Source organism: Streptomyces sp. NPDC032745, assembly GCF_055579465.1.
On the sequence record NZ_JBVING010000026.1, the window covers coordinates 1 to 54,681 of the forward strand.

57 protein-coding genes are annotated in these 54,681 nt (G+C 71.6%); 31 read left to right on the top strand and 26 right to left on the bottom strand.

Annotated elements, in window-relative coordinates; genetic code table 11:
- Positions 1-87 precede the first annotated feature (87 nt).
- Entirely contained in the window at positions 88-909 is an 822-nt protein-coding gene (locus ACZ5WG_RS39125; RefSeq protein ID WP_468729426.1) for a DUF3626 domain-containing protein, read from the bottom strand.
- A 40-nt stretch (positions 910-949) separates the two neighbouring features.
- Between ACZ5WG_RS39125 and ACZ5WG_RS39130 the strand changes: the two genes are divergently transcribed.
- Positions 950-1,522 carry a GNAT family N-acetyltransferase gene (locus tag ACZ5WG_RS39130; RefSeq protein ID WP_468729427.1) on the top strand — a complete coding sequence of 191 codons (573 nt, stop codon included), beginning with the start codon at positions 950-952 and terminating at the stop codon, positions 1,520-1,522.
- Here the strand turns inward: ACZ5WG_RS39130 and ACZ5WG_RS39135 are convergent, their stop codons facing one another.
- From ACZ5WG_RS39135 to ACZ5WG_RS39160, 6 genes are all read right to left on the bottom strand, one after another.
- The gene (locus tag ACZ5WG_RS39135) at positions 1,523-3,109 is read right to left on the bottom strand and encodes a P-loop NTPase family protein (RefSeq protein ID WP_468729428.1); all 1,587 of its coding nucleotides are present in this window, start codon (positions 3,107-3,109) and stop codon (positions 1,523-1,525) included.
- Entirely contained in the window at positions 3,109-4,527 is a 1,419-nt protein-coding gene (locus tag ACZ5WG_RS39140) for an ATP-binding protein (RefSeq protein WP_468729429.1), read from the bottom strand. Before ACZ5WG_RS39140 ends, ACZ5WG_RS39135 begins: the two co-directional genes overlap by 1 nt.
- A gap of 19 nt (positions 4,528-4,546) precedes the next feature.
- Positions 4,547-6,109: an SCO6880 family protein gene (locus ACZ5WG_RS39145; protein WP_468729430.1), complete on the bottom strand. Its 1,563-nt coding sequence runs from the start codon at positions 6,107-6,109 to the stop codon at positions 4,547-4,549.
- A complete protein-coding gene (locus tag ACZ5WG_RS39150; RefSeq protein WP_468729431.1) occupies positions 6,106-7,428 on the bottom strand; it encodes a hypothetical protein in 1,323 nt (440 codons plus the stop codon). Before ACZ5WG_RS39150 ends, ACZ5WG_RS39145 begins: the two co-directional genes overlap by 4 nt.
- Entirely contained in the window at positions 7,418-8,257 is an 840-nt protein-coding gene (locus tag ACZ5WG_RS39155) for a DUF8175 domain-containg protein (protein ID WP_468729432.1), read from the bottom strand. Before ACZ5WG_RS39155 ends, ACZ5WG_RS39150 begins: the two co-directional genes overlap by 11 nt.
- Before the next feature lie 79 nt (positions 8,258-8,336).
- Positions 8,337-8,645, bottom strand: a complete 309-nt coding sequence (locus ACZ5WG_RS39160) for a hypothetical protein (RefSeq protein WP_008742356.1) — start codon at positions 8,643-8,645, stop codon at positions 8,337-8,339.
- Between the two features lie 404 nt (positions 8,646-9,049).
- On the opposite strand from ACZ5WG_RS39160, the gene ACZ5WG_RS39165 reads away from it, so the two are divergent.
- Entirely contained in the window at positions 9,050-9,832 is a 783-nt protein-coding gene (locus ACZ5WG_RS39165; protein WP_468729433.1) for a hypothetical protein, read from the top strand.
- Positions 9,829-10,239 (top strand): YunG family protein, encoded by a 411-nt coding sequence (locus ACZ5WG_RS39170; protein WP_468729434.1) that lies wholly within the window; start codon positions 9,829-9,831, stop codon positions 10,237-10,239. The genes ACZ5WG_RS39165 and ACZ5WG_RS39170 overlap by 4 nt, the downstream gene beginning before the upstream one ends.
- A 443-nt stretch (positions 10,240-10,682) precedes the next feature.
- Here the strand turns inward: ACZ5WG_RS39170 and ACZ5WG_RS39175 are convergent, their stop codons facing one another.
- Together ACZ5WG_RS39175 and ACZ5WG_RS39180 are read right to left on the bottom strand one after the other, a co-directional pair.
- A complete protein-coding gene (locus ACZ5WG_RS39175; RefSeq protein ID WP_468729435.1) occupies positions 10,683-11,537 on the bottom strand; it encodes a pentapeptide repeat-containing protein in 855 nt (284 codons plus the stop codon).
- A 10-nt stretch (positions 11,538-11,547) separates the two neighbouring features.
- Positions 11,548-12,066: a GNAT family N-acetyltransferase gene (locus tag ACZ5WG_RS39180; RefSeq protein WP_468729436.1), complete on the bottom strand. Its 519-nt coding sequence runs from the start codon at positions 12,064-12,066 to the stop codon at positions 11,548-11,550.
- Between the two features lie 63 nt (positions 12,067-12,129).
- Between ACZ5WG_RS39180 and ACZ5WG_RS39185 the strand changes: the two genes are divergently transcribed.
- From ACZ5WG_RS39185 to ACZ5WG_RS39205, 5 genes are all read left to right on the top strand, one after another.
- Entirely contained in the window at positions 12,130-12,738 is a 609-nt protein-coding gene (locus ACZ5WG_RS39185) for a LysE family translocator (RefSeq protein ID WP_468729437.1), read from the top strand.
- 58 nt (positions 12,739-12,796) lie between these two features.
- Entirely contained in the window at positions 12,797-13,591 is a 795-nt protein-coding gene (locus ACZ5WG_RS39190; protein WP_468729438.1) for a thioesterase family protein, read from the top strand.
- Between the two features lie 103 nt (positions 13,592-13,694).
- Positions 13,695-15,362, top strand: a complete 1,668-nt coding sequence (locus ACZ5WG_RS39195; protein WP_468729439.1) for a serine/threonine-protein kinase — start codon at positions 13,695-13,697, stop codon at positions 15,360-15,362.
- Between the two features lie 76 nt (positions 15,363-15,438).
- The gene (locus tag ACZ5WG_RS39200) at positions 15,439-16,449 is read left to right on the top strand and encodes a C40 family peptidase (protein ID WP_468729480.1); all 1,011 of its coding nucleotides are present in this window, start codon (positions 15,439-15,441) and stop codon (positions 16,447-16,449) included.
- Between the two features lie 214 nt (positions 16,450-16,663).
- Positions 16,664-17,380 (top strand): phosphatase PAP2 family protein, encoded by a 717-nt coding sequence (locus ACZ5WG_RS39205; RefSeq protein WP_468729440.1) that lies wholly within the window; start codon positions 16,664-16,666, stop codon positions 17,378-17,380.
- Between the two features lie 108 nt (positions 17,381-17,488).
- Here ACZ5WG_RS39205 and ACZ5WG_RS39210 read toward each other — a convergent pair whose 3' ends face one another.
- Complete coding sequence (locus ACZ5WG_RS39210; protein WP_468729441.1) at positions 17,489-17,725, bottom strand: hypothetical protein; 237 nt, start codon at positions 17,723-17,725, stop codon at positions 17,489-17,491.
- Between the two features lie 130 nt (positions 17,726-17,855).
- On the bottom strand, positions 17,856-18,065 hold the full coding sequence (locus ACZ5WG_RS39215; RefSeq protein WP_468729482.1) for a hypothetical protein: 210 nt from the start codon (positions 18,063-18,065) through the stop codon (positions 17,856-17,858).
- A gap of 131 nt (positions 18,066-18,196) precedes the next feature.
- Here ACZ5WG_RS39215 and ACZ5WG_RS39220 point away from each other — a divergent pair, with 131 nt between their 5' ends.
- Both ACZ5WG_RS39220 and ACZ5WG_RS39225 read left to right on the top strand, forming a co-directional pair.
- Entirely contained in the window at positions 18,197-19,030 is an 834-nt protein-coding gene (locus ACZ5WG_RS39220) for an SCO4651 family lipoprotein (RefSeq protein ID WP_468729442.1), read from the top strand.
- A 162-nt stretch (positions 19,031-19,192) separates the two neighbouring features.
- Complete coding sequence (locus ACZ5WG_RS39225) at positions 19,193-19,345, top strand: hypothetical protein (protein ID WP_362180578.1); 153 nt, start codon at positions 19,193-19,195, stop codon at positions 19,343-19,345.
- Positions 19,346-19,372: 27 nt separating this feature from the next.
- On the opposite strand, the gene ACZ5WG_RS39230 is transcribed toward ACZ5WG_RS39225, so the two are convergent.
- Positions 19,373-19,711, bottom strand: coding sequence for a metal-sensitive transcriptional regulator (locus ACZ5WG_RS39230; protein WP_468729443.1), 339 nt, complete (start codon positions 19,709-19,711; stop codon positions 19,373-19,375).
- Between the two features lie 205 nt (positions 19,712-19,916).
- Between ACZ5WG_RS39230 and ACZ5WG_RS39235 the strand changes: the two genes are divergently transcribed.
- Together ACZ5WG_RS39235 and ACZ5WG_RS39240 are read left to right on the top strand one after the other, a co-directional pair.
- Positions 19,917-20,537 (top strand): DUF47 domain-containing protein, encoded by a 621-nt coding sequence (locus ACZ5WG_RS39235; protein WP_030157116.1) that lies wholly within the window; start codon positions 19,917-19,919, stop codon positions 20,535-20,537.
- A gap of 5 nt (positions 20,538-20,542) precedes the next feature.
- The gene (locus tag ACZ5WG_RS39240) at positions 20,543-21,544 is read left to right on the top strand and encodes an inorganic phosphate transporter (protein ID WP_468729444.1); all 1,002 of its coding nucleotides are present in this window, start codon (positions 20,543-20,545) and stop codon (positions 21,542-21,544) included.
- Between the two features lie 183 nt (positions 21,545-21,727).
- Here the strand turns inward: ACZ5WG_RS39240 and pstB are convergent, their stop codons facing one another.
- From pstB to mshD, 7 genes are all read right to left on the bottom strand, one after another.
- On the bottom strand, positions 21,728-22,504 hold the full coding sequence (gene pstB, locus ACZ5WG_RS39245; RefSeq protein WP_468729445.1) for a phosphate ABC transporter ATP-binding protein PstB: 777 nt from the start codon (positions 22,502-22,504) through the stop codon (positions 21,728-21,730).
- Positions 22,505-22,534: 30 nt separating this feature from the next.
- Positions 22,535-23,617, bottom strand: a complete 1,083-nt coding sequence (gene pstA, locus ACZ5WG_RS39250) for a phosphate ABC transporter permease PstA (RefSeq protein WP_468729446.1) — start codon at positions 23,615-23,617, stop codon at positions 22,535-22,537.
- Complete coding sequence (gene pstC / locus ACZ5WG_RS39255; protein ID WP_136225790.1) at positions 23,617-24,606, bottom strand: phosphate ABC transporter permease subunit PstC; 990 nt, start codon at positions 24,604-24,606, stop codon at positions 23,617-23,619. Before pstC ends, pstA begins: the two co-directional genes overlap by 1 nt.
- Positions 24,607-24,733: 127 nt before the next feature.
- Positions 24,734-25,873, bottom strand: coding sequence for a phosphate ABC transporter substrate-binding protein PstS (pstS, locus tag ACZ5WG_RS39260; RefSeq protein WP_468729447.1), 1,140 nt, complete (start codon positions 25,871-25,873; stop codon positions 24,734-24,736).
- Between the two features lie 288 nt (positions 25,874-26,161).
- Positions 26,162-27,118: a CHAD domain-containing protein gene (locus tag ACZ5WG_RS39265; protein WP_468729448.1), complete on the bottom strand. Its 957-nt coding sequence runs from the start codon at positions 27,116-27,118 to the stop codon at positions 26,162-26,164.
- Positions 27,099-29,372, bottom strand: coding sequence for an RNA degradosome polyphosphate kinase (locus ACZ5WG_RS39270; protein ID WP_468729449.1), 2,274 nt, complete (start codon positions 29,370-29,372; stop codon positions 27,099-27,101). Before ACZ5WG_RS39270 ends, ACZ5WG_RS39265 begins: the two co-directional genes overlap by 20 nt.
- A 234-nt stretch (positions 29,373-29,606) precedes the next feature.
- Positions 29,607-30,539, bottom strand: a complete 933-nt coding sequence (gene mshD / locus ACZ5WG_RS39275) for a mycothiol synthase (RefSeq protein WP_468729450.1) — start codon at positions 30,537-30,539, stop codon at positions 29,607-29,609.
- A 175-nt stretch (positions 30,540-30,714) separates the two neighbouring features.
- Here mshD and ACZ5WG_RS39280 point away from each other — a divergent pair, with 175 nt between their 5' ends.
- Entirely contained in the window at positions 30,715-32,529 is a 1,815-nt protein-coding gene (locus tag ACZ5WG_RS39280) for a bifunctional metallophosphatase/5'-nucleotidase (RefSeq protein ID WP_468729451.1), read from the top strand.
- Positions 32,530-32,639: 110 nt separating this feature from the next.
- Here ACZ5WG_RS39280 and ACZ5WG_RS39285 read toward each other — a convergent pair whose 3' ends face one another.
- Positions 32,640-33,425 (bottom strand): alpha/beta fold hydrolase, encoded by a 786-nt coding sequence (locus ACZ5WG_RS39285; RefSeq protein ID WP_468729452.1) that lies wholly within the window; start codon positions 33,423-33,425, stop codon positions 32,640-32,642.
- A gap of 144 nt (positions 33,426-33,569) precedes the next feature.
- Between ACZ5WG_RS39285 and ACZ5WG_RS39290 the strand changes: the two genes are divergently transcribed.
- Positions 33,570-34,139 (top strand): TetR/AcrR family transcriptional regulator, encoded by a 570-nt coding sequence (locus tag ACZ5WG_RS39290; RefSeq protein ID WP_468729453.1) that lies wholly within the window; start codon positions 33,570-33,572, stop codon positions 34,137-34,139.
- Positions 34,140-34,241: 102 nt separating this feature from the next.
- Entirely contained in the window at positions 34,242-35,135 is an 894-nt protein-coding gene (locus tag ACZ5WG_RS39295; RefSeq protein WP_468729454.1) for a phosphatidylinositol-specific phospholipase C, read from the top strand.
- Between the two features lie 13 nt (positions 35,136-35,148).
- Here ACZ5WG_RS39295 and ACZ5WG_RS39300 read toward each other — a convergent pair whose 3' ends face one another.
- The 5 genes from ACZ5WG_RS39300 to ACZ5WG_RS39320 form a co-directional block, all read right to left on the bottom strand.
- A complete protein-coding gene (locus ACZ5WG_RS39300; RefSeq protein ID WP_468729455.1) occupies positions 35,149-36,582 on the bottom strand; it encodes a sensor histidine kinase in 1,434 nt (477 codons plus the stop codon).
- Positions 36,579-37,331, bottom strand: coding sequence for a response regulator transcription factor (locus ACZ5WG_RS39305; protein WP_468729456.1), 753 nt, complete (start codon positions 37,329-37,331; stop codon positions 36,579-36,581). Before ACZ5WG_RS39305 ends, ACZ5WG_RS39300 begins: the two co-directional genes overlap by 4 nt.
- Positions 37,332-37,382: 51 nt before the next feature.
- Positions 37,383-38,504, bottom strand: a complete 1,122-nt coding sequence (locus ACZ5WG_RS39310) for a S1C family serine protease (protein ID WP_468729457.1) — start codon at positions 38,502-38,504, stop codon at positions 37,383-37,385.
- 351 nt (positions 38,505-38,855) lie between these two features.
- On the bottom strand, positions 38,856-39,878 hold the full coding sequence (locus tag ACZ5WG_RS39315) for a LacI family DNA-binding transcriptional regulator (protein WP_468729458.1): 1,023 nt from the start codon (positions 39,876-39,878) through the stop codon (positions 38,856-38,858).
- Between the two features lie 24 nt (positions 39,879-39,902).
- Positions 39,903-40,718, bottom strand: coding sequence for a response regulator transcription factor (locus ACZ5WG_RS39320; protein ID WP_266628014.1), 816 nt, complete (start codon positions 40,716-40,718; stop codon positions 39,903-39,905).
- A 451-nt stretch (positions 40,719-41,169) separates the two neighbouring features.
- Between ACZ5WG_RS39320 and ACZ5WG_RS39325 the strand changes: the two genes are divergently transcribed.
- From ACZ5WG_RS39325 to ygfZ, 13 genes are all read left to right on the top strand, one after another.
- Positions 41,170-41,424, top strand: a complete 255-nt coding sequence (locus tag ACZ5WG_RS39325; RefSeq protein ID WP_468729459.1) for a MoaD/ThiS family protein — start codon at positions 41,170-41,172, stop codon at positions 41,422-41,424.
- 604 nt (positions 41,425-42,028) lie between these two features.
- Positions 42,029-43,243 carry a hypothetical protein gene (locus ACZ5WG_RS39330; protein WP_468729481.1) on the top strand — a complete coding sequence of 405 codons (1,215 nt, stop codon included), beginning with the start codon at positions 42,029-42,031 and terminating at the stop codon, positions 43,241-43,243.
- 119 nt (positions 43,244-43,362) lie between these two features.
- A complete protein-coding gene (locus tag ACZ5WG_RS39335; protein ID WP_468729460.1) occupies positions 43,363-44,073 on the top strand; it encodes an LmeA family phospholipid-binding protein in 711 nt (236 codons plus the stop codon).
- Between the two features lie 162 nt (positions 44,074-44,235).
- Positions 44,236-44,319 carry a putative leader peptide gene (locus ACZ5WG_RS39340; protein ID WP_350206375.1) on the top strand — a complete coding sequence of 28 codons (84 nt, stop codon included), beginning with the start codon at positions 44,236-44,238 and terminating at the stop codon, positions 44,317-44,319.
- A gap of 210 nt (positions 44,320-44,529) precedes the next feature.
- Complete coding sequence (locus ACZ5WG_RS39345; protein ID WP_030300854.1) at positions 44,530-45,375, top strand: sulfurtransferase; 846 nt, start codon at positions 44,530-44,532, stop codon at positions 45,373-45,375.
- Between the two features lie 58 nt (positions 45,376-45,433).
- Positions 45,434-45,724 (top strand): DUF1416 domain-containing protein, encoded by a 291-nt coding sequence (locus ACZ5WG_RS39350; protein WP_007265476.1) that lies wholly within the window; start codon positions 45,434-45,436, stop codon positions 45,722-45,724.
- A gap of 121 nt (positions 45,725-45,845) precedes the next feature.
- Positions 45,846-46,109, top strand: a complete 264-nt coding sequence (locus ACZ5WG_RS39355; protein ID WP_030300849.1) for a DUF3099 domain-containing protein — start codon at positions 45,846-45,848, stop codon at positions 46,107-46,109.
- Positions 46,110-46,222: 113 nt separating this feature from the next.
- Positions 46,223-46,996, top strand: a complete 774-nt coding sequence (locus ACZ5WG_RS39360) for a hypothetical protein (RefSeq protein WP_468729461.1) — start codon at positions 46,223-46,225, stop codon at positions 46,994-46,996.
- Positions 46,993-47,970, top strand: coding sequence for a hypothetical protein (locus tag ACZ5WG_RS39365; RefSeq protein ID WP_468729462.1), 978 nt, complete (start codon positions 46,993-46,995; stop codon positions 47,968-47,970). The genes ACZ5WG_RS39360 and ACZ5WG_RS39365 overlap by 4 nt, the downstream gene beginning before the upstream one ends.
- Entirely contained in the window at positions 47,967-48,869 is a 903-nt protein-coding gene (locus tag ACZ5WG_RS39370; protein ID WP_468729463.1) for a hypothetical protein, read from the top strand. Before ACZ5WG_RS39365 ends, ACZ5WG_RS39370 begins: the two co-directional genes overlap by 4 nt.
- Positions 48,870-49,143: 274 nt before the next feature.
- Positions 49,144-49,716 carry a heme-binding beta-barrel domain-containing protein gene (locus tag ACZ5WG_RS39375; protein WP_468729464.1) on the top strand — a complete coding sequence of 191 codons (573 nt, stop codon included), beginning with the start codon at positions 49,144-49,146 and terminating at the stop codon, positions 49,714-49,716.
- Between the two features lie 92 nt (positions 49,717-49,808).
- Complete coding sequence (locus ACZ5WG_RS39380) at positions 49,809-50,264, top strand: Fur family transcriptional regulator (RefSeq protein WP_468729465.1); 456 nt, start codon at positions 49,809-49,811, stop codon at positions 50,262-50,264.
- A 33-nt stretch (positions 50,265-50,297) separates the two neighbouring features.
- The gene (ygfZ, locus tag ACZ5WG_RS39385; RefSeq protein WP_468729466.1) at positions 50,298-51,266 is read left to right on the top strand and encodes a CAF17-like 4Fe-4S cluster assembly/insertion protein YgfZ; all 969 of its coding nucleotides are present in this window, start codon (positions 50,298-50,300) and stop codon (positions 51,264-51,266) included.
- A 7-nt stretch (positions 51,267-51,273) separates the two neighbouring features.
- Here the strand turns inward: ygfZ and dtd are convergent, their stop codons facing one another.
- Complete coding sequence (dtd, locus tag ACZ5WG_RS39390; RefSeq protein WP_053787895.1) at positions 51,274-51,699, bottom strand: D-aminoacyl-tRNA deacylase; 426 nt, start codon at positions 51,697-51,699, stop codon at positions 51,274-51,276.
- Between the two features lie 160 nt (positions 51,700-51,859).
- Here dtd and ACZ5WG_RS39395 point away from each other — a divergent pair, with 160 nt between their 5' ends.
- The 3 genes from ACZ5WG_RS39395 (at position 51,860) to ACZ5WG_RS39405 (ending at position 54,616) form a co-directional block, all read left to right on the top strand.
- Positions 51,860-52,480, top strand: a complete 621-nt coding sequence (locus ACZ5WG_RS39395; protein ID WP_468729467.1) for an RsiG family protein — start codon at positions 51,860-51,862, stop codon at positions 52,478-52,480.
- Between the two features lie 62 nt (positions 52,481-52,542).
- On the top strand, positions 52,543-53,787 hold the full coding sequence (locus ACZ5WG_RS39400) for a GNAT family N-acetyltransferase (protein ID WP_468729468.1): 1,245 nt from the start codon (positions 52,543-52,545) through the stop codon (positions 53,785-53,787).
- Between the two features lie 10 nt (positions 53,788-53,797).
- Positions 53,798-54,616, top strand: coding sequence for a putative protein N(5)-glutamine methyltransferase (locus ACZ5WG_RS39405; protein WP_468729469.1), 819 nt, complete (start codon positions 53,798-53,800; stop codon positions 54,614-54,616).
- The last annotated feature ends 65 nt before the right edge of the window (positions 54,617-54,681 follow it).

Genomic DNA, 54,681 nt, shown 5'->3' on the forward strand with positions numbered 1-54,681 from the left:
GGGGGACCCTGTGGGAGAGTAGGACGCCGCCGAACAATCATTGTAGAAAGCCCCGTACCGGGTATCCGGTACGGGGCTTTTCTGCGTTTACGGGCATTGGCCGAAACGGGCCAGGTAGTGCCAGACCCGTTTCAGGGCCTGTTCGTCGTACCGGCCGGTGCGGGCCGCCTCGCCGATGATGCGGGGGGTCAGGGTGCCCGCCACGGCGATGGCCGTGCCGAGGTCGACGTATGCCTGGCCCCGGTAATCGGGGTGGCGGCGGAGTTCGTCGACGGTGAGGTGGAAGCCGCCGTGCCATTCGAGCGCGCAGGGGAGCTTCTCGGCGGCCGCCTCGACCTCGGTGTCCCGATAGCTGGGGTCCAGTACGAGTGCGGCGACGTCGCGGTCGAGGCGGACCGGGGCGTGGATCTGGGCCTCGATGTAGTCGTCCAGGGCGTCCTGGTCGTCGGCCTCAGCGAGGGCGATCAGGGACATCCGGTCGGCGACGCCGAAGGATTCGGGCTCGAGATAGCTGTCCGGGTAGCAGAACGTGGTCCGGGTCAAGACCTCCGCGGTGAGGCGGAAGTGCGCGGAGCCGAAGCGGGGTGCGGCGCCGGCCGGGCTGCGGCGGAAGTTCAAGGCCCCGTAGACGGGGCGGGCTTCGGCCGGTGCGTCGTCGTAGGCGCCTGCGAAGATGCGGCTCTCCCAGTGCCAACGGGCCCCGCCTGCATGGGCGGTGAGGCCGCCGTTGCTGGTGCCCGTGACGAACTGCGAGCGGTACACGCCGTCCTCGGCCAGCGCGGTGAGGATCGGGCGGTCGCCGAAGACGCGGTCGGGGTGGAAGTTGAGCGTCACCGTGAGGGCCGGGTCCAGCGGGGGGCCCGACGAGAGATCGGTGACGTGTCGGAGAGCCCGGACGTGTGGATTCATGGATGCAGTGTGCATCAGCCATGTGATGGGATACGGGATCATGAACCAGCATGTGATGCGTCCGGTGCGGGCGGATGAGTGGGAGAAGGTCAAGGAGCTGCGGATCGCCGCTCTGAACGACCCGGCGGCGCCGGTGGCCTTCCTGGAGACCCTGGCCGAAGCGGAGGCCAGGCCCGATGAGTTCTGGCAGGACCGGGCTCGGGGGGCTTCGCACGGGCGGAGCGCGCGGCAGTTCGTGGCCGAGGCGCCGGACGGGCAGTGGGTCGGGTCGGTGACCGTCCTGGTCGAGGAGGGCGGGACCACCGACTTCTTCGAGCGGGCCGTCGAGCAGACCCAGGGGCACGTGGTGGGCGTGTTCGTACGGGCGGAGCAGCGGGGCACCGGGGTGACCGACGCCTTGTTCACGGCTGCGCTGGACTGGGCCTGGTCGCTGGAGGGGCCGGCGCTGGAGCGTGTACGGCTCTTCGTGCACGAGGACAACCCGCGGGCCGGGGCCTTTTACCGGCGGTTCGGGTTCCGGGCGAGCGGGCAGGTCGTGCCGGTGCCGGTGACGATGCCGGTGGCCGCGGATGCGGGGGCCAAGGAGTTCGAGTACGTCATTGCGCGGCCGTAGTCAGCTGTGGGTGGGTTCGAAGGCTGCCTCGGGCCAGCGGGCGCGGGCCTGTTCGCGGCTGCGGCACAGGGCGAGCAGGGGGAGCGGCGAATCCTGGAGCAGCTCGGGGAGCTGGGGGATCGGGGCCACGGCCGCGACGTCCTCGAGGACCAGCGTGAGTGGTGGGTCGAGCCGGCCGTGGGATGACCGTGCGGCCATGCGGCGGCCGTGCTCGACCACGCTCGCGGCGAGTGCGGTGAGCAGGGGCATCGCACCCGGGTGGGTGCGGGGGTCTTCCAGCGGTTCGCCCACCATGTAGAGGGTGCCCCCTTCGTTCACGAACGATGCGAGGGTGAGTGCATCTGTTCGGTTCGGGTTGCAGGCCTCGCGGATGTGGATGGACGTGAGGCAGGAGAGGGCGCGGGCCGTCAGGTGCTGCGCCTGCTCGCGGCGTTCGGGGTGGGCGGTGAGGGCGCTCTCGAGTTCGCCGGCGGCGCCGGGGGCGGCCTGGGGGTGCGTGCGGAGGATGCGGACCGGGTCCTGGGCGCTGTTGCCCTGGGCCCAGCGGTGCAGCTGCTTGAACGGACGGTTGTCGAGGGCGGCGGCCTGGAGCCAGCTGCGCAGGAGCGTTTCCGCGGTGTCGGCGACGGCTGCGTCCATGCGGGCCTGGGGGCGTACGGGGGCCAGGAGCGCGGTGGCGCGGGCGGCGGCGGTGTCGCGGTCGGCGCAGGCGTCGGCGGGGTTCCAGTGCATGCGGGCCGGGGTGTCGCAGAGGTGCGAGGGGTCGTAGAGGAGGACCGGGCCGAGTTTGGCGCGGGCGTCCTTGGTCTCCGCCCAGAGGGCGGGGGAGGAGGTGAGGACCAGGGCCGCACCTTCTGCTGCCGCCAGGGCTTGGAGGGCCAGGGGGTGGCGCTGGGCCGGGGAGCCGTAGGCCATGCCGGTGGGGCTGCCGCCGCCGTTGCCGCCGCCGTTGCCGCCGCCGTTGCCGGGGGCGCTGCCCACGTGCCCCCGCGCCTCGAACGCCGGCGGTGCTGGATGTGCCGCCGGGGCTGGGATGGGCAGCGTGGGTGCGTGGTGCGGCGGCGTGGGTGCGTGGTGCGGCTCGGCCGGGGTCGGGATCGTGGGGCCGCCGTTGCCGGGGGCGCTGCCCCCGTGCCCCCGCGCCTCGAACCCCGGCGGGGCTGGATTTGCCCCCGGGGCCGAGTTGGGCGGCGCGGCTGGGTTGGGCGCCGGGGGTGGGTTGGGCGCCGCGGCTGGCTTGGTGCGGCGGGACTTCGTGCGGGCGAACACACCCATCACGAAAATCGTCAGGACGAGCAGGATCAGCAGCTGGCTGATGAACAGGCCCCAGAAGAGGCCCCAGCCCGAGAGGGCCGTCGGGTCCGTGTCGGGCCAGGCTCCCGGGACGTCGTGGGGTTGAGCTATCAGGGCGCGGACCGCCCCCGGGGTGCGGGTGAACGTCACCGTGGACGGCCAGGAACCCTTGGCGAAGAGCGCGGCCAGGCCCGTGGATGTCCAGACCAGGGCCGCCAGGCCCAGCAGGAACGCCAGGAGGGTGAGGAGGAGGGCGTCTGGGATGCCGCCTGGCTTCCCGTTGGGTTCGTGCATTACGCCACCGTTGTTGCCGAGCCCGGGCCGCCGTTGCGGTGGCGTTCCATGAGGAGGGCTCTCTCCTCCGCCTCCAGTTCGGCTGCCAGTAGGTCGTCGGGGAGCTGGGGCTGGGATGAGGATTCCGTCATGGCGCGGTCCGTGTAGACCAGGGGGCGTTCCGCCTCTGTGATCAGGTGTTTGACCACCTGGACGTTGCCGTTGACGTCCCAGACCGCGATGCCCGGGGTGAGGGTCGGGATGATTTCCACAGCCCAGCGGGGCAGGCCCAGGACCCGGCCTGTCGCTCGGGCCTCGTCCGCCTTCTGGGCGTAGATCGTGCGGGTGGACGCCATTTTCAGGATGGCTGCCGCCTCGCGTGCTGCGGCGCCGTCGACCACGTCGGACAGGTGGTGGACGACGGCTACGAAGGAAAGGCCCAGGCGGCGGCCGAACTTCAGGAGGCGCTGGAACAGCTGGGCCACGAAGGGGCTGTTGATGATGTGCCAGGCCTCCTCCACCAGGAAGATGCGCTTCTTGCGGTCCGGGCGGATCCAGGTGTGTTCCAGCCAGACGCCGACGATCGCCATCAGGATCGGCATCGCGATCGAGTTGCGGTCGATGTGGGAGAGGTCGAAGACGATCAGCGGGGCGTCGAGGTCGATGCCGACGGTCGTGGGGCCGTCGAACATGCCGCGCAGGTCGCCGTCGACCAGGCGGTCGAGTACGAGGGCCACGTCGAGGCCCCAGGCGCGGACATCGTCTATGTCGACGTTCATGGCCTCCGCGGACTCGGGCTCCGGATGGCGGAGTTGTTCCACGATGTCCGTGAGGACCGGTTGGCGGTCGCGGATCGTGTCGACGACGTACGCGTGCGCGACCTTGAGCGCGAAGCCGGAGCGCTCGTCGAGGCCGTGTCCCATGGCGACTTCGATGATGGTCCGGAGCAGCGCGAGCTGGCCGGTCGTCGTGATCGCCGGGTCGAGGGGGTTGAGGCGGATCCCGTCGTCGTTGGCGGCGATGGGGTCCAGGCGGATGGGGGTTATCCCCAGCTGCTGGGCGATGAGGTTCCACTCGCCGACGCCGTCCTCGCCCTGGGCGTCGAGGACGACGACCTGGCGGTCCCGGAAGCGGAGCTGGCGCAGCACGTACGTCTTTTCCAGGGCGGACTTGCCGTTGCCGGATTCGCCGAGGACCAGCCAGTGGGGGGCCGGGAGCTGCTGGCCGTACAGCTGGAAGGGGTCGTAGATGTAGCCCTTGCCGCTGTAGACCTCGCGGCCGATGATGACGCCGGAGTCGCCGAGGCCGGGGGCGGCGGTGGGCAGGTAGACGGCCTGCGCCTGCCCGGTGGAGGTGCGTACGGGCAGGCGCGTGGTCTCGACCTTGCCGAACAGGAAGCTGGTGAAGGCGTCCGTCAGAGCGGACATGGGATCTCGCATGGGCGGCACTTCCCTCCAGCTAGCGTCGGATGCCGGTGGCGAACGGCAGGGTGTTGACGAAGGCGCGGTGGTGCTCGCGGTCACACCATTCGAGCTTCAGGTACGACTTGCCCGCCGAGGCGCGGATGGTGCGCTTGTCCCGGGCGAGGGCCTCCGGCGATCGCGACGACACCGTGATGTACCCGACCAGGTTGACTCCTGCCGCACCGCTGGCGAGATCTTCACCCCTCTGGTCCAGCCGGCCGTGGGCGGCGATGTCGCGGGGGTCGACGGTCCGGTTCATCTTGGCGGCGCGGCTGGCGTCGGCCTCGTCGTTGGTCTTCTCGGTGAGCATGCGCTCGATGGCCACCTCGGTGGGCTCCAGATCCATGGTGACGGCGACGGTGCGGATCACGTCCGGGGTGTGGACGAGGAGGGGCGCGAGGAAGTTGACGCCGACCGGGGTCATCGGCCACTCCTTCACCCAGGCCGTGGCGTGGCACCAGGGGGCGCGGGTGGAGGACTCGCGGGTCTTGGCCTGGAGGTACGTGGGTTCCACCGCGTCGAGTTCGGCCGGCCAGGCGTTGCGCTTGGTCATGGCCTGGATGTGGTCGATGGGGTGGTCCGGGTCGTACATGGAGTGCACGAGGGAGGCGAGGCGGCCCTGGCCCAGTGGCTGGCGGACGCGGATGTCGGCCTCGGCGAGGCGGGCGCAGATGTCGGTGAGCTCGCGGGCCATGACGATGGCGAGGCCGGCGTCGCGGTCGAGCTTGCGGCCCTTGTGGGGGGTGCCGGCGCGGGCGATGGTGTGGGCCTCGGCGGCGAGTTCGCGCGTGTAGTGCATGCAGGCGACGAGGTACGCGCGGTGCTGCTCGGAGGAGGTGGAGACCATCGACTGGAGCTGGTCGTACGAGTCGCGCAGCCAGACGGGGGCTTTGGTGTCGCCGCGCTGGGCGACGTCCTTGGCGTGGGCGTCCGGGTCGGCGGGGAGCGTACGGGCGAGCATCTGGAGGCGGGTGACGAAGCCGTCGCCGTTGGCCACGTGCTTGAGGAGGGTGCCGAAGCGGTCGACGAGGGCTTCCTGGTCCTCGCTGTCGCGCAGGCCGACGCCGGGTCCCTCGATCTCGATGGCGGCGGTGACGGTTCTGCGGTCGGCGTGGAGGAGTACGGCGATCTCGTCGGGGCCGAAGGGGGCGGCGAGCCAGTTGATCCGGCCGATGCCGGGGGGCGGGCCGACCTCGACCTCGCGGCCGTCGGCGGCGCGGACGCCGGCCTCCATGGCGCTGGAACGGTAGGTCGTACCGCGGCGCAGGGTGCGCTTGTAGCTGCGGTTGATCTCGAACCACTTGTAGAAGGTGCGGCCCTTGTACGGGACGTACACGGCGGCGAGCGCGACCATGGGGAAGCCGGCGAGGCTGACGATGCGCAGGGTGAGTTCGGGGACGAGCAGGCCGCTCATCATGCCGAGGAAGGCGCCGGCGATGATCAGGGCGATCTCGCCGCTCTCGCGGTTCTTGCCGACGATCGCGTTCGGCCGGGCCCGGCCGATGAGATACGTGCGGCGGGGCGCGACCGGGTGCAGCTGGTGTGACTGGGTCGTCAACGCCCGTCACCTCCTGTGTTCCTCGTACTCGAGCTCGTGCGGGGCGGGGGTGCGGCGGAGGGGACGGATCCGCCGCCGGCCCCGCCGCCGGAGGTGGGGCGGCTGCTGTGTGCGGCCACGCCTCCGGAGAGGGGGTTGGCGGGGCGGGGGGCGCTGGAGCCGCCGCCGTCACCGCCTCCGCGGTGGGCGCCGCGGCTGCTGTGCGTCTTGATGCCCTGGGAGACGAGGGAGGCCGGGGAGCTGATGACGGCGGCGGCCTGGGCGCCGTCGGTGGCCTTGCTGCGGTTGGAGCGGGCGGAGGCGATCTCGTCGCCGAAGCCGGGGACGAAGCGGTAGATCATCGCGGAGGCGAAGATCGCCAGGAGGATGATGGCGAGGCCGGAGACGACGGCGGAGAAGGCGTTGGGGCCCTTCTCGCCGGCGAGGGCTCCGGCGAGGCCGAGGACGATGACGATGACCGGCTTCACGAGGATGACGGCGATCATGATGCCGGCCCAGCGGCGGACGTGGCCCCAGAGGTTCCGGTCGACGAGCCCGGCGTAGACGACGACGCCGAGGAGGGCGCCGACGTAGAGCAGGGCGGCCCGGATGAACAGCTCGAGGAAGAGGACGCCGGCGGCGAGGACGGTGACCAGGGAGACGACGATCAGCATGATCGGGCCGCCGCCGATGGAGTCGCCCTTCTTGAGGGCCTCGATGAAGGAGCCGAAGAAGACGTCGGTCTGGCCGCCGCTCGCCGATGCGATGACTTCTGTGACGCCGTCGGTTGCGGAGACGACGGTGTAGAGGATCAGCGGGGTGAAGGCGGAGGCGAGGACGGTGAGCCAGAGGAAGCCGACGGCTTCGGAGATGGCGGTGGTGAGGGGGACGCCGCGGATGGCGCGCTTGGCGACGGCGAAGAGCCAGAGGACGAGCGTGAGGATGGTGGAGGCGGCGAAGACGATGGCGTACTGCTTGAGGAAGGCGCCGTTGGTGAAGTCGACGTTGGCCGTGCCGTTGATCGCTTTGCTGAGCTCGGTGACGATCCAGGCGGCGGCGTCGGCGCAGCCTCTTGCGAGGGAGTTGAGCGGGTTGAGGGCGTCGGAGGGGTCGTTGGAGACACCGGGACGGGGTGCGCCGCCCTTGGCCGCGCCATCCCCGAGTTCGCAGTACTGCTTGGAGGGGCCGCTGAGTGCGGCACAGGGGTCGGTGCTCGCCTGCGGCGACGGAGACGCCGACGGAGTGGGACCGGGTGCGGCGTAGGCGCGGGTCGCCAGCGCTACGACGGCCATGTGGACGGAGGCAATGAGTCCCAGCCGGAGCCGGAGGCTAGCGGGCATAGGTGAACCCTCCGAACTCCTTGATTGCCTTGCTGATGTCATCGGACGTGGCGGCGGGGACGTCGCCGGGGACCGGCGCGGGTCCGTCCTGCGACGCCTCGGAGCTGACCTTCCAGTCGCTTCCGGTCCAGGCCAGATCGAACGTCCACGTTCTCCAGGTGGTCCGGACCGGGTCGGTGGACTTGGGGCCTGACATGCCGATCAGGCCGGTGTACCAGACCGAGATCTTCGCGCTGGTCGGGCTGTAGTTGTCGACGCGGGTGCCGACCGGCACGGTACGGGTGACGAAGGTGCTGTCCTGCGGAGGGTTGCCGTTGGCATCGAGGCCGAGCTTGGCGAGGAAGGCGGCGGAGTACGCCTCGTCCTGTGGGCCCTTCAGCCGCGCCGCCGCATCGGATGTGTAGATGCCGTCCACGAGGGCGTGGCGGCTGTTTTTCTTGAACATGACGTCGGAGCCGAGCGCGACCGCGTAGTTGGCGGCGGCCGACTGGGCTCCCTGTTCGTCGTGCGCGAAGCCCTTCGGGATGGCGCCGTTCTTGCCGTCCACCGGGCGGGTGCCTGTGGCTGATGTGGAAGTGGCGGCGGGTGGGGTCTGGTCGTCGGGGGTTCTGGGGCTGTCCGAGGACTGGTTCGCGAACGCGATCGCGGCGACCAGGAGGACCACCACGCCGACCACCGTGACCAGGCCGCGGGAGGCGCGGGGGGTGCGGCGGGGGGTGCCGTACGGGTCGGAGGGGGCGTCCGGGAGGCGGGTGCGGGTCTGGCCCGTGCCGCCGACTTCGCCGTACCCGCTGCCGACGCCACCGCCGTACTGGTCTTCGTTGCTCATTCCGTGTCCGCCCCCTCTGCGTCGTACGACGGTGGTGTGGTGATTCCTCATCAGGTCCGGCAGCCGGTGGGCGGCCCGGCTAGACGGCCATTCCGTAGACGATGGTGAAGAGGGTGCCGAGGGAGCCGATGATGAAGACGCCGGTGAGGCCGGCGACGATCAGGCCCTTGCCCTGTTCCGCGCTGAACGTGTCGCGCAGGGCGGTCGCGCCGATGCGCTGCTTGGCCGCGCCCCAGATGGCGATGCCGAGGCAGAGGAGGATCGCAACGGCCATGACCACCTCGATCATGACCTTCGCTTCGTTGCCGAGACTGCCGAACGGCCCCCAGTTCGGGGCGATTCCGCCGATGATGGTGGTGATGTCGCCCTTTTCGGCTGCCAGGATCATGTAACTCACCGCCCCTGTATGGGTAGTTCCGGTAGCCCGTGCCCGACGGCAGGGGTCACGTACTATCTTCGCTGATGAAACCGCGGTCGTACGTCGACTTGACGGCTCTCTTTACCTGATCTCCCGGCCCTTGGCCCGCTCGCGCGCTCTGACCTGGGCACGGGCGGTGGGTATGCGAAAGAACGTATGGTCACTCTGTGTACCACGGGGGGTGACCCCGGGCAACGATTGCCCTCTCGGCTTGCGGGGGGCTGCTCGGGGGGCCGCCGTTCGGCGCAGTGTGCGGGCGTGTCGTTGGGCCGAGCCGCTGACGTTCGTCCGACATTCCGTCAGTCGTTCCATCCTTTCGGCGGGTTGCGGGAGATGCTCCAGGCCGTTCGGTAGGACGACGCGAGGAGTGACGGATGGGTTCCGCAGTGAAGGCCGGACGGCGCGCGTGGCTGGCCGGCGGGTTCGCAGTGCCGCTGGCGATCGTGCTCATGGGTGCCTCCGTTCCGGCGGCGGCTGCCGCTGAGGGGACGGCTGCGGCGGTGGCGCCCGGCTGGGGCGGCAGCAGGTGTCCGGAGCCGGATGTGAGAACGCTGCCGGCGTCGGCGCCGAAGGCTGCCAGGGCCGCCAAGATGAGGAAGGCCGGCAAGGCGGCGCCGCCCAATCCGTGTGCCGGGCCGAAGGGTGACCGGGGGCCGCAGGGGCCCAAGGGCGACCGGGGGCCCCAGGGGCCGAAGGGCGACCACGGGCCGAAGGGCGACCACGGGCCGAAGGGCGACCACGGGCCGAAGGGCGACCGCGGGCCGAAGGGCGACCGCGGGCCGGCGGGGCCGCACGGGCAGCCGGGGCCGTGCCAGGACATCGACACGACCCGGGGGGAGAGCGACCTGGAGTTCAGCGCCGTCCTGCACCGGGGCAGGACGTTCCTGGGCGTGCGCGACACGGCGCCGGTCGGGGCGTACACCTGGCGGGACCTCACCACGCCGCTGAACCCTGGGCATCCGCGGAACGCGTGCGGGGTGTCGGTCAACACCGTGGGCCCCACGGTGTACGTGAAGGTGCTGACGACCCAGGGCGACGTGTTCGAGAACCAGTGCGCGTACACGGGGACCGGCGTGCTCACCTGTCCGTCGGGGTGGACGGCCATCATCAGGCCCCCAGGGGCGTTGTCAGTGCCGCGCGTCAGAGTGGAGGGATGACGACTGGAACTCCCTGGACCCTGACGGACATCGAAGCGGCCATCCGGGCGGGGTGGTCGGCCGAGACCTGCTCGCCCGATGACGTCGAGCGGGCGCCTTGGACGGCCGACAACCCTGCCTGGGGGCACTGCGACATCACGTCGCTGGTGGTGCAGGACCTGATGGGCGGCGGGCTGATGGTCGGGGAGGTCTGGCTCGAGGGGGAGCAGGACGGGTTCCACACGTGGAACGTGCTCCCCGGGGGGATACAGGTGGACCTGACGCGGGAGCAGTTCCGCCGGGGCCAGGTGGTGACGGAGGGGCGGCTGATGGGGCCGCGGCCGCAGGGGCGGCTGCCGCGGCGCTGGGAGGAGTACCAGCTGCTGCGCGGGCGGGTCGAGGCCGCGCTGGGGGCGATCGGCGGGTGAGCTCCGGGCTGCCGGAGCCCTGGGCTGCCGGATCCCCGGCCGTCGGGGCCTCGGCCGTCGGATCCCCGGCCGTCGGAGTCCGGGGGTGAGGCCGGGCCGTTGGGGCCTCGGCTGTCGGAGTCCGGGCCGTCGGATCCCCGGCCGTCGGAGTCCGGCGGTGAGGCCGGGCCGTCGGGGCCTCGGCCGTCTGAGTCCGGGCCGTCGGAGTCCCGCCGTCGGAGTCCGGGGGTGAGGTCGGGCCGTTGGGGCCTCGGCTGTCGGAGTCCGGGCCGTCGGGGCCTCGGCCGTCGGAGTCCCGGCCGTCTGAGTCCGGGCCGTCGGATCCCCGGCCGTCGGAGTCCGGGGGTGAGGCCGGGCCGTTGGGGCCTCGGCTGTCGGAGTCCGGGCCGTCGGAGTCCCGGCCGTCGGAGTCCGGGGGGTGAGGCCGGGCTCCGCGGGCGGGTTTACGCGGACCAGTGCGCGGGGCGGGCCAGCGTCGGGGGGATCTTGGTGCCGGCGTCGCCCCGGGCTGCGTTGAGCTGGGGCTGGGTCAGGAAGAGGGCGTCGCGGAGGTCCGCCCCGCGCAGGTCGGCGTCGCGGAAGTCCGCGCCGATCAGGTCGGCGAGGCGGAGGTCGGCGCCGCTGAGGTTCGCGGCGATGAGGTAGGCGCCGCGGAGGTTGGCGCCGCGCAGGTCCGCGCCCGCGAGGCGGGCGCCCATCAGGTCGGCGCCGCGGTGGTTCTTCTTGCGGGCCGGGGCCTTGGCGCGCGCCAGCTCGCTGGCGCGCAGGAGGAGCGTGTTGATGCGCCCGCGGAGGTCGCCCACGTCCAGGGCGGTGAGGGCGTCCGCGTCGGCTGCGGTCCACTGCGTGGTCTCGGTCAGCGTTCGGCGCAGGTCCGCGTGGACCGGGGCGGCCGCCGGGAGGGCGAGCGCCTCGGTGACGTAGAAGAGCAGCTCGTGCAGCTGCCGCAGCACCGGGAAGACCTCGTACATCCGCGCGGCCGTGCCGGGGTGCGTGCGCCAGTCCCGGCCGCCGAAGGTGACCTGGGAGACCTGCTGGCCCGCGCCGAAGCAGTCGAAGACGGTGCAGCCCTGGAAGCCCTTGTCGCGCAGCCGGGTGTGGATGCCGCAGCGGAAGTCCTGCTGGAGGTTCTTGCAGGGCGTTCCGGCGGCCTTGTTCACCGCGAAGTCGTTGGACTTGGCGAAGGGCAGGGCGACGCAGCAGAGCGCGAAGCAGTTCGAGCAGTCTGCCTGCAGGACGGGGAGGACGGGGAGGGCGGGGAGGGCGGGGTCAGCGGGAGTGGCGGGAGTGGCGGACACCCGTCCATTGTCACCGGTCGGGAGCGGTCAGCCGCATCTGCAGGGCCGACCAGAAGACGCCGTCGACCTCCTCCACGTCCTCCAGTACCTGTTCGGTGCGGAAGCCGAGCTTCTCGTAGAGGCGTACGGCCGCGGTGTTGTGGGTGTAAACGCCGAGGTCGAGCGAGGGCAGGCCGAGCTCGTCGAAGGCGCGGGCGACGGCGAGTGTGAGGAGGGTCTCGCCGAGGCCCCGGCCACGTGCCTCGGGGGCGATCAGTACGCGGCCCAGGCGGGTGCCGCGTACGGAGACGTGGCCGAGGGGCTGTCCGTCCGGGGATACCGCGGTCCAGGTGTGGCGGTCCGGGTCGGCGGCGTAGGCGGTGAGCTGGGCGTCGTCCAGCGGCCAGGTGAAGGCGGGTCCCGCCCAGGTGACGAGCTCGGCCCGGTTGGTGATCCAGCGGTGCAGGGCCGCGGCGTCGTCCGCGGGGCGGAACGGGCGCAAGGTGAGGGGCGAGGGGGAGGGGGAGGGGGAGGGGGGTGTCGTGTTCATGTCTCAAGTATTCGGGTACGGAACCCGGTTGATCGCGGGGGCCGGTGCGGTGAGCATCCGTACATGACAGAAGTGATCGCAGTTGCCGTCATCACCCTCCTCGCCGTGATCAGCCCCGGCGCCGATTTCGCGATGGTCGTCCGGAACAGCTATCTGTACGGGCGGCCCACCGGGCTGTTCGCGGCGGCCGGTGTCGCGGCCGGCGTGCTCGTGCACGTCTCGTACACGATGCTCGGGGTCGGTCTTCTCATCGCCTCCTCCACGGCCCTGTTCACGGCGATCAAGCTGGCGGGCGCCGCGTACCTGGTGTGGATCGGGATCCGGACCTTCCGGGCGCGGGCCGAGCTGAGCGTGGACCTGGAGTCCAAGCCGCAGCTGACCCGGCTGGGTGCGCTGCGGTCCGGGTTCCTGACCAACGTGCTCAATCCGAAGACCACGCTGTTCGTGGTGTCGACGTTCACGCAGGTCGTCAATCCGGACACCCCGGTGTGGCAGCAGGCCGGGTACGGGCTGTTCATGTCGGCGGCGCACCTGGGCTGGTTCGGCGCGGTCGCGCTGTTCTTCTCGAACTCCCGGCTGCGCGACCGGATGCTGAAGGCGCAGAAGGCGCTGAACCGGGCGATCGGCTCGGTGCTGGTGGGGCTCGGTGTCGGGCTGGGCTTCGCCCGCTGAGGTCCGTTGTTCCGCGAAGGCCTGGCGAGGCGGGTTACCTGTCGGTAGCGTGCCGGTCATGGCGATCTCCGAGGCGTTCTTCGAGCGGGTCGATGCCGGGCGGTTCCTGGCCACCGAGTACACACGCGGGCCGTGGGACCCCGGCTCGCAGCATGCCGGGCCGCCGGCCGCGCTGCTCGGCCGGGCCGTGGAGGAGCGGGCGGGCGCCCGCGCCGACATGCGGATCGCGAGGATCACGTACGAGATCCTGCGGCCGGTGCCGATCGGCCCGCTGGAGATCACCACGTCGGTGCTCCGGGCCGGCCGCAGCACGGAGGTGGTCGAGGCCGCCCTCGCCCCGGCCGGGGCCGCGCCGGTGATGCTCGCGCGGGCGCTGCGGATCCGGGTGGCCGAGGAGGCCGTACCCGGTGTGGCCCCGGGGCCGCAGCTGCCGCCGCCCGGGGAGGTGGAGGTGACGCCGTTCTTCCCGGTGCCGTGGGAGACCGGCTACCACTCGGCGATGGAGACCCGGTTCACCGAGGGCGCGTTCGTATCGCTCGGACCCGGCACCTGCTGGATGCGGATGAAGGTGCCGCTCGTCGCCGGGGAGGAGACCCGGCCACTGGACCGGGTCCTGATCGCCGCCGACTCGGGCAACGGGATCAGCTCGGTCATGGACTTCGGCCGGTACGTGTTCATCAACAGTGACCTGACCGTGCACCTGCACCGCCACCCGGTGGGCGAGTGGGCCTGCGTGGAGGCCCGTACGAGCGTGGACGCGGGCGGGATCGGGCTCGCGGACGCCCGGCTGCACGACGAGAAGGGGCCGATCGGGCGGAGCGCGCAGAGCCTGTTCGTCGCACCACGCTCCTAGGGGGTGTCCGGCGGACCCGCGGCCCCGTGACCGCGTTTCCGGCACCGCGTTCCTGGTCAACCCGGCTTCGTGGCGCGGCAGTCGGTGTGGCAGGCTCGTTTCAATGGAGCCCCTGAGAGACGTCGACCCCGCCCGGATCGGGGCGCACGCGCTGTTGGCCCGGCTCGGCGCCGGAGGGATGGGGCAGGTGTACCTCGGGCGCTCGCCCGGTGGGCGCCTGGTCGCCGTGAAGGTGATCCGGGACGAGATCACCGGCCACCCCGAGGCCCTGGCCCGGTTCCGGCGTGAGGCCGAGACCGTGCGCGCGGTGCGGTCGGCGTACACGGCGAACCTGATCGACGCCTCGCTGGCGGCGCCGCCGTTCTGGCTGGCCACGGAGTACGTGGCGGGCCCGACGCTCGGTCACGCCGTCGCGGAGCGCGGTGGTTTGCCCGCGGACACCTGCCGCCGGCTGTTCGCGGCGCTGGCGGAGGGGCTGGCGAGCGTCCACGCGTACGGGGTGACGCACCGGGACCTCAAACCGCAGAACGTCATCCTGGGCGCGCAGGGCCCGCAGCTCATCGACTTCGGCATCGCGCGCGGCGTGGGCGAGACGGCCCTGACCCAGGACGGCCAGGCCCCGGGGACCCCGGGGTACACCGCGCCCGAGGTGCTGCTCGGGGCCGGGGCGGGGGCCGCCGCGGACGTCTTCGCGCTGGGCGCGACGCTCGCGTACGCGGCGACCGGGCGGCCGCCGTTCGGTACGGGCGCCGCGACGAGCGTGAGCTACCGGGCGGTGCACGAGCCGATCGACGTGGCCGGGGTGGAGCCGGGGCTGGCGGCCCTGATCGAGGCGTGCGTGGCGAAGGATCCGGCGGCCCGGCCCGCCCTGCCCGAGGTCATCGGCCGGTGCGGTGTACGGGACGCGCTGATCGACGATCAGGTGTACGTGGGGCTGGGCGCGCTGGGCGAGGCGGTGCCGGTGCACGAGATGCGGACGCAGGGGCCGGGCCTGCCGCACGGCTACACGCCGACGCACTACTCGGCCGTGATCGCGCCGAGGCGTGGGCGGACGGGCGTGTGGGTGGCGGCCGTGGCGGTGGTCGCGGCCCTGTCGCTGGCCGCCTGGAAGCTGCTTCCGTTCGACGGGGACGGCGCGGAGGGCCGGGGCAAGGACGGTGCGGCGGGTGCCACGGGCACGCCCGGACAGACGCCGGGCGCGGGGGGCGCCACGCCCTCGGCGTCCAAGGGTGCCGCCGCGAAGCCGCCCGCCGAGTACATCGAGGGCAACCAGATCTCGCACTACTTCTGGCTGCCTTCCACCGACCCGGAGCGCGCCGCGCACGGCACCGGCGCGTGCAACCTGGGGCCGGAGCAGAAACCGCCCGGTGCCGGCATGCAGGCCGGAGCCGAGGTCTCGGGGAAGTCCGTGGCCATCAGCATGCGCATCAAGTACGCCGAGAACAGCGAGACCAAACCCGATCCGTACTACGTGTCGGTGGCGGTCAGGTCCCCGCACGACCTCAGCCCGTCCACCGGAATGCCCTTCCCCATGGACAACCGGGCCGTGGGCTTCACCAGCAAGCCCGTCGACATCTACAGCAAATGGAAGACGGGCGAATTCCTGACGCTCAGGTACCCGGACGACTTCGCGGAGCACGTGAACGGCAAGACGTACCCCGGCGTGCCCCTGGCCAACGACCCGGGGGACTGGACGGTGGTCTTCTACCACGTCGAGGATGACCCTACGAAATACTCGAGCATCCACTGCACGGGCTTCCGAGTGGCGTAGTGGACCTGGCGACACGAGCGATTCACACGTTAAAGCGACGGGGATGGGGGAGTGTTGACGGGTGCGCAGATTCTGGATGGCGAGCGGGATCGGGATCGGGCTCTGTCTGAGCTTCCTCGTGCTGATCGTGGTGGGTACGTACTCCGCCGCGGCCGGCCTCGTGGGTGCCGGGGCGGCCGGGGGGCGTGTGCTCGGGCTGGCCAAGGGGGCCGTACCCGCGAAGTACCAGAACCTGGTGCAGAAGTGGGGGACCCTGTGCCCGGCCATGACCCCTGCGCTGCTGGCTGCCCAGCTGTACTCGGAGAGCGGCTGGAATCCGAGCGCCGTCAGCCCGGCCGACGCCCGCGGCATCGCCCAGTTCATCCCGGGCACGTGGGCCGGACACGGAATCGACGGGGACGGTGACGGCGACCGCGACATCTGGGACCCCAACGATGCGATCCCCTCGGCCGCTTCGTACGACTGCGAGCTGGCCAAGGACGTGGCGGGGGTGCCCGGGGACTCGACGAGCAACATGCTCGCGGCCTACAACGCGGGGGCGTACGCGGTCATCAAGTACGGCGGGGTGCCCCCGTACAAGGAGACCCAGGGGTACGTGAAGACCATCACGACCCTCGCGAAGAGCTTCGAGCGCCCGGTCGGGCGGGTCGCGCCCTCGCAGCAGGCCGCCGGGGCCATCTACTTCGCGCAGAAGCAGCTGGGGACCCCGTACCTGTGGGGCGGCAACGGTACGCCGGACCAGGACGGGCGGTTCGACTGCTCGGGGCTGACCAAGGCCGCGTACGAGTCGGTGGGGATCGAGCTGCCGCGCGTCGCGAACGACCAGTACAACGCCGGGCCGCATCCCTCGCGCGGTGAACTGCTCCCCGGCGACCTGGTGTTCTTCTCCGATGATCTGACCAACTCTCGGGAGATCCGGCACGTCGGCCTCTACGTGGGCGGCGGATACATGATCAACGCCCCGTACACCGGCGCCGTGATCCGCTTCGACAAGATCGACACCCCGGACTACTTCGGCGCGACGCGTGTCACCAAGGACGGGGCCGAGGCCCTTCCCGTCCGCACCGCCGACGCCAAGTCCCCCTAGCCGCCCCGTTCGCCACGCTGCGTCAACCCAAGGCCCTGAGCTGCGACGATGAGTCACTCTTCGATAACGTTGCCGTGATCATTCGGTGGAGAGTGGAACGTGGCGTTCAGAACGGGCGTTCCATGGACGCAGGCTTGATCAACCGGGGGGGTTCAGGGGCGCACACAGGCGTGCGCCCGAGGGGAACCGAGCAAGGGCAAGGGGCCGCATCGCCATGGCTGGACTCACAAGTAGTGGGCCGAACGTGGACGTCAGCCTGCTGTACGACATCAACGGACTGGCCCGGCACGCCCCGGCCGGAGTCGACCGGGCCGTCGGCCTCGTCAGCGCGTACGGGATCCCGCTGGCCCTGGTGCTCCTCGTCCTGTGGTGCTGGCACGGTGCACGCCGGCAGGACGAGTCCACGGCCGTCGAGTCGTTCGCCGCGCTGGTGTGGGCCCCGTTCGCCGCCGCGCTCGCCCTCCTGGTGAACGTCCCGCTGCGCGCCTTCGTCGGGCGGCCGCGGCCGTTCGTCGAGCACAGCGGCCTGGACGTGCTCGCACCGGACGCCGGCCCCGGCGACTTCTCCTTCGTCAGTGACCACGCCACCCTCGCCATGGCCTTGGGCGTCGGCCTGTTCATCGCGAACCGGAAGCTCGGGCTCATCGGGATCGGCCTGGCCCTCGCCGAGGGCGTCTGCCGCGTGTACCTCGGGGTCCACTACCCGACCGACGTCATCGGCGGCTTCGCGCTCGGCACCGCCGTCGTGCTGGTGTTCGCGCCGCTCGCGATGGCGCTGCTGAACCCGCTCGTGCGGGCGGTGGCCCGCGCCCCGCGCGCGGGCCGGCTGGTCCGCGCCAGGCGCCGCGCGCTGCCGCTCCCGGTGGACCTCGCCCAGCCGCAGACTCCGCCGCCGGGCTGCCTGACGCACGAGAGCGACCTCGCGGCGTAGCTCAAGACCGGGCGTAGGCGTCCCATACGCAGATCAGGACGGCGGCCAGCAGGCACAGGACCGCTCCGCCGAAGCACAGGCGGACCGCCCTCGGGCGGAGGCGAGGGCTCACGGGTCGCCGCTCTCCGCGCCGTGGCGCTCCGAGTCGTCCTCGCGGCGGTAGCGGGAGCGCAGCCACAGACCGGTGGCCACGGCCGCGGTGGTGGTCGCCCCGATGGCGAGGGCCACATCGGCCGGGCCGTCCGCCGAGCCCGTCGGGCGCGCCGAGGCCGCGGCGGCGGCGGGCGTGAGCGCGAAGAGCAGGGCCCAGAGGAGGGCGGCGACGCGGGGTGCGGGTCCTGGCATGCATCCAGGGCATCCGCTCGCAGGGGCGTCGGCCAGCCGGGCCGTCCGAACGGGCGATCAAGAAGACCCCCCCTGCCCCCGGCCCCTCTGGCCCCCTGCCCCCGGCCCCCTGTCGTCGCAGAGAGAAGACCTAGCCGGAGGTGTGCCGGTACGCGTCCTTGCGGGCCAGGTCGCGGGAGCGGCGGGCCGGGCCTTTCCAGCCGCAGGTGCACAGGGCCAGGCAGAACGAGCCGCGCTCGGCGGTGCTCGTGGTGTGCCCGGCGGGTGGCTGCTCGGTGGGGCGGGGGAGCGGCACGGCTTCAAGCGGAGGGACGAGCGACGCCTTGGTGTGCGGATCCACATCACCAAGGTACTGGGTCCGGCACGGGTCCGGGACCTCGGCGGCCCGTGACGGGAAACCCCGGACCTCGTTAACCGGAGCGGGTGGGGGCCTCGGGCAAACAGCGGTCATGCGTTGGGGGTTGGCAGGCGATGGTGGTGCACCAGCACAGGTGGCGGCGCGGGCGTGCGGGTGAGGCGGTGCTCGCCTTGGGCATGGCCCTGACCGCGGCCGCGATGAGCGGGTGCGGAGGCGCGGACAAGGGCGACGACCGGCCCGCCGCCGACCCGGCCGCGACCGTCCGGGGGGTCGCCGACCTGCTGGCGAAGACCGGCAGTGCGCAAGCCCGTACGGCGATGGAGATGGCCACCGGCGGGACCCGGGTCACGATCCGCGGCGAGGGCGGGGTCGACTTCAAGAACCGGATGGGCCAGCTCCTGGTGATGCTCCCGGCCGACGCGGCCGGCAAGGACGAGCACCGGCCCATCACCGAGCTGCTCGTACCCGGCGCCCTCTACATGAAGAACCGGGGCGCGGGCGTGCCCGCCGACAAGTGGGTCCGGGTCGACACGACGACCCTCGCGGACGGGAACCTCGTCACGGGCGGGGCCACCGACCCGCTGGCCGCTGCCGAGCTGCTGCGCGGCGTACAGGAGGCGACGTACGTGGGCGAGACCGAGGTGGCGGGCACGAAGGTGCGGCACTACCGCGGGACCACCGACATCGGGCAGGCCGCGAAGAGGGCCTCACCGGCGGTCCGCGGGGCACTGGAGGCGGCGGCGAAAGGGTTCAGCAAGAGCGCGGTCCCCTTCGACGTCTATATCGACGAGGAGGGCCGGCTGCGGAAGGTCCGGCACCGTTTCACCTACGTCAACAATGGCGTGATCGATGTCTCCTCCACCACGCTGCTCTACGGGTTCGGGACGCCGGTGACCGTCGTATTGCCCGCAAGCAGGGACATTTACGCCGGGAAGATCGCCGAATAGCCGGCCGGACGGTCCCGGGGCGGCGCGATCGGGCCATGGCCCGGTATCCGGAAATGGTCCATCCGTGTCATGCGCACAGCGCCCCGTTCTCCCTAGGCTGAGAAATCGAGCGCCGACGACCGATGATCCGATGACCGATGACGGCAGATTGAGGTGACACGCGTGACTCCCGCTGGCGCTACGACGGTGCAGGACCACGTGGCGCTCGCCGAGATCGAGCTGTGCGGCGAGCTGATCATCGCGGCGTCCGCGGCGGACGAGGAGCGGCTCAGCCAGGACCGGATCGACGAGGTCCTGATGGGTCTCGGGCTGTAGCCGCATCCGCAGCGCGGGCCGAAGGGCTCAGGTGCGCAGCAGGCGCGCGATGGCCTTCGTCGCTTCCTCGACCTTGGCGTCGATCTCGTCCCCGCCCTTGACGGCCGCGTCGGCGACGCAGTGCCGCAGGTGCTCCTCGAGCAGCTGGAGCGCGAAGGACTGGAGGGCCTTCGTGCTCGCCGAGACCTGGGTGAGTATGTCGATGCAGTAGACGTCCTCGTCGACGAGTCGCTGCAGACCCCGGATCTGCCCCTCGATCCGGCGCAGCCGCTTGAGGTGCTCGTCCTTCTGGTGGTGGTAGCCGTGCACCGCGCCGGGGGTGGTGGCGACGTCGGCTCCGGAGCCTTCCGCCTCGATGGCAGTCATGCGTCCTCCCGTGGTCCGGACCTGAGGGGTGCATACCCCTCATGGGTATAGGGTACTGGGCCCTGGCCGAAGGGACAGGGGCCCGTGGTCCTCACTCTGCCTGATGGAGGACACTGGGGAACCGCCCGGAACCGCCGGTTAGCCGTGGCCGGGGGATGCGCCTAGCATCAGCCTGACCGAATCCAATGCACCCCGAGGACCTCACGTGCGATTTCGTCTGACCCCCAGGGAGACGAGCTTCTACGACATGTTCGCCGCATCCGCGGACAACATCGTCACGGGCTCCAAGCTCCTTATGGAACTGCTCGGAGCGGACTCCTCCGCCCGGGCCGAGATCGCGGAACGGATGCGGGCAGCCGAGCACGCGGGGGACGACGCCACTCACGCGATCTTCCACCAGCTGAACTCCTCCTTCATCACGCCGTTCGACCGCGAGGACATCTACAACCTGGCCTCGTCGCTCGACGACATCATGGACTTCATGGAGGAGGCCGTCGACCTGGTCGTCCTGTACCAGGTGGAAGAGCTCCCCAAGGGTGTCGAGCAGCAGATCGAGGTGCTGGCGCGGGCGGCCGAGCTGACCGCCGAGGCCATGCCGCACCTGCGGACGATGGACAACCTGACCGAGTACTGGATCGAGGTCAACCGCCTCGAGAACCAGGCCGACCAGATCCACCGCAAGCTGCTCGCACAGCTCTTCAACGGCAAGTACGACGCCATCGAGGTGCTGAAGCTCAAGCAGATCGTCGACGTGCTCGAAGAGGCGGCCGACGCGTTCGAGCACGTCGCGAACACGGTGGAGACCATCGCGGTCAAGGAGTCCTGAACCTCGTGGACACCTTCGCTCTGATCGTGACCATCGGTGTCGCGCTCGGTTTCACGTACACCAACGGTTTCCACGACTCGGCGAACGCGATCGCGACCTCCGTCTCGACCCGCGCGCTGACCCCGCGCGCCGCCCTCGCGATGGCCGCGGTGATGAACCTCGCCGGTGCCTTCCTGGGCAGCGGCGTCGCCAAGACGGTCAGCGAGGGCCTGATCGAGACGCCCACGGGCAACCGGGGCATGTGGATCCTCTTCTCGGCGCTGGTCGGCGCGATCGTCTGGAACCTGATCACCTGGTACTTCGGCCTTCCGTCGTCCTCCTCGCACGCCCTGTTCGGCGGCATGGTGGGTGCGGCGCTGGCCGGTGGCACCGAGGTGATCTGGTCGGGAGTGGTCGACAAGGTCGTCATCCCGATGTTCGTCTCGCCGGTCGTCGGCCTGCTCGTCGGCTACCTCGTGATGCTGACCATCCTGTGGATGTTCCGCCGGGCCAACCCGCACAAGGCCAAGCGCGGCTTCCGTATCGCGCAGACGGTGTCCGCGGCCGGCATGGCCCTCGGCCACGGCCTCCAGGACGCGCAGAAGACGATGGGCATCGTGATGATGGCCCTGACCATCGCGGAGCTGCAGACCGAAGGCTCCGAGATCCCGGTCTGGGTCAAGATCGTGTGCGCCGTGATGCTGTCGCTGGGTACGTACGCGGGCGGCTGGCGCATCATGCGGACCCTCGGCCGCAAGATCATCGAGCTGGACCCGCCGCAGGGCTTCGCCGCCGAGACCACTGGCGCTTCGATCATGTTCGGCTCGGCGTACCTCTTCCACGCGCCGATCTCCACCACCCACGTGATCACCTCGGCGATCATGGGCGTGGGCGCGACCAAGCGGGTCAACGCGGTCCGCTGGGGCGTCGCCAAGAACATCGTGATGGGCTGGTTCATCACCATGCCGGCCGCTGCCCTGGTCGCCGCGCTCAGCTTCTGGATCGTCGACCTGGCCTTCGTCGGCTAGCTGGGACGCGGCCCTGTGAGTCGACCTGGCCTTCGTCGGCTAGTCGTACGACGGCCAGGCCGGTCGGAAACGAAAGCGGGCCGGCTCCCCCCACCCAGGGGGAGCCGGCCCTTTTTTCTTTCGCCTTGCGGTGGCACCGCCATGCAGCACCGCAGGACGTTGTTCACATCCGGGGGCTTCGGTTTAGCCGAAGCGGCCCGAGATGTAGTCCTCGGTCGCCTGCACGGACGGGTTCGAGAAGATCCGGTCCGTGTCGTCGATCTCGACGAGCTTGCCGGGCTGGCCGACCGCCGAGAGGTTGAAGAAGGCGGTGCGGTCGGAGACGCGGGCGGCCTGCTGCATGTTGTGCGTCACGATGACGATCGTGAAGCGCTCCTTGAGCTCGCCGATCAGGTCCTCGATCGCGAGGGTGGAGATCGGGTCCAGGGCCGAGCAGGGCTCGTCCATCAGCAGGACCTCCGGCTCGACCGCGATGGCGCGGGCGATGCACAGACGCTGCTGCTGGCCGCCGGAGAGGCCGGAGCCCGGCTTGTTCAGACGGTCCTTGACCTCGTTCCAGAGGTTGGCGCCCTTCAGGGACCGCTCCACGATGTCCGAGAGCTCGGACTTCTTGAAGCTGCCGTTCAGGCGCAGGCCCGCCGCCACGTTGTCGAATATCGACATGGTGGGGAAGGGGTTCGGGCGCTGGAAGACCATGCCGACCGTGCGGCGGACCGCGACCGGGTCCACGCCGGCGCCGTACAGGTTCTCGTCGTCCAGGAGCACCTTGCCCTCGACGCGGCCGCCGGGGGTGACCTCGTGCATGCGGTTCAGGGTGCGCAGGAAGGTGGACTTGCCGCAGCCGGACGGGCCGATGAAGGCGGTCACGGAGCGGGGCTCCACGGTCATCGAGATGTCATCGATGGCCTTGTGGGCGCCGTAGAAGGCGGACAGTCCGCTGACGTCGATTCGCTTCGCCATGAGGGGTCACTTCGCTTTCATGTGGTCGCGTCAGCGACCGGTCTTCGGGGCCTTCCAGCGGGCGATGCCGCGGGCCACCAGATTGAGGATCATGACGAAGGCGATCAGGACGAGCGCTGCGGCCCATGCCCGGTCGTAGGAGGCGTCACTGCCGACCTTGTACTGCTCCCAGATGTACAGCGGAAGCGAGGACTGGGCACCTTCGAAGGGGTTCGGGTTGATCAGCTGGGTACCGAAGACCAGCAGCATGATCGGCGCGGTCTCACCGGCGATGCGGGCGACGGCCAGCATGACGCCGGTCGCGATGCCGCCGATGGCGGTGGGGAGCACGACCTTGAGGATCATGCGCCACTTCGGCACACCGAGGGCGAGGGCGGCCTCGCGCAGCTCGTTCGGGACGAGCTTGAGCATCTCCTCGGTGGAGCGGACCACCACGGGCATCATCAGGATCGACAGGGCCATCGAGCCGGCGAAGCCGGACGGGCCGAAGCCGAGCGCCAGGTTCCAGGTCGTCAGGATGAACAGGCCCGCGACGATGGAGGGGATGCCGGTCATGACGTCGACGAAGAAGGTCACGGCCTTGGCGAGCGAGCCCTTGCCGTACTCGACCAGGTAGACGGCGGTCAGCAGGCCGATCGGCGCCGCGATCAGGGCGGCCAGGGCGACCTGCTCGATGGTGCCGAGCAGCGCGTGGTAGACGCCGCCGCCCTCCTCGAAGCTGGTGACACCGTTCATCGAGTGGCTGAGGAAGTCCCCGTCGAGGGCCTCCATGCCGCGGCTGATGGTGGTCCAGATCAGCGAGAGCAGCGGGATGACCGCGAGGACGAAGCAGACCCACACGAGGGAGGTCGCGACGCGGTCCTTGGCCTGGCGGCGGTTCTCGACGATCGCGCTGGCGGTGTACGTGATCGCGACGAACAGGATCGAGGCGATCAGGCCCCACTGGATCTTGCTGTGGAGGTCGGCGACGACGCCGATGCCGCAGCCGAGGGCGATCGAGAGGACCGCGATGCCGGACGGGGCCCAGCGGGGCAGGCCGCCGCGGGTGAGTCGGGCGGGGGCGACGGACTTGCGGGCGCCGGTGGGGCGCTGGTCCTGGAGTGCGTGGCTCATCAGGCGTTCGCCCCCGAGAAGTCCTTGCGACGGGCGATGATCAGCCGGGCTGCGCCGTTGACCAGCAGGGTGAGCAGGAAGAGCACGAGACCGGAGGCGATCAGGGCGTCGCGGCCGAACTCGTTGGCCTCGTCGAACTTCGCGGCGATGTTCTGCGCGAACGTGCCGCCGCCCGGGTCCAGGATGTGCCCGTTGATCAGGAAGCTCGGGGAGAGGACGGTGGCGACGGCCATGGTCTCGCCGAGGGCGCGGCCGAGGCCGAGCATCGAGGCGGAGATGACGCCGGAGCGGCCGAAGGGCAGCACCGACATGCGGATGACCTCCCAGCGGGTCGCGCCGAGGGCCAGGGCGGCCTCCTCGTTCATGCGCGGGACCTGCAGGAAGACCTCGCGGCTGACGCTGGTCACGATCGGCAGGATCATGATCGCGAGCAGGATGCCGACGGTGAAGAGCGAGCGCGCGACGCCGACCTGGGTCTTGTCGAAGACGTAGGTCCAGCCCATGTACTCGTCGAGCCAGAGGTTCAGGCCCCCGAGCTGAGGGACGAGGAAGAGCGCGCCCCAGATGCCGTAGATGATCGACGGCACGGCGGCCAGCAGGTCGACCACGTACGCGAGGGGGGCGGCCAGCTTGCGCGGCGCGTAGTGCGAGATGAACAGGGCGATGCCGACAGCGATCGGAACCGCGATGGCCATCGCGATGATCGAGCTGACGACGGTGCCGAAGAGCAGGACGGCGATGCCGAAGACGGGCGGGTTGGCCGACGCGTTCCAGTCGAAGGTGGTGAGGAAGTTCCCCTCGTTCTTCGACAGTGCGATCGAGGCACGGTAGGTGAGGAAGATGGCGATCGACGCCATGATCACCAGGAGCAGGATGCCGGAGCCCTTGGAGAGCCCGGCGAAGATCTTGTCACCGGCGCGGCCGGTGGACCTTGCGCTCTTGGAGACAGGCGGAGCCTGGTCTATCTGGGTGGGTGTGGTGGAAGCCATGATCTTTCCGGTCTGGGTGGGGGGAAGGCCCCCTGGCGGCGGTGCACCGGATCCCCTGGGTGGAGGGGAGGGTCCTCGGGTGCCGGGCAGTTCGGACGGGAACTGCCCGGCACCTTCGGGTCAGTGATTAGGACAGCGACTTGATGACTTCGCGGACCTTGGTGTTGATCTCGGCCGGGATCGGCGCGTAACCGTTCTCGGAGAGGACCTTCTGGCCCGCGTCCGAGGCGGTGTAGTTCAGGAAGGACTTCACGATCGGGAGCGTCTCGGCCTTGTTGCCCTTGTCGCAGACGACCTCGTACGTCACCAGGACGATCGGGTAGGCACCCTCGGCCTTGGTCGTGTAATCGAGCTTAAGCGCCAGGTCGGAGCCGGTCCCGGCGATCTTCGCGGCGGCGATGGCCTTGGAAGCACTCTCGGAGGAGGCCTTGACCGGAGCGGCGGCGCCCGTGTTCACGTCAACCGTCTTGATGCCCTGGGCGCTGGCGTAGGAGAGCTCGAAGTAGCCGATCGAGCCGTCCACCTGCTTGACCTGGGTGGCGACACCCGCGGAACCGCTGGCGCCGAGGCCGCCCGGGGCCGGCCACTTCTTCGCAGCTTCGTACGTCCAGGCCTCGGGAGCGGCAGCCTTGAGGTACTTGCCCAGGTTCTCGGTGGTGCCGGAGTCCTCGGAGCGGTGGAAGTGCTGGATCGCGGTGCCGGGAAGCGTGACGCCGGGGTTCAGCTTCTTGATCGCCTCGTCGTCCCACTTCTTGATCTTGTCGTTGAAGATGTTGGCGATCGTGGTGGCGTCGAGGTTCAGCTTGTCCACGCCGGCGACGTTGAAGCCGAGGGCGATCGGGCCGCCGACCATCGGCAGGTCGATGCCCTGACCGCCGGTGCAGATCTTCTTCGACTCCTCCACGGCCTCGGGCTTCAGCGCGGAGTCCGAGCCGGCGAAACCGACGGTGCCCTGGTTGAAGGCGACGATGCCCTCACCGGAGGAGGAGGACTTGTAGTTGACCTCGACGCCGGGGCAGGCGGCCATGTAGGCCTTGACCCACAGGTCCACGGCGTTCTTCTGGGCGGAGGAGCCGGAGGCCAGGAGCTTGCCCTTGGCGTCGTCGCACTTGATGTCGCCCGCGGCGGCGGCCGACGGCTTGCCGCTGGCGGCGCCGCCATCCTTCGTGTTGTCGTCCGAGCCGCACGCCGTGAGGACCAGGGCGCCGGACACGACAAGCGCCCCGAGGGCGGAGGCACGAAGCATGTTCTTGCGCTGAAGCTTCACTTTTCGGGTGTTCCTTCCAGAAGCCGCCGGCCGCTTTCTGTATCGGGGCGGCGTGCGAAGAGGACTACGTCGGTTGCACGGCGTGTCATTCGATCTGGTGGGCGACGCGCTCCGTGCACCACTGAAATTAGGCAGATCAGGTGAAGCGGCCGACCGGGGCAAATGAACGGACGGTGAACCATGACGGACGGCCTGGTGTGGATGGCCGGGTTTGCTCCGGGGTGTCATCCGCCGTTGTCCCGCCGTTACCGTTATGTGACCGGCCCGTGAGTGGCTGATTCCTTTCGGTCAGAGGGCGGGGGCCGCCGCCGGCTGCCACAGGTCCTGGAACGTGAACCGGGCCGCCTCCACCTCGTGCCGCTGGTCTGCGTGCAGCACCCCCAGCGCGTACGCCGTCGCCGGGGCGATCCGCGGGGTGCGGGCCGCCGTCGCCGAGGCGGCCGCGGCCTCGGCGGCGTCGCGGTGGCGGTCCAGGGCGTCGCCGGCGGCCGCCAGCCGGACCACGTCCTCGCCCAGGGCCTCCCGGGCGTAGCGGTGGACCCGCAGCAGCCGGCGCACCTCGTGCCAGGAGCCGTCGTGGTCGGGGTTGTACGGGTGGGCCTCGGCGGCGTGCGGCAGCGCCGAGACGGCCGCCGCCAGCCGGGTGTGGGCCACCTCCGCCAGCGGGACCAGGACCGCGTCGACCCGGCCCCGGGCCGCTACCGGGTCCAGAGGCACCTCGGAGGCCAGGACGGCCACGGCGTCCGCGACCGCGTGGAACCGGGACGAGCCCAGCGCCTGCAGGGTCGCCGAGTGGGCGCGGGTCCGGGCCAGCGTCAGCTGCCGCTCGAGCAGGGCCGCGGCCCGCGCCGAGCCCACCGTCAGCGCACCCGAGGCGCCGCGGGGCGCGGGCACCTCCGGCGAGCCCGACAGCCGGTGCAGGGCGTCCAGCAGCCGGGTCAGCCGGGCGGCGTACGCATGTTCGTCCGCCAGGGTCGAGGACAGCCACACCAGCTCGGTGCGCAGCCCGTCGGCCCAGGAGGACTCGGTCACCACCCGGAAGGTGGTCAGGGACCCGCTGATGCGGCGCGCAGCCCCCCGCAGGCTGCGCGCCGCATCGCTGCCCTCCGCGGCGTCGGCCCCGCTCTCCTCGTGGAGGCGGAGCCCGCGCAGGAAGGCGGTGGCCTGGGACCGCAGGTACGTGCCGAGCACGTCACCCGCGGAGTCCCCTCCACGCGCTGTCAGGTCATGGTTTGGCAGAGCCACGCCGGCGCCTCCGGGCGTCTATGAGCATCTCCTGAACGTGCCGCAGCGGCTGGCCTTCGTGGTCCGTGCTGTGCCGGGTCCATTCGCCGTCCGGGCCCAGGTGCCAGGAGGAGGTGGCGTCGGACATCCCGGTCTCCAGCATCCGGTCCAGTGCCGCGCGGTGGGCCGGGTCGGCGACCCTGACCAGTGCCTCGATGCGGCGGTCGAGGTTGCGGTGCATCATGTCGGCGCTGCCGATCCACACCTCGGGCTCGCCGCCGTTGCCGAAGGCGAAGACCCGGGAGTGTTCCAGGAAGCGGCCGAGAATCGAGCGGACCCGGATGTTCTCCGAGAGCCCGGGGACCCCGGGACGCACGGCGCAGATGCCGCGGACCCAGATGTCGACGGGCACTCCCGCCTGGGAGGCCCGGTAGAGGGAGTCGATCAGGGCCTCGTCGACGATCGAGTTCATCTTGAGGCGCACGTACGCGGGGCGGCCGGCCCGGTGGTGGGCGGCTTCCTTGTCGATCCGCGCGATCAGCCCGTCGCGCAGCGAGCGCGGCGCGACGATCAGCCGGCGGTAGGTCTCGCGGCGCGAGTACCCGGACAGCCGGTTGAAGAGGTCGGAGAGGTCCGCGCCGACCTGCGGGTCGGCGGTGAGCAGGCCGAGGTCCTCGTACAGGCGGGCGGTCTTGGGGTGGTAGTTGCCGGTGCCGACGTGGGAGTAGCGGCGCAGCGTGTCGCCCTCCTGGCGGACGACGAGCGACAGCTTGCAGTGCGTCTTCAGGCCCACCAGGCCGTAGACGACGTGGCAGCCGGACTCCTCCAGCTTGCGGGCCCACTTGATGTTGGCCTGCTCGTCGAAGCGGGCCTTGATCTCGACGAGTACGAGGACCTGCTTGCCGGAATCGGCGGCGTCGATCAGGGCGTCCACGATCGGGGAGTCGCCGGAGGTCCGGTACAGCGTCTGCTTGATCGCGAGGACGTCCGGGTCGGCGGCGGCCTGCTCCAGGAAGGCCTGCACCGAGGTGGAGAAGGAGTCGTACGGGTGGTGCAGCAGCACGTCCCGCTCGCGCAGCGCGGCGAAGATGTCGGGCGCGGACGCGGACTCGACCTCGGCGAGGTCGCGGTGGGTGCCGGCGACGAACTTGGGGTACTTCAGCTCGGGCCGGTCCAGCGAGGCGATGCCGAAGAGGCCGGTCAGGTCCAGCGGGCCGGGCAGCGGGTAGACCTCGGCGGCGGAGACGTTCAGCTCCTGCACGAGGAGGTCCAGGATGCCGGGGTCGATGGACTCCTCGACCTCCAGGCGCACCGGCGGGCCGAAGCGGCGCCGCATGAGCTCCTTCTCCAGGGCCTGGAGCAGGTTCTCGGCGTCGTCCTCCTCGACCTCGAGGTCCTCGTTGCGGGTCACCCGGAACATGTGGTGCGCGAGCACCTCCATGCCGGGGAAGAGCTCTTCCAGGTGCGCGGCGATGACGTCCTCGAGGGGGACGTAGCGCTGCGGGGAGGCCTCCAGGAAGCGGGAGAGCAGCGGCGGGACCTTGACGCGGGCGAAGTGGCGGTGGCCGCTGACCGGGTTGCGTACGACGACGGCCAGGTTCAGGGAGAGCCCGGAGATGTACGGGAACGGGTGCGCGGGGTCCACGGCCAGCGGGGTGAGCACCGGGAAGATCTGGTTCCGGAACAGCGTGAAGAGGCGGGCCTGCTCCTTCTCGGTGAGGTCCGGCCAGCGGATGAGGTGGATGCCCTCTTCGGCGAGCTGTGGGGAGATGTCCTGCTGGAAGCAGGCGGCGTGCCGGGCCATGAGCTCGCGCGAGCGCGTCCAGATCAGGTCGAGCACCTCGCGGGGCTGCAGCCCGGAGGCCGAACGGGTGGCGACGCCGGTCGCGATGCGGCGCTTGAGGCCGGCGACGCGGACCATGAAGAACTCGTCGAGGTTGCTCGCGAAGATCGCCAGGAAGTTGGCGCGCTCCAGCAGCGGGGTCGCCGGGTCCTCGGCCAGCTCCAGCACCCGCTCGTTGAAGGCCAGCCAGCTGCGCTCGCGGTCCAGGAAGCGCCCCGGGGGGAGCTCGCCGCCCTCTTTGTCGTCGTAGGCGTCCAGGTCGGCGTCGAGATCGGGTGCGAGCCCGGGCTCGAGGCCGGAATGCGGGCGGTGCGCGGCTATGGAGCCGATCCGCGCGGGCTTGGCCGCCGGGCCGGGGGAGGCGGCGGGGGACGTGTGAGACGGGTGCTGGGCGGGGACCTCGGTGGGGCCTGCGCTGGGCTGGTGGCTCATGACTCCATTGTTCCGCGCACGCGGCAGGACAGGCGCGTCGGAAGTGGTCGCCGTCAGTCGGAGTCGGGGCTGCATGCCGGGAGAATCGCAAGCGCGTCTTAAGGTCCGGTGAATGGCGTATGGCTTCCAGGCTCCGGGTGGTGCACGAGTACGTCTTTTCCGCGCCCGGTATACACCCGTACGGGCTCCGCGCGCTCCCGGCGCACCCGTACGGGCTTCCCCCGGGGCTGCGGATCAGCTCTCGGTGCGGTACATCAGGTCGACCTCGTGGGTGCTGAAGCCGAGGCCCTCGTAGACGGCGAGGGCCGCCGGATTGTCGGCGTCCACGTACAGCATCGCGGTGGGCAGGCCCGCCCCGGCGAGGTGGTGCAGGCCGATCGCGGTGAGGGCCTTGCCGAGGCCGCCGCCCTGGGCGCCGGGGCGGACGCCGAGCACGTAGACCTCCCCGAGCCGCTCCTCGGCGTGGACCTTCGTCCAGTGGAAGCCGACGAGCTCCCCGTCCCGCTCGGCGAGGAAGAAGCCCTTGGGGTCGAACCAGGGCTGCGCGATGCGGTCGTTCAGGTCCCGCTGGGTCAGTGCGCCCTGTTCGGGGTGGTGGGCGAAGGCGGCCGAGTTGACCGCGAGCCAGGCCGCGTCGTCCTGGCCGGGCACGAAGGTGCGTACGGTCACCCCGGCCGGCAGCACCACCTCGGGCAGCGGGGGCCCCTCCGGGCCGAGCGGGCGGCGCAGCTGGCGCAGCTCGCGGAACAGGGTCAGGCCGAGGACCTGCGCGAGGTGGCGGGCGGCTGACTTGCCGCCGTGCGCCCACACCCGGATCCGCTTGCCGGAGGCGGCCAGCAGGGCCGAGCCCAGTGCCCGCCCGTGCCCGCGCCCGCGCAGCGCGGGGTGGACGACGAGCTCGGCGGCGGGGGCCTCCACCGGGTCGGTGTCCTCCAGTTGTCCGTATCCGGCGAGCCGGCCCCGCTCGGTGAGCAGGAAGTGCCGGATCCCCTCGCGGCGCCCGCCGCGCAGCTGGAGGCGGCCCTGCTCGGACACGGCGGTCGTGCCGTCCGTGTGCGCCGCGTCCTCGATGAGGGCGAGCACGGCCGCGGCCTGTTCCTCCGTCAGCTCGTCGAGGGTCTCAATCTGGCGTCCCGGCTCCAGGGCCGCTGCTGCGTCGTCAGTCATGCGTCGAGCGTACGACCGCGGAAGGCGCCTGCGGTGGTGTGCGTGCAGCGGGCCGACGGTGAGCCGTCTCCTACGTGTAACCAGGCCGACACCCGTACCCCCTGTCGTGCTACGCGCGTTGACCATAGGCTGCCGCCGACCTCCCGAGTTTTACCGCTGTCCAAAAGGGGACTAAATGTCAGCGACGCCACAACGGCACCGCCGAACCCGCCGGTTGACCTTCGCCGCTCTCGCCGTCACGGCCGGGGCCGGAGCGATGGTCGCGGCCGCACTGCCGGCCGGTGCCGCGAGTGGTGGCGGTGCCGGTAAGAGCCGCACCGTCGATGTGCAGATGCTGTCGTTCAACGACTTCCACGGCACGCTGGAGCCGCCGCAGGGCTCCTCCGGCACCGTGAGCGAGCGTCAGGCGGACGGCACCACCAAGGCGATACCCGCCGGTGGTGTCGAGTACCTGGCGACCAGCCTGCGCGAGGCCCGCAAGGGCCACGAGTACTCCGTCACGGCCGCGGCCGGCGACATGATCGGCGGCAGCCCGATGCTGTCCGGTCTCTTCCACGACGAGCCCACCGTCGAGGCGCTGAACAAGCTGAAGCTGGACGTCAGCAGCGTCGGCAACCACGAGTTCGACGAGGGCAAGACCGAGCTGCGCCGCATGGCGTACGGCGGCTGCCACCCGGTCGAGGGCTGCTTCGAGTTCGGCAAGGAGTTCACGGGCGCCGAGTACAAGTACCTCGCGGCGAACGTCACGGACGAGAAGACCAAGCGTCCGATGCTGAACCCCACCTTCATCTGGCAGAAGGGGGACGTGAAGATCGGCTTCATCGGCGTCACCCTGGAGGGCACGCCGGACGTCGTCACCGCCGAAGGGGTCAAGGGCCTCAAGTTCGGCGACGAGGTGGAGACGATCAACAAGTACGCCGCCGAGCTGAACAAGCAGGGCGTCAAGTCGATCGTCGCGCTCATCCACGAGGGCGGCCTGCCCGCGAGCGGCGCCTACAACTACGACTGCGACGTCCCGGGCGCCGGCGCCGGCGTCTCGGGCGCGATCGTGGACATCGCCAAGAACGTGGACCCGAAGGTCGACGCGCTGGTGACCGGCCACACGCACCAGGCGTACGCCTGCAACATCCCGGACCCGGCGGGCAACCCGCGCATGGTGACCTCGGCCGCCTCCTACGGCCGCCTGTTCACGGACACCACGCTGACGTACGACCGCCAGACCAAGGACATCGTCCGTACGGCGGCCCTCGCCCCGAAGCCGGTCAACAAGGTCGTCACCCGGACCCAGCCCAAGGCCCCGGACATGACCGAGCTGATCACCCGCTGGAACGCGCTGGCCGCCCCGGTCGCCAGCCGTCCGATGGGCTACATCTCGGCGGACATCGCGGGCCGCGGCTCCGAGGCGCCCGAGAAGCCGCTCGGCGACCTGATCGCCGACGCGCAGCTGGAGGCCACGGCCCCGGCGGCCAAGGGCGGCGCACAGCTGGCCATCATGAACCCGGGCGGCATCCGTGCCGACCTGGCCTACAAGGCCGCGGGCGCCGAGGGCGACGGCGTCGTGACGTACGGCGAGTCCTACACGGTCCAGCCGTTCAACAACCTGATGAACATCGTCGACCTGACGGGCGCGCAGCTGATCACCGCGCTCCAGCAGCAGGTCAGCGGCACGGTCAACGGCCCGAACCCGAAGATCCTCCAGGTCTCGAAGGGCTTCACCTACACCCTGGACATGACGAAGACGGGCGCGGACCGCATCGTCGTGGACTCGGTGAAGCTGAACGGCGCGGCGATCGACCCCGCCAAGACCTACCGGGTCGCCATGAACGAGTTCCTCGCGGGCGGCGGTGACGGCTTCACCGTCCTGAAGGAGCACAAGAACAAGCTGGTCGGCGTGCCCGACCTGGAGGCGTTCAACGCCTACCTGGCGAAGTCGACGGAGGCCGCTCCGATCGCCCCGCCGGCGGCGGACCGCATCACGGTCGTCAAGTAACACCTGCGTACGAAACCTGCGTACAGCACGCCCGAAGGGGCGGTGGGCCCTGCGGCCCGCCGCCCCTTCGGCGTTCGCCCCGTACCCCCGTGACGGAGCGGCCATGGCCGTCAGAGCGTCGCGAGGAACTTCCCGACGGCCTCGTGGAAGCCCGCCGGGTCCGTGAACGGCACGAAGTGGTCCCCCTCCAGGGGCGTGTACGAGGTCCCGGGCCGCCGGGCGACCATCGCGTCGGCGGTGTCCTGGCTCAGCGACCGGCTGCCGGTGCCGTGGATCAGCACGGCCGGGCAGGTACTCGCGAGCCAGGCGTCCCAGTGGTCGCCGCGGCAGCCTTCGATGGAGTCGAGCATGTCCTGCGGGTGGAACGGCAGCCGCCAGCCCTCGCCGGCGGGGAGCGGGCGCAGCACCCGTTCGACGAACTGCGAGCCCACCGGCCCGGCCGCGGCGAGGAGCTCCTCGCGGGTGGGAGCGGTGTACCGCATGTCCCGGAGGAAGTCGAAGACCGCTCCCTCGGGGACGGGGTGGACCTCCACGGTGGCGTCCACGTCGACGAGCGCCGAGATCCGGTGGGGGTGGGCGGCGGCCAGGTGGACGGCGTTGAGCCCGCCGAGGGAGTAGCCGAGGACGGCGACGGGGGCGTCGAGACCGAGGTGGTCGAGCAGCGCGACGGCGTCGGACACGTATCCGGCGCGGCCGTAGTCGGCGGCCCGGTCGGAGTCGCCGTGGCCGCGCTGGTCGGGGGCGATGACCCGCCACGCGTCGTCCAGGGCGTCGGCGAGGCCGGCGAAGGCGAGGCCCTCGGACAGGCCCCCGTGCAGGGCGAGCAGCGGGCGGCCCGGGCCGCCGAAGTCCCGGTACGACAACGTGCGGCCGTCGATCGTCAGCGTGTGGCGCATGGTTCCGCTCTCCCCTGTGTGTCCTGCGGTGACGGTGGCGTATCCGAGCCTGCCAGGATTTGGGCAAGCGCGCAATACGTTTGTCTTGGGCACTCGCCCAAGAGGGTGTGCAGCCCCAAGAGGGTGCGCGGCTACGATCCCGGCATGGGAAATCGCGAGGACCTGCTGGCCGGAGCGCGCCGCTGCCTGGAGGAGAAGGGGTACTCGCGCACGACCGTGCGCGACATCGCCTCGGCGTCGAAGGTGAGCATGGCCGCGATCGGCTACCACTTCGGCTCGCGCGAAGCCCTGCTCAACCTCGCGCTGTTCGCAGCCATGGACGAATGGGCCGCCGGGTCCGGCCGGCTGGCCGGCCAGGGCGACACCACCGAGGAGCGCTACGCCGACACCTGGGACCGCAAGATCCAGGACTTCGGCGACATGCGCTGGCTGTGGATCGCCAACGTCGAGGCCTTCGTCCACGCGCAGTCCTCGCCCGAGCTGCTCGCGGCCCTCGCCGAGGGCCAGCGCCGGTCCCGGCGCATGGTGGCCGCGCAGCTGCGCGGGGTTCCCGAGGACGCGGTCGCCGAGGAGGACGTACGGGCCCTCGGGTCGGTGCACATCGCGCTGCTGACCGGGGTGATGGTGCAGACCCTGACGGACCCGGAGCAGGCGCCGAACGGGCGGGAGCTCGCCCAAGGGCTGCGCGCCATGGCCGAGTTGCTCGAAAGCTGAGGGCTACCGAAGGGTAGTAAAGGCCGGTCCCGCACGCCAGAATCCGGGGGCACGTCCCAGCCGTGGCTGGGAATCCATCACCGGGTCGGCAAAGGGGCGGACATGGCACTGGATCGTCGGGCATTTCTGGTCGGGGCGATGGCGGCGGGCGCGGGCGCGGCCGTGGGCCTCGGAGCGGCGGCCCCGGCCTCCGCGCACACCCTCGGCACCCGCGGCACTCTCGGCACGCAGGACTGGATGGCCGGACTCGGCGACTCCACGGCCCTGCAGCGCATGACCATCCCCGGCACGCACGACTCCGGCGCCCGCCAGGGCGGGCTGTTCGTCGCCTGCCAGAACACCTCGATCGCGGAGCAGCTCGACTCGGGGATCCGCTTCCTGGACGTCCGCTGCAGAGTCACCGGGGGGTCCTTCGCGATCCACCACGGCTCCTTCTACCAGGGCCTGATGTTCGGGGACGTGCTCGTCGCCTGCGCGAACTTCCTCGCCGCGCACCCCTCCGAGACCGTGCTGATGCGGCTCAAGCAGGAGTACTCCGAGGACAGCGACGCCACCTTCCGCGCCGTCTTCGACGACTACCTCGACCACCGGGGCTGGCGCCCGCTGTTCCGGATCGCCGACACCCTTCCCGCCCTCGGCCAGGCCCGGGGCAAGGTGGTCCTGCTCGCCGACAACGGCGGCCTGCCCGGCCTGCGCTACGGCGACGGCAACGTCTTCGACATCCAGGACGACTGGAACGCCGAGCCCTTCGCCAAGCGCGGCAAGATCGAGAACCAGTTCCGCCGGGCCGTCCAGCAGCCCGGCAAGCTCTTCGTGAACTACACCAGCACCTCGGCCTACATGCCGCCGCGCTGGAACTCCGACCGGCTGAACCCGCAGGTGCACGCCTTCGTCGACGGCGGGGAGCTGGCCGGCCGGACCGGGCTGGGGATCGTCCCGATGGACTTCCCGAACACCCGCTCCGGCCTGGTCGCCTCACTGATCCGGCACAACTGACGGCCCGCCCCGGCTAGGCGGCCGGGTCCGGCCGGCCGGCCGGCGGCGGGGCCGGGGCGCCCGGGATGCGCAGGAGGGCCTCCGTGCCCGGGCCGCCGTCCGCCGGGGCGCGCAGCTCGGCGGTACCGCCCGCGCGCTGCGCCGTACGGGCCACGATCGACAGCCCGAGCCCGCTGCCCGGCAGGGCCCGGGCCGAAGGGGACCGCCAGAACCGCTCGAAGACGTACGGGAGGTCCTCGGCCGGGACACCGGGACCGTGGTCGCGCACGGTCAGCTCGCCGGCCCGCAGCGAGACCTCCACCGCGCCGCCCGGCGGGCTGAACTTCACCGCGTTGTCCAGGACGTTGACCACCGCCCGCTCCAGCGCCGCCGCCTCGCCCCGCACGTACCAGGGCTCCAGATCGGAGGCGAAGTCCAGCTCCGGGCCGCGCAGCCGGGCCCGGGACAACGCGCTCTGCACGATCTCCTGCAGCGCCACCACCTCCAGCCTGGCGGGCGGGGCCGCGTCCGGGCGGGACAGCTCCTGGAGGTCCCCGATCAGTGCGGCCAGCTCCGTCATCTGCGCCTTGACCGAGGCCAGCAGCTCCTTGCGGTCCTCGGGCGGGATGGCCCGGCCGGTCTCCTCGCTGCGCGCCAGCAGCTCGATGTTGGTCCGCAGCGAGGTCAGCGGTGTGCGCAGCTCGTGGCCGGCGTCCGCGATCAGCTGGGCCTGCCGCTCCTGGGAGGAGGCGAGCGCCGCCGTCATGGAGTTGAAGGACCGCGACAGGCGGGCGATCTCGTCGTCGCCGTCGTGCGGGATCTGCACGGTGAGGTCCTCGGTCCGGGCGATGTGCTCGACGGCGCCCGTGAGTTCGTCGACCGGCCGCAGCCCCGTACGGGCCACCCACAGGCCGGCCGCGCCCGCGCCGACGACACCGACCCCGCAGACGAAGAGGAGCACCCAGGCCAGGGTGGACAGCGGCTTCTCGATGTCGGCGAGCGGCTTGGCGACCGAGATGGCGACACTGCCGCCCACCGGGCCGGTGACGTTCACCGGCTGGGTGTAGACCCGTACGGGCGTGCCGTCCGTGGTGTGGCCGTCGTACAGCACCGGCCCGCGCTCGCCCCGGGCGACCTCGAGGTCGTACCCCGTCACCGGGAGGGTGTTCTTGCCGTCCACCCAGCAGCGCCCGCCCGTGGGCAGGACGATCTGTACCTGCGCGCTCAGGTTGTTCACGATGGCGCCGGGCACCTGCTCCCGGCAGCCGAGCTGGGGCAGCGTCTGGTTGGCCTGCGCGCTGGCGTTGGTGGAGCGCAGCGAGCTGTCCAGCTGGCCCTTCAGCTGCGTACGGACCATGAACCAGCTGACGACGGCGACGGCCGCGACGGCGACCGCCACCGCGACCGTGACCAGCAGCGCGAGCCGCGAGCGCAGGGGCAGCGCACGGAACCGGGCGACCGGGCTCACTCGGGCCCTCCGGAGTCGCCCGCCCCGGCGGTGCGCAGGACGTAGCCCACCCCGCGCACGGTGTGGACCAGGCGGGGCTCGCCGCCGGCCTCGGTCTTGCGGCGCAGGTACATGACGTACACGTCCAGGGAGTTGGAACTGGGCTCGAAGTCGAAGCCCCAGACGGTCTTGAGGATCTGCTCGCGGGTGAGCACCTGGCGCGGGTGCGCCAGGAACATCTCGAGCAGCGTGAACTCGGTGCGGGTCAGCTCCACCGGGCGCCCGGACCGGGTGACCTCGCGGGTGGCGAGGTCCATGCGCAGGTCGCCGAAGGCCAGGGTGTCCGTCTCCTCGGCTTCCGCGCCGCCGGGCCGCGGGGCGGCGTACGCGCTGCGGCGCAGCAGGGCGCGGACGCGGGCGAAGAGCTCGTCGAGCTCGAAGGGCTTGACGAGGTAGTCGTCGGCGCCCGCATCGAGGCCGGTGACGCGGTCGCCGACGGTGTCGCGGGCGGTGAGCATCAGGATCGGGGTGGTGCTGCCGGAGGCACGCAGCCGGCGGGCCGCCGTCAGGCCGTCCATACGGGGCATCTGGATGTCGAGGACGATCAGGCCGGGGTCGTACGAGGCAGCCTTGTCGAGGGCGTCCAGCCCGTCGACGGCGGTCTGCACGGCGTACCCCTCGAAGGCGAGGCTGCGGCGCAGCGCCTCCCGCACGGCGGGCTCGTCGTCGACGACGAGGATGCGGTGCGGGTCGCCTTCGGCCGGATTCATCTGCGGTCCCCCAGGGGTCGTGGTCGGTCGTACCAGGCTCGCACGGGACGCCTAGTACGAGGTCCCGAAGCCGTCGGCGGCGCTGCTGCCGCCGCCGTTGTTGCTGCCGCTGTTGCCGGTACCGGTACCGCCCTTGCGGAGGGAAGCCAGGTCGGCCTTGATCGTGTTCACCGGGATGGCGAAGCCGAGGCCGACGCTGCCGGCGGTGGAGCTGTCGCTCGAGGGGGAGTAGATCGCGGAGGGCATGCCCACGATCTCGCCGTTCATGTTGACGAGGGCGCCGCCGGAGTTGCCCGGGTTGAGGGAGGCGTCCGTCTGGATGGCCTTGTACGAGGTGGTGTTCGATCCGGTGTTCCCGTTGAACTGCTGACCGTCGTACGAGAACGGCCAGCCGCCGTTGCTCCGCTGCCGCTGGGGGGCCTGCTGCTCGGACTTGGGCACGTTGACCTCGCGGTTCAGGGCCGAGACGATGCCGCTGGTGACCGTGCCGGTGAGGCGGTCGGGGGAGCCGATGGCGACGACCTGGTCGCCGACCTTGAGGCCGTCGGAGTCGCCGAGCCTGGCCGGCTTGAGGCTGCTCGCACCCTGGAGCTTGATGAGGGCGAGGTCCTTGTCGGGGTCGGTGCCGACGGTCTTGGCCGCGTACTTCTTGCCGTCGCTCATCGTCACCTGGATCTCGGTGGCGCCGTCGATCACGTGGTTGTTGGTGACGATCTCGCCGTCGGCGGTGACCACGATGCCGGAGCCGGTGCCCTGGCCGGAGCCGGTGCGAGTGTCGATCCGCACGACGGAGGGGCTGACCTGCTCGGCGACTCCGGAGACGGTGCCGCTGCTGGACTGCGAGACGTTGGTGCCGGTGACGCCGCCGCCGCTGCCGCCCTGGCTGCCGAGCAGCTGCTGCACTGCGGCGGCGGTGCCACCCCCGACGACGGCGGCGGCCAGCGCCACGGCGGCGAGCAGCGCGACGGGCCGCTTGGCCCGGGCCGCGTGCGCGGGCCCCTCCGGGGGCGCGGTGGGTGCGGGGACTGCCGGGGGCTGGTGCGCCTCGTGCCAGCCGGGTGCCGCCGGGGGCGGGTAGGCGGGCGGCGGCGGGTAGGCCCCGCCGAGGGGCGCGCTCTGGGCCGGGCCGTTCTCCTGCGGGTACTCGCCGTCGCGGCGGAAGCTCTCGGTCATGACTACGACTCTGTCCCCGGATGATGAGAGCTTCCTGAGTCCCCCCTGAGATCCACGACAGAACTGCGTAAGCCCGACATGAACCGGCCCTCTTGGCCCCGCCGGCGTTCGAGGCGCGGGTCCGGGGTCCGGCCCCCGGCCATGGCGCAGCAGACGCTACGGGTCCGGGGCGTGCTCCGGGGAACGTGGGAAGGCCGGGGCGGGGAGAAGGCCCCGGGCAGCGGCCCCACAGGCGGGCTTGGCGCCGCGGGTGACGGCCCCCGGCCGGTGCCCGACGGACGGAGTCCGTCGCAGCGGGCCGAAGCCGGCGAGGCGCCTCGGCGCCGAGCCGTGCGAGGGCCGCGTGAAAGGCTAGTGGCAGCCGCAGGAGCGGCGGACCACCAGGGCCGACGGGAACTGCTTCAGGCGTTCCCGGCGGGAGCCGGCCACCCGGAGGCCGTCGTCCAGGACGAGGTCCACCGCGGCCCGCGCCATCGCCGGGCGGTCCGAGGCGATCGTCGTCAGCGGCGGGTCCGTCAGGGCCGCCTCCTTGACGTCGTCGAAGCCGGCCACCGCCAGCTCCCCCGGCACGTCGATGCGCAGCTCCCGCGCAGCCCGCAGCACGCCGATGGCCTGGTCGTCCGTCGCGCAGAAGATGGCCGGGGGCCGGTCCGGGCCGGCGAGGACCTCCAGCGCGACGCGGTACGCGTCGTACCGGTTGTACGGGGCCTCGAAGAGGCGGCCTTCCGTCGAGCGGCCCGACTCCTGCATCGCCCGGCGCCAGCCCTCCACGTGGTCGGCGACCGGGTCGCCGACCGACGGGGTGTTCTCCACCCCGCCGATGCAGGCGACGTACTCGTGCCCGTGTTCGAGCAGGTGGCGGGTGGCGAGCTGGGCGCCGCCGATGTCGTCGGTGACGACGGCGACGTCGTCGATCGCCTCCGGCCGCTCGTGCAGCAGCACCACACGCGCGTCCCACGCCTCGATCTCCGAGGCCGCCCGCTCGCTCATGCCCTGGCTGACCAGGATCAGCCCGGAGACCCGCATCCCGAGGAAGGCCCGCAGGTAGTGCACCTCGCGCTCGTCCCGGTAGTCGGAGTTCCCGACCAGGACCATCTTTCCGCGCTCGGCGGCGGCCTGCTCGACCGCGTGCGCCATCTCCGCGAAGAACGGCTGGCGCGCATCCGGGACGATCATGCCTATGAGGTCGGTGCGGCGTGACGCCATCGCCTGGGCGACCCGGTCCGGGCGGTAGCCCAGCTCCTTGATCGCGGCGAGTACACGCTCGCGCGTGGCCGGGGCGACCGGCCGGGGTCCGTTGTTGATGACGTAGCTCACGACGGCGGTAGACGTACCCGCAAGTCGTGCAACGTCATCCCGCGTCACCTTGGCCACGCTCGGGAGTCTACGCGGGGTGACCTACCTCTGGGCAGGCCGTCCTGCCGACTGGACGATCACAGGAGGTTCCTCCATACGGGGGACGCCGGCCGACGCCTGGGCCGACGCCTGGGCCGAGGCCTGCGCCGCGGCCTTGGCCGCCGCCTCCGCTGCCGCCCGCTCCACCTTCTCCGGCGTGACGAAGCGGTAGCCGACGTTGCGGACCGTACCGATCAGCGACTCGTGCTCGGGGCCGAGCTTCGCGCGCAGCCGCCGTACGTGGACGTCCACCGTCCGGGTGCCGCCGAAGTAGTCGTACCCCCAGACCTCCTGGAGCAGCTGGGCCCGGGTGAAGACCCGGCCCGGGTGCTGCGCGAGGTACTTGAGGAGCTCGAACTCCTTGAAGGTGAGGTCGAGGACCCGCCCCTTCAGCTTCGCCGAGTACGTCGCCTCGTCGACCGACAGGTCGCCGTTGCGGATCTCCATCGGGGAGTCGTCGGAGCCCAGCTGCTGGCGGCCGGTGGCGAGGCGCAGCCGCGCCTCGACCTCGGCCGGGCCCGCGGTGTCGAGGAGGACGTCGTCGATGCCCCAGTCGGCGGTGACGGCGGCGAGGCCGCCCTCCGTCACGACGAGGATCAGCGGACAGCCGGGGCCGGTGGAGCGGAGCAGCTGGCACAGTGAGCGCACCTGCGGCAGATCGCGGCGGCCGTCGACGAGGATGACGTCCGCGCCGGGGGTGTCCACGAGCGCGGGGCCCTCGGCGGGGGCCACTCGGACGTTGTGCAGCAGCAGGCCGAGGGCGGGCAGCACCTCGGTGGACGGCTGCAGGGCATTGGTCAGCAGCAGGAGAGAGCTCATGCCCGACCACCTGCCCAGGTCGGGCGGTTCTGCACGGTTCGCTGGTCCATCACGTCGGTTCCTCCTCGGTCCCGTCGAGGACTTTCGCGGTACTGCTTCGTACGTGGTGCGTGTGGCGCCTTGCCGGTCCCCGCGCCCTGAGGTCCGGACGGCACCACTGTTCTCGGTCCGTTCAACGTGCTGAAAGCACAAAAGGACCCGGGGGCAACGTTGCCCGGATCCTCTCGCCAGCAGAATAGCCCACCCGCGGGTGCGTGGCCGAGGCTTCGGCCTCCGCCTCTTCTGTGGTTCCTGCCACCCTTATGCCCAGCTTATGCCCCGGTTTCACCGGATCGATGGACGTACGGCAGGCCGCCCGGGCGCACACGGGGCGCGCGAAGGCGCACAGGATCAGCGCGCCGGAGGGTTCATCATGGAGGCCGACGGTAGAGAGCCGACGATAGGAGCTGCAGTGGCAACCGGAACCATCCGCTACTGGGCGGCGGCCAAGGCCGCGGCCAAGACGGCGGAGGAGCCGTACTCGGCGCAGACACTGGCCGAGGCGCTCGACGCAGTGCGGGAACGCCACCCCGGGGAGCTGAGCCGGGTCCTGCAGCGCTGCTCCTTCCTCGTGAACGAAGAGCCCGTGGGCAAGCGCCCGCACGATGCCGTTCCGCTGACCGAGGGGGGCACCGTCGAGGTGCTCCCGCCGTTCGCGGGCGGGTGAGCGGAAACCGATGAGCACTCCCGAGGAACAACAGCACCAGCAGCAGCGCCGGCAGGACCCGTACGGGACCCAGACCTGGCAGTCGGACACCTGGGACACCGGCTACCAGCCGGTCCACGAGGTGCAGCCGGTCCACGAGGTGCAGCCGGTCCAGCCGGTCCAGCCGCCGCTGGGCGCGCTGCCCGGCCAGCCCGTGGCGCCCGAGGGCTGGTTCCGCGACGAGGCGCAGGCCCCCCAGGCCCAGGCGCCGGAGGGCTGGTCCCAGGGCGGCGCCGGTGCGGCGTGGCCGGACGGGTCCGGGCTGGTGGCCGAGCCGGCGGGGTACCTGCAGCCCTACCCGGGGCCGGCGGCAGCCGACCCGCAGCCGGTCGCTCCGGAGGGCTGGTTCCGGGAAGAGGCGCCCGCCGCCCAGGCCCCGGCTCAGGCCCAGGCCCCCGCGGCCGACTGGCCGCCGAGCGGTGGCCCGGGTGCGTCGTGGGCCGGGGGTTCCGCCGCCGAGCAGACCGCGTACCTCCCGCCCCAGGCTGCCGGTGCCGCCGAGCAGACGGCCTACCTGCCGCCGTACCCCGGCCCCGAGGCGCCGGCGGCCGCCGAGACCGCGTACCTGCCGCCCTATCCCGGCCCCGATGCGGCCGACCCGCAGCCGCAGGCGGAGCCCATGGCGCCCGAGGGCTGGTTCCGCGACGAGGCGTCCGCCGCCCAGGTCCCCGCGGCCGACTGGCGGCCGGGCAGCCTCCGCGACGGGGCCCCGGCCGCCCAGGTCCAGGACCCGGCTGCCGACTGGGCGGCGAACGGGGGCTCCGGTGCGGCCTGGGGCGAGGGCTCCGCCGCCGAGCAGACGGCCTACCTCCCGCCGCAGGCCGCCGCCCCCGCGGGCGACGCGGCCGAGCAGACCGCCTTCCTGCCGCCGTACCCCGGCCCCGGGGAGCCGGCCGCCCCGGCCGCCCCCGCCCCGGCGGCACGGCCCGCCGCCCCGGTAGGCGCCGCCGGAGCCCTTGGCTCAGAGGCCCCGGGCGAGGAGCCCGCGTATTCCCCGCCCACCCTGGCCGGCAACACGCTGCGCGCCGTCGACCCCGCCCAGGCGCGCGCCGAGGGCCGGTCGCCGATCATCGATCCCGGCCCGCAGCCGGCCATACTGACCGCCGCCCTCGGGCTGCTGCTGGCCGGTGCCGCCGCCGTGGGGGAGCTCGCGCTGCTCGCCCCGCTGGTCGCCCTCCAGGGGCTCACCGCGGCCGGCTGGTTCCGGCTCAACGGGATGTGGCCCGCCCGGCAGGGCATCGCCCTCGCCTTCCTGGGGGCGCTCGTCGCCGACGGCGCCGTGCTCGCCGTGGGCGACCCGTACGGCCCCGGCGCGATCATCGGCACCCTCGGGGCCTGGGTGCTGCTCACGCTGGTCCTCCAGCTGCGCAGCCACGCCGACCCCGACGAGCGGATGTACGGGCTCATGGCCTCCGTGGCCTCCGCCGCGCTCGCCATCGTCTGCGCCGGCTACCTGGCCGCCGACTCCGCCGCCGTCAGTGTCGGCGCCGCGGCCGTCGCGGTCGCCGTGTTCACCCGCGCGCTCCCGCTGCCCACGCCGGCCTCCGTCGGCGTCTCGCTGGCCGCGGCCACCGGAGCCGGCATCGCGGTCGGCGGACTGACCTCCGTCGGGGTGGGCGGGGCGCTGGTCGGCCTGGCTGCCGGGGTGTGCGCGCTGATCGGGCTGCGCGTGGCCGCGTACGACTACCCGTCCAAGTTCGTCCACATGACGGCCGGTGTCGCGCTGCCGCTGGCGGCCGCGGCACCCGCCGTCTACCTGATCGGACGGGTGGTCGGCTGAGACCGGATCTCCCGTACGGCGGGCCGGCCGCGGCGGGCATCACACCGCCGCTGACGGCCTCCGTACGGCTGATCATGGTCCACTAGAACGCACGTACCGATCTACAGGGGGAGGGGCACGTGCGGTTCCTGCGTGTCGTTGTGATCATCGGAGTGGTGCTGGGCGCCCTGTTCGCGGGCGCCGACCGCTGGGCGGTCGGCTATGCCGAGAACCGGCTGGCCGAGCGCATCCAGGCCCGCCAGGGGCTGGCGGGGAGCACGGAGGTGGACATCCACGGGTTCCCGTTCCTGACCCAGGCGCTCAGCCACGACCTCGACCGCGTCGACGTGAAGCTGAAGGGCGTCGAGGCCGTCTCGGACGGCCGCAAGACGCGGCTCTCGCAGCTCGACGCCAGTTTCCGCAGCGTGAAGCTGAACGGGGACTACAGCGGGGGCACCGCCGAGCGGGCCGAGGGCACGGCCCTCGTCACCTACCAGGACCTGACCGAGGCCTCGCAGACCGGTGTGACGGTCACCTACGGCGGGGCGCCGGGCAAGGTGAAGGTCACGGCGGCCGTGGAGGTCCTCGGCCGCAGGCTCTCCCCCAGCGTGGTGTCGACCGTCACGCTGGTGGACGCCCCGGGCGGCGGCAAGGTGGTCCGGGTCCGGGCCGACGAGGTGCCCGGCGAGGGCCTGCCCGGGATCGAGGGCGCGGTCCGCAAGAAGACCGACTTCGACCGCAGGCTCGACGGCGGACTGCCGTCCGGGCTCAAGCTGACCACGCTGACCTCGGACGAGGCCGGCGTCCACCTCACGCTGACCGGCTCGGACGTGGTGCTGGCCGGATCGTGAGACGGTACGGTCCGATCCGTAGAAGAGCGGGCCGTCCGAAGGCCCCCGGAGGCGGTGCGGCAGCCGCCCGGGGGCGTATGCATCCCAACATCCGGACGATCCTGTCTCGGAATATGACACGCCGGTGACAGGGCGGCCGATTCGTCCCTACGATCCATGGCTATGAAGCATCAGCAGGCGGACCTCACGAAGCGACGGGCAGTAGACCTGTGTCGCGTCGCCGCCATGCTCTGTCGATCCATGTGACCTGTGAGCGCTTCCGCTCCATCAGCCGGACGACCGTCCCTTCCCGCGTGACCGCACCGCAGCCGCCCCCTCCTTCCCGCTGACGCCTCCCCGCGCAGTGTGCGAGGGCGCCGCCCGCAGCGGCACGCACCAGCAGCACCCGCAGACCGCTCCACAGCACCTGCACCTGCACAGCACGCCCCGCCGCACACTGCCCCGGAGGAGAACACCATGAGCCGCAGCGACGTCCTCGTAGACGCCGACTGGGTCGAGGCCCACCTGAACGACGCAAACGTCGTGATCGTCGAGGTGGACGAGGACACGTCCGCGTACGACAAGAACCACATCACCAACGCCGTCCGGATCGACTGGAAGCAGGACCTCCAGGACCCGGTCCGCCGCGACTTCGTGGACCAGGAGGGCTTCGAGAAGCTCCTCTCCGCCAAGGGCATCTCCAACGACGACACCGTCGTCCTCTACGGCGGCAACAACAACTGGTTCGCGTCCTACGCCTACTGGTACTTCAAGCTGTACGGCCACCAGGACGTCCGCCTCCTCGACGGCGGCCGCAAGAAGTGGGAGCTCGACTCCCGCGACCTGGTCGACGGCACCGAGGTCCCGAACCGTCCGGCCACCCAGTACAAGGCCCAGCCGCAGGACGCCTCGATCCGTGCCTTCCGCGACGACGTCGTGGCCGCGATCGGCGCCCAGAACCTGGTCGACGTCCGCTCGCCCGACGAGTTCTCCGGCAAGCTGCTCGCCCCGGCGCACCTCCCGCAGGAGCAGTCGCAGCGCCCCGGCCACGTGCCGAGCGCCCGCAACATCCCGTGGTCGAAGAACGCCAACGACGACGGCACCTTCAAGTCCGACGAGGAACTGACCGCCCTCTACGAGGCCGAGCAGGTCGACCTGTCGAAGGACACCATCGCGTACTGCCGCATCGGTGAGCGCTCCGCGCTGACCTGGTTCGTGCTGCACGAGCTCCTGGGCCAGGAGAACGTCAAGAACTACGACGGCTCCTGGACCGAGTACGGCTCCCTGGTCGGCGTGCCGATCGAGCTCGGCGCCAACAAGTAGATCCCGGGCACGCGACGCCCCGTAGACCGTACGACCTCTCTAGGACAGGACAGAGAACATGTGTGGAGCACAGATCGGCGGGCCCGACCTCGCGACGCTCAAGCCCGGTGAGACCGCCATCCAGGGTCAGGTGACCAAGGACGGCGAGCCCATCAGCGGGTACGTGCGCCTGCTCGACTCGACCGGCGAGTTCACGGCCGAGGTCCCGACCTCGGCGACCGGCCAGTTCCGCTTCTACGCGGCGACCGGCTCGTGGACCCTGCGCGCGCTGGTCCCCGGCGCCCAGGCGGACCGCGCCGTGGTCGTGGCCGAGGCGGGCGGCGTGACGGACGTGGCGATCGCGGTCTGACGACCGCGCTGCGCACGCAGCGGTAGCCGAACCGGCCGGAGGGCCGCACCCCAGGGGGTTGGACGCCACTGGAACGGGGTGCGGCCCTTCGCGCCGTCCGCTGCGGCTCTACCCTGGAGGCATGTACGCCCGGCGGCGCCGCGTCTACTTCCTCCTCATGGGCGGATGCATCTTCCTGTTCGTCTCCGCCTGGTCCTTCGTGCGGCTGTTCTCGGTGGAGGCGGCCGTGGCCCTGTGCGTGGTCGCCATGGTCATCCCGCCGGTCGCCGCGATGATCGCGAACCGGCGCGGGCCGGACGACCGCTGGTGGGACGACCCCTCGGGCGACCCGAAGTCCGACGAGTGGTGGGACGAACTGGACGGAAAGCGGCGTCACGAGGATTGAAACCCCAGGACATCAAAACGTAATAAGCATTCGTACAACTGCTCCCCCCGCGGACGGGTCATGGGTACGCACGGGTACCCACCCAGTGCCTCACGTCCTGTGGGGGGACTTCCTTGGAACACGAACAGACCCTTCCTGAGCAGCCGGAAGGGGAGGAGACCGCCGCCCGCCGCCCCCGCGGCCGCAGCCGTACGGTCCTCCTGATCGCCGGCGCCGCCGTACTCGGCGTGCTCGCGGGCACGGTCACCGGCTACGCGATCCAGTACGACCGCGAGCCCACCCCGCTGCCGCCGCTGGCGCAGCAGAAGATCGACCAGCCGAAGCCGCAGGCTCCGAACGAGTCGACGAGCGCCCGCGCCCTCAACGCCAACCGCTGGCACAAGACGGACGACGATCTGGCGAAGCTGCTGATCGAGGCCCCGGCCGGGGTGGAGGTCCGCTCCTCGGGGACGGTGTCCCCGGACGAGTTCTCGGCCGACTACTACGAGAAGCCGGGCGGCGGCCTCGCCGGCCAGCTCCGGAACGACGTACGGCGGATCGCCGAGCTGGAGTGGGCGCAGGACGACCGGAACTTCGTCACCGTCCGGCTCTTCCAGTACCGGGACCGCTCCGGTGCCGACTGGTACCAGCACGCCCACGGCTACCTGGCGGAACAGAGGTACGCCGGCAACTCGGGCAAGGACCTGCCCGGTGTGCCCGCCGACTTCGGCCACCTGTGGGTGGACTCCGGGCAGCGGGAGAAGCCGGGCTACCTCCCGACGAAGTCGGCCCGGGTCCTCGCCCGGCGCGGCGACATCGTCATGGAGATCAGCTACATGAACAACCGCGGCGTCCTCGACGAGAAGGACGTCGTCGAGATCGCCAAGCGACAGTGGGAGCGGCTGTGAGCGACCCGCAGGACAGCCAGGACGGCCAGGACATGACGGCCGAGGCGGCCGAGGCGGCCGAGGCGGCCGAGGCGACCGGGGCGACCGAGGCGACCGGGGCGACCGGGGCGACCGGGGCGACTGAGGCGACTGAGGCGACCGGGGCGACCGGGGCGACCGGGGCTTCGGCATCGGCCGCAGCGACCGGGGCGACCGCGCCCGAGACGGCGCAGGCCGCCGCGCCGCGGGCGCGGAGCCGCCGGACCGTGGCGCTGATCGCGGGCGGGCTCGGCATCGCCGTCCTCGCCGGCGGCGCCCTCTGGGCCGCAGGGCGGATCGCCGACGCCGACCGCACCGCGCCGACCCGGTACTGGGTCGCGGCGGGCGCCGAGCCCAGGCCCACCGGTACGCCGGAGCCGGTCGCGACCGTGCCGCCGAACGAGCTGACGGGCAAGCTGCTGCCGGTCACCGCCGATTTCGAGCTCGGCCCCGACCTCGACGCCGAGGGCAACGACTTCTACGTGTCGGGCGAGCGGGCGCTCCAGGCCGTCAAGGACGCGCGCACCGGGCTTTCCGGCGACGAGCGGGCGGAACGGGACAAGGCGCTGGCCGGCCTGAAGCTCAAAGGCGTGGCCGGACGCAGCTACCACCGGTCCCGCGACCAGCAGGTGATGGAGATCCAGCTCACCCAGGCCGACCCCCAGGCCCTCGCGAAGCTCGCCGAGTTCAGCAAGAAGCTCCTCGAGCTGACCGGCGGCGACCGCGGCGCGCCGAAGATCGAGGGCTTCCCCGACGCCAAGTGCGCGCTGTCGGTCCTCGGCAAGGAGAAGACGGAGGACCAGAACAAGATCGACACCATCCACTGCGAGGCCCTCCAGGGCGATGTGCTGGTGAGCTTCCGGATGTACGCGCCCAAGCCCCTCTCCGCGAACGACGCCGCAGACCTGTTCAAGCAGCAGCTGAACCACCTGAAGTCCCCCGGGGAGTCCGTGTGACCGAGCAGAACACCGCCGACACGCTCGTACCGGTCGCCGAGCCGCCGGCACCGGCAGAAGCAGCGGCAGCGGCACCGGCAGAGACACCGGCACCGGCACCGGCCGCCCCCAAGGACCGCCGCACGCTGTTCGCCGCCCTGCGGTGGACGGCGGCCGTCGTGGTCTTCGCCGCCGTCGGCACAGGGGTCGCGTACGGGATCACCCGGGCCGAACGCACCGACCTCCCCGGCCTGTCCACCGAGGACGACGGCCGCTGGGCCTACCCGGCCCTGGCGAAGCCCGCACTGCCCGCCGGCGCCCCGCTGCCCGCGGGCAAGGACAACAAGGACGAGACGCACTACGCGCCGCTCACCGGCCTGCTGCTGCCGGCTCCCGCGGGCGCCGGGCCGGATGCCGGGCTCAAGGCGGACAAGGACCAGCTGGTGTCCGTCGACGCGTTCCTCGAGGAGTACGCCCCCGACAGCCGGGCGAAGCTGAAAGAGGGCCTGGAGTACGAGGGGCTGCGCCAGATCGCCGCCCGCGGCTGGACCACCCCCGACGGCACGCGCACGCACATCTACCTGCTGCGCTTCCACTCCTCGGGCTTCGTGAACTCCTTCCGCGGCTGCGACACCAACACGCAATTGGCCGGCGCCCCGGTCCTGGAGATGGACCTGGCCTGGAACAAGATCAAGAGCTCGCAGCCCAGCATGGACGGGCAGGCCGTCAGCCACACGCTCAGCAGCGGCGGTACCAGCCTGTACCAGGAGCCCAAGCCCGCGGGCGGGGACGAGCAGACCAAGCTCGGATGCCTCCAGGCGGGTGACGTCCAGGCCGTGATCGTCCAGACCCGCAAGGGCGAGGTGGCCGCCGTTCCCTTCCACCAGACGGTGATCCTGCAGAGCCAGCTGCTGGGCTGACCGCCCGCAGGCAGCGGCTGCGGCCTACCTCACGGAGTGCGCCGGTCCCCGGGCCAGTAGGCTTGGGGACCGGCCCCGTACACGCCCACATCACTCCGAGGAGCACCCCGTGCTTGAGGCATTCTTCACCTCCCTGCTGGTTCTGGTCTGCGTCGGCGTGCTCGCCTTCACCGGCCTCGCAGTGAAGAAGCTGTACCAGGGCCAGCGCTGATCCCCGATCGGCCGCCCTCCCGGACCCGGAACCCCTCCCCACAGATCGCCTGAGCAGCCAACCATGATCCAGATCCCGTCCGACCTGAACCCGGGCCTCGTCCCCCTCGCCTTCCTCCTCGGTACCTGGGAGGGCGCGGGCGTCTTCGACTTCCCCGGTGAGGAGAAGTGCAACTTCGGCCAGGAAGTCGTCTTCAGCCACGACGGCCGGGACTTCCTGGAGTACACCTCCCACAGCTGGGTCCTCGACGCCGAGGGCAACAAGGTGCGGCCGCTGGAGTCCGAGTCCGGCTACTGGCGCATCGACGACACCCGCAAGGTCGAGATCGTCATGGTCCGCGACCAGGGCGTCTGCGAGATCTGGTACGGCGAGCTCGCCGACCAGAAGCCCCAGATCGACCTGGCCACCGACGCGGTGGCCCGTACCGCAGCCGCCCGGCCGCACAGCGGCGGCAAGCGGCTCTACGGCTACGTGAAGAGCGACCTGATGTGGGTCGGCGAGAAGGCCACGCCCGAGGTCGAGCTGCGCCCGTACATGTCGGCCCAGCTCAAGAAGGTCGTCACGCCCGAGGAGGTCGCCGAGATGGCGCGCAACCTCCCGGACATGCCGGACGACGGCATCGCCTTCTTCCGCTGAGCCGCTGAGCCGCCGAGCGGTTCTCCACAGACTGTGCAAGAAGGGGACCACGGGCCGGCCCGTGGTCCCCTTCGCGCGCTTACACTGGCCGGGTGGGGACCATCGGAGACACCGACAGTGCTGACTGGAAGACCGACCTGCGCCAGCGCGGGTACCGGCTGACCCCGCAGCGCCAGCTCGTGCTGGAAGCGGTCGACACGCTGGAGCACGCGACCCCGGACGAGATCCTCGCGCACGTGCGCAAGACCGCCTCCGGAGTCAACATCTCCACCGTCTACCGCACGCTGGAGCTCCTGGAGGAGCTGAAGCTCGTCTCGCACGCCCACCTCGGGCACGGGGCCCCCACGTACCACCTCGCCGACCGGCACCACCACATCCACCTGGTCTGCCGCGAGTGCACCGAGGTGATCGAGGCGGACGTGGACATCGCCGCCGAGTTCACCGCGAAGCTGCGTGCCACCTTCGGCTTCGAGACCGACATGAAGCACTTCGCGATCTTCGGGCTCTGCAAGAAGTGCGCCGCCAAGCAGCTCGACGCTCCGGCATAGGAGCGGGCCGGGCCGGGTCGTAGGCTTGGTGGCATGACCAGCAGCCCCTTGCTCCATCTCCCCGGCGCCGTACCGGCCGAAGGCCGCGACGAGGGCGTCGCCGCCCACTACGGAGAGCTGTACGGCGAACAACGCGCGCTCGCGGACGGCCGCGGTTTCGTCGACCTCTCGCACCGCGGAGTCGTCACCGTCACCGGACCGGAGCGGCTGAGCTGGCTGCACCTGCTGCTCACCCAGCACCTCACCGAACTCCCGCCCGGGCAGGCCACCGAGGCGCTGATCCTCTCCGCCAACGGCCACATCGAGCACGCCCTCTACCTCGTCGACGACGGCGAGACCGTGTGGGCGCACGTGGAGCCCGGCACGCAGGAGGCGCTGATCGCCTACCTGGAGTCGATGAAGTTCTTCTACCGGGTCGAAGTGGCCGACCGCACCGCCGACTTCGCCGTCGTGCACCTGCCGGCCGGCTCCATCGCCGAGGTCGCCAAGGAGTACGCCGTACGGGAGACCGCGCACGGCCGCGACGTCTTCGTGCCCCGCGCCGAGCTGGAGGCCTTCGCCGCCGCGCACGGCCCCGCCGCCGGGCTCCTCGCATACGAGGCCCTGCGCGTGGAGGCACACCGGCCGCGGCTCGGCCTGGAGACCGACCACCGCACCATCCCGCACGAGCTGGGCTGGATCGGCACCGCCGTGCACCTCCAGAAGGGCTGCTACCGCGGCCAGGAGACGGTGGCCCGCGTCCACAACCTCGGCAAGCCCCCGCGCCGCCTGGTCTTCCTGCACCTGGACGGCTCCGAGGTGCTCCTCCCGGCGCACGGCACCCCGATCCGGCTCGCCGCAGACGGGGAGGAGGGCCGCCAGCTGGGCTTCGTGACCACCGCGGTCCGCCACCACGAGCTGGGCCCGATCGCCCTTGCGCTGGTCAAGCGGAACGTGCCGCTCGACGCCCCGCTGCTGGCCGGGAAGACGGCCGCCGCGCAGGAGGTCGTCGTGGCGCCGTAACGGTGCCCTAGATGTCGATGACGATGGTGAACGGGCCGTGGTTGGTCAGCGAGACCCGCATGTCCGCGCCGAACCGGCCCGTCTCCACGGTCGCCCCCAGCGCGCGCAGCTGTGCGACGACCTCGTCGACCAGCGGCTCCGCGACCTCGCCGGGCGCCGCCGCGTTCCACGTGGGGCGGCGGCCCTTGCGGGCGTCCCCGTAGAGCGTGAACTGCGAGATCACCAGCAGCGGCGCACCGATGTCACTGCAGGACTTCTCCGCCTCGAGGATCCGTACGGACCACAGCTTGCGCGCCAGCTGCGCCGCCTTCTCCGGGGTGTCGTCGTGGGTCACCCCCACCAGCACGCACAGCCCCTCGCCGACGATCTCGCCCACGGTCTCACCGGCCACGACGACGCTCGCGCCGTCCACCCTCTGCACCACTGCTCGCATACCACCTGTGTATCAGGCGTGCACCCATCAGGGGCCGATCGGGTGGCGTGGGACTGCACCGGCACCACGGAGAGTGGCACGATGCACGCAGGCGGTGCTTCCCTCCGGTCCCAAGGGCCGGGAGACCCCATGCACCGGTCGAGGGGACGGACACGTTCACATGAATACTTCTGGTACCTCCGTACCTGCATCACCCGTACCTGCATCACCCGCGGCCACTCCGGCAGGCGCGGTCAGACCGCCCGCGCAGCGCACGGGCGAGGAGCAGGCGCCGACCACGCCCGCCGCCACGCTCGCCACCGCGCTCGGGCTGCCGGAACTGCGCACGCTGCGCCGCGATGCGCAGCGCGACGAGGCCGATCTGAGCTACGTACGCAGACTCCTCCAGGGCCGGATCGACATCCTGCGCGCCGAACTGGCCCGGCGCAGTGACCCGGAGGCGCCGGTGACCCCGGAGCCGCCGGTGGTCGACCGGCTATCGGAGATCCTCGCCGACGCGCCCTCCAGCCGCAGCGCCTCCGCCCGGCACGTCACGCTCGGCACCCCGCACAGCGAGGAGTTCCGGCTGCTGGCCGCGGAGATGCTGTCCGACGTGGAGCTGTCGGACCTGGGCGCCCGTACCGACGGCGAACTGCACGACGCGATGGGCCGGTTGGTGCGCTACGAGCAACAGGTCTCGCGGCGCCGGCAGCAGCTGCAGCGCACGGCGGACGGCTGCAGCGCGGAGATCACCCGGCGCTACCGGGAAGGCGAGGCGCAGGTGGACGACCTGCTGGCATAGACAATTCGGGCGCAGGAAAATTCAGGCGACTCGGCCGGGGGCTGCGGTTAGCGTGGCCGGTTATGAGTGCAGACGTCCGGCCGATCGCCGCATCCGAACTCCCCGAGTGGCTCCGAGCCGTGAACACCGGCTTCCTGCGCCCCGACCGCGTCACCGAGTCCGACCTCGCCCAGCGGGCCAAGTACACCGACCTGGACCGCACCCTGGGCGCCTTCGAAGCCGGCACGGGCCGCTGCGTGGCCACCTTCCGCTCCTTCGCCCAGGAACTGACCGTCCCGGGCGGCAGGGCCGTGCCCGCGAGCGCCGTCACCAATGTCGCCGTGCTGCCCACGCACCGCCGCCAGGGCCTGCTGACCCGGATGATGGCCGCCGAGCTGGCGGCCGCGCAGGCCCGCGGCGACGTGGTGTCCACGCTGATCTCCGCCGAGTACCCGATCTACGGGCGGTACGGCTACGGTTCCGCGGCCTCGGTCGCCGAGTGGGAGATCGACGTGAGCCGTACCGGGCTCGACCCCCGCTGGTCCGGGCCCGCGGACGGCGGCCGCATCGAGCTGGTGGACGTGGCCGAGGCGCACGCGCTCGGCCCCGGGCTGCACGAGCGGCTGCGGGCGGTGTCGCCCGGCACGGTCAGCCGGGACGCGCGCTGGTGGCGCCTGGCCTGCGGGCTGGAGGAGACGTCGCTGCGCCCGTACAAGGACAAGTTCCACGCCGTGTACCGGACGGCGGACGGCGAGCCGGCCGGCATCGCCGTGTACACGTCCGACGACCACTGGACGGACGGGAAGCTCCCGCTCAACACCGTGCAGGTCACGGAGCTGATCGCGGTCACCCCGGACGCGGAGCGCGCCCTGTGGCACTTCCTGTGCTCCATCGACTGGGTGCTGAAGGTCCGTACCGGCTACCGCGCCCCCGACGACCTCGTCCCGCACCTGCTGCCCGACCCGCGCGCGGCCACGATCGTGACCGCCTCGGACTTCCTGTGGGTGCGGGTCATCGACGTCGTACGGGCCCTGAGCGCGCGGACGTACGCCGTGCCCGGGGTCCTCGTACTCGAGGTGACGGACGCGGCGGGGCCGGCCGCGGGCCGCTACCGGCTCGACGCGGGCACGGGGGAGTGCACGGTCACCGAGGAGCCGGCGGACCTGCGCCTCGACGTGTCGGAGCTGGGCTCCCTGTACCTCGGCGACGAGTCGGCGGTACGGCTCGGGGCGCTGGGGCGGATCGCGGAGGAGCGGCCGGGGGCGCTGGCGCTGGCGGACGCGGTGTTCCGCACGGCCCGCCGCCCGTGGTGCCCGACGATGTTCTGATCCCGCAGGCATGACACGGCATGGGATTGTTGGTGCACGACCGAGGAGTGAGCTGAACTACGTGGCTTCGATTGTGGAAACCCTGCGCGCGGCGGGCTGCGTCTTCGCGGAGGAGGAGGCGGAGCTGCTGACGGCTGCCGCCGAGGACGACGGCCACCTGGCGGACCTGGTGGCCCGCCGGGCCGGCGGCGAACCGCTGGAACACGTCGTCGGCTGGGCGGAGTTCTGCGGCCTGCGCATGCGCGTGGGCGAGGGGGCCTTCGTACCGCGCCGGCGCACCGAGTTCCTGGTGCAGGAGGCCGTGGCCCTGGCCCGGCCGGACGCGGTGGTGCTGGACCTGTGCTGCGGGGTCGGCGCGCTGGGCGCGGCGGTGGCGGCGCAGCTGGGCTCCCGGGTGGAACTGCACGCGGCGGACATCGACCCCGCGGCGCTGGCGTACGCGCGGCTCAACGTGGCCCCGTACGGCGGGCGGGTCCACGAGGGCGACCTGTACGCCGCGCTCCCCGACTCGCTGCGCGGCCGGGTGGACCTGCTGGTGGTCAACGCCCCGTACGTGCCGACGGAGGAGATCGGGCTGCTCCCCTCGGAGGCCCGCGACCACGAGCCCCTGACCTCCCTGGACGGTGGCGCGGACGGCCTGGACGTCCACCGCCGGGTCGCGGCGGGGGCCCTGCCCTGGCTGGCGCCGGGCGGTCGGCTGCTGATCGAGACGAGCGCCCGCCAGTCCCCGCACACGGCCTCGGCCTTGTCGTCGGCGGGCCTGGCAGTCCGCGCGACCACCTCGGAGGAGCTGCACGCGACGGTGGTGATCGGCACCCGCGCGGCCTAGGTCGTGTCGTCAAAGTCCCGTCTGGCTGGCGGGGTCTGGCACGCACGCTCGCCGCGTTGTCGTCG

Bases quoted from the DNA above. Each gene is read 5' to 3' on its own strand.
- ACZ5WG_RS39310 (WP_468729457.1), bottom strand. From the start codon at position 38,504: ATGACCGAGAGCTTCCGCCGCGACGGCGAGTACCCGCAGGAGAACGGC.
- pstB (WP_468729445.1), bottom strand. From the start codon at position 22,504: ATGGCGAAGCGAATCGACGTCAGCGGACTGTCCGCCTTCTACGGCGCC.
- ygfZ (WP_468729466.1), top strand. From the start codon at position 50,298: ATGACCAGCAGCCCCTTGCTCCATCTCCCCGGCGCCGTACCGGCCGAA.
- ACZ5WG_RS39290 (WP_468729453.1), top strand. From the start codon at position 33,570: ATGGGAAATCGCGAGGACCTGCTGGCCGGAGCGCGCCGCTGCCTGGAG.
- ACZ5WG_RS39185 (WP_468729437.1), top strand. From the start codon at position 12,130: ATGACAGAAGTGATCGCAGTTGCCGTCATCACCCTCCTCGCCGTGATC.
- ACZ5WG_RS39205 (WP_468729440.1), top strand. From the start codon at position 16,664: ATGGCTGGACTCACAAGTAGTGGGCCGAACGTGGACGTCAGCCTGCTG.
- ACZ5WG_RS39280 (WP_468729451.1), top strand. From the start codon at position 30,715: ATGTCAGCGACGCCACAACGGCACCGCCGAACCCGCCGGTTGACCTTC.
- ACZ5WG_RS39220 (WP_468729442.1), top strand. From the start codon at position 18,197: ATGGTGGTGCACCAGCACAGGTGGCGGCGCGGGCGTGCGGGTGAGGCG.
- ACZ5WG_RS39135 (WP_468729428.1), bottom strand. From the start codon at position 3,109: ATGCACGAACCCAACGGGAAGCCAGGCGGCATCCCAGACGCCCTCCTC.
- ACZ5WG_RS39375 (WP_468729464.1), top strand. From the start codon at position 49,144: ATGATCCAGATCCCGTCCGACCTGAACCCGGGCCTCGTCCCCCTCGCC.
- ACZ5WG_RS39305 (WP_468729456.1), bottom strand. From the start codon at position 37,331: ATGAATCCGGCCGAAGGCGACCCGCACCGCATCCTCGTCGTCGACGAC.
- ACZ5WG_RS39195 (WP_468729439.1), top strand. From the start codon at position 13,695: ATGGAGCCCCTGAGAGACGTCGACCCCGCCCGGATCGGGGCGCACGCG.
- ACZ5WG_RS39230 (WP_468729443.1), bottom strand. From the start codon at position 19,711: ATGACTGCCATCGAGGCGGAAGGCTCCGGAGCCGACGTCGCCACCACC.
- ACZ5WG_RS39165 (WP_468729433.1), top strand. From the start codon at position 9,050: ATGGGTTCCGCAGTGAAGGCCGGACGGCGCGCGTGGCTGGCCGGCGGG.
- mshD (WP_468729450.1), bottom strand. From the start codon at position 30,539: ATGACTGACGACGCAGCAGCGGCCCTGGAGCCGGGACGCCAGATTGAG.
- ACZ5WG_RS39125 (WP_468729426.1), bottom strand. From the start codon at position 909: ATGAATCCACACGTCCGGGCTCTCCGACACGTCACCGATCTCTCGTCG.
- ACZ5WG_RS39400 (WP_468729468.1), top strand. From the start codon at position 52,543: ATGAGTGCAGACGTCCGGCCGATCGCCGCATCCGAACTCCCCGAGTGG.
- ACZ5WG_RS39320 (WP_266628014.1), bottom strand. From the start codon at position 40,718: ATGAGCTCTCTCCTGCTGCTGACCAATGCCCTGCAGCCGTCCACCGAG.
- ACZ5WG_RS39270 (WP_468729449.1), bottom strand. From the start codon at position 29,372: ATGAGCCACCAGCCCAGCGCAGGCCCCACCGAGGTCCCCGCCCAGCAC.
- pstA (WP_468729446.1), bottom strand. From the start codon at position 23,617: ATGAGCCACGCACTCCAGGACCAGCGCCCCACCGGCGCCCGCAAGTCC.
- ACZ5WG_RS39180 (WP_468729436.1), bottom strand. From the start codon at position 12,066: ATGAACACGACACCCCCCTCCCCCTCCCCCTCCCCCTCGCCCCTCACC.
- pstC (WP_136225790.1), bottom strand. From the start codon at position 24,606: ATGGCTTCCACCACACCCACCCAGATAGACCAGGCTCCGCCTGTCTCC.
- ACZ5WG_RS39190 (WP_468729438.1), top strand. From the start codon at position 12,797: ATGGCGATCTCCGAGGCGTTCTTCGAGCGGGTCGATGCCGGGCGGTTC.
- ACZ5WG_RS39150 (WP_468729431.1), bottom strand. From the start codon at position 7,428: ATGCCCGCTAGCCTCCGGCTCCGGCTGGGACTCATTGCCTCCGTCCAC.
- ACZ5WG_RS39170 (WP_468729434.1), top strand. From the start codon at position 9,829: ATGACGACTGGAACTCCCTGGACCCTGACGGACATCGAAGCGGCCATC.
- dtd (WP_053787895.1), bottom strand. From the start codon at position 51,699: ATGCGAGCAGTGGTGCAGAGGGTGGACGGCGCGAGCGTCGTCGTGGCC.
- ACZ5WG_RS39345 (WP_030300854.1), top strand. From the start codon at position 44,530: ATGAGCCGCAGCGACGTCCTCGTAGACGCCGACTGGGTCGAGGCCCAC.
- ACZ5WG_RS39200 (WP_468729480.1), top strand. From the start codon at position 15,439: ATGGCGAGCGGGATCGGGATCGGGCTCTGTCTGAGCTTCCTCGTGCTG.
- ACZ5WG_RS39340 (WP_350206375.1), top strand. From the start codon at position 44,236: ATGAAGCATCAGCAGGCGGACCTCACGAAGCGACGGGCAGTAGACCTG.
- ACZ5WG_RS39155 (WP_468729432.1), bottom strand. From the start codon at position 8,257: ATGAGCAACGAAGACCAGTACGGCGGTGGCGTCGGCAGCGGGTACGGC.
- ACZ5WG_RS39210 (WP_468729441.1), bottom strand. From the start codon at position 17,725: ATGCCAGGACCCGCACCCCGCGTCGCCGCCCTCCTCTGGGCCCTGCTC.
- ACZ5WG_RS39160 (WP_008742356.1), bottom strand. From the start codon at position 8,645: ATGATCCTGGCAGCCGAAAAGGGCGACATCACCACCATCATCGGCGGA.
- ACZ5WG_RS39285 (WP_468729452.1), bottom strand. From the start codon at position 33,425: ATGCGCCACACGCTGACGATCGACGGCCGCACGTTGTCGTACCGGGAC.
- ACZ5WG_RS39140 (WP_468729429.1), bottom strand. From the start codon at position 4,527: ATGCGAGATCCCATGTCCGCTCTGACGGACGCCTTCACCAGCTTCCTG.
- ACZ5WG_RS39395 (WP_468729467.1), top strand. From the start codon at position 51,860: ATGAATACTTCTGGTACCTCCGTACCTGCATCACCCGTACCTGCATCA.
- ACZ5WG_RS39405 (WP_468729469.1), top strand. From the start codon at position 53,798: ATGACACGGCATGGGATTGTTGGTGCACGACCGAGGAGTGAGCTGAAC.
- ACZ5WG_RS39130 (WP_468729427.1), top strand. From the start codon at position 950: ATGAACCAGCATGTGATGCGTCCGGTGCGGGCGGATGAGTGGGAGAAG.
- ACZ5WG_RS39295 (WP_468729454.1), top strand. From the start codon at position 34,242: ATGGCACTGGATCGTCGGGCATTTCTGGTCGGGGCGATGGCGGCGGGC.
- ACZ5WG_RS39350 (WP_007265476.1), top strand. From the start codon at position 45,434: ATGTGTGGAGCACAGATCGGCGGGCCCGACCTCGCGACGCTCAAGCCC.
- ACZ5WG_RS39355 (WP_030300849.1), top strand. From the start codon at position 45,846: ATGTACGCCCGGCGGCGCCGCGTCTACTTCCTCCTCATGGGCGGATGC.